This window comes from Streptomyces longispororuber (genome assembly GCF_024448165.1).
Classification (GTDB): Bacteria; Actinomycetota; Actinomycetes; order Streptomycetales; family Streptomycetaceae; genus Streptomyces; species Streptomyces longispororuber_A.
In genome coordinates, this window is sequence record NZ_JAMOLN010000003.1 from 1 (window position 1) to 57671 (window position 57671).

Sequence of the window (57671 nt, forward strand, 5' to 3'; positions counted from 1 at the left end):
AGGTGACGCCATGACCGACAGGGTGCCCCCGCGACGCCGTGTGCCCGGCCCCGCGCGCCCCGCCAGAACCGGCAGGCCCGACGCCCAGCGGCGCCCGGCTCCCGGCGCGCGCCCCGCCGCACGGCGCCCGCGCCCCGCGCCGCCGAAGGCCTCCACCCCACTGCGCCTGGGCAGCCCGCGGCCCCGGCTGCGAATGGTGAGCCTGGGCCTCACGCTCGTCCTCATGGTCTTCGTCGTGCGGCTCTTCCAGGTGCAGGGTGTCGACGCGAGCGCGTACGCCGCGAAAGCCGAGCTGAATCGGTACGTCAGCCACACCATCGCCGCCGAGCGCGGCGGCATCACCGACCGCAGCGGCGTCGCCCTGGCGACCAGCGTGGACGCGTACGACATCACCGCCGACCCGACGATGTTCACCGAGAAGATCACCGAGGTGAAGGACGCGCCCGAGCAGGCCGCGGCGCTCCTCTCGCCGATCATCGGGGTCGACGCGGACACGGTGGCCAAGAAGCTCAGGACCAAGAAGACCCGGTACGTGCGGCTCGCCGCGCGGCAGACGCCGCAGGTCTGGAAGCAGATCAAGGACCTCAGGTCCACCCTGAACGACAAGGCCAACGCCGAGGGCCGCGAGGCCAGCGTGCTCTCCGGCGTCCTCGCCGACCCGAGCAGCAAGCGCGTGTACCCGAACGGCGACCTGGCCGCCGGGATACTGGGCTGGGTCAACGCCGACGGCAAGGGCGGCGGCGGGGTCGAGCAGCAGCTGAACAAGGACCTCGCCGGCAAGTCCGGAAAGATCCGCTACGCCCAGTCCGGTGGGCAGCAGGTGCCGACGGCGGGCAGCACCGAGCAGCCCGCGGTGGCCGGCTCCGACATCGAGCTGACCATCGACCGCGACATCCAGTGGGCCGCGCAGAACGCGATCAGCGAGCAGGTCAGGAAGTCCGGCGCCGACCGCGGCTACGTGATGGTGCAGGACACGCAGACCGGCGAGGTCCTGGCCATGGCGAACGCGCCCGGCTTCGACCCGAACGACCTGTCGCAGGCCAATGCCGCGGCCCTGGGCAACGCCGCGCTCCAGGACGCCTACGAGCCCGGCTCCACCGCCAAGGTCATGTCGATGGCGGCGGTCCTGGAGGAGAACGCGGCCACGCCGATGACCCATGTCACCGTGCCCAACCGGCTGCACCGCGGCGACCGGCTCTTCCAGGACGACATCGACCACAAGACCTGGCACCTCACGCTCAACGGCGTGCTCGCCAAGTCCAGCAACATCGGCACCATCCTGGCGACGGGACAGCTCGGGAAGACGCAGCCGGAGGCCAACCGGACCCTGGCCTCCTACCTGCGCAAGTTCGGCATCGGCAAGCAGAGCGGCCTCGGCTTCCCCGGGGAGACCGCGGGCATCCTCGCGGCCCCCGACACCTGGTCGACGTCGCAGCAGTACACGATCCCGTTCGGGCAGGGCTTCTCCATCAACGCCATGCAGGCGGCCTCCGTGTACTCGACCATCGCCAACGGGGGCGTCCGGATCGAGCCGACGCTGGTGCGCGGCACCACGGGCCCCGACGGCAAGTTCACGCCCGCGCCCAAGCCCAAGCAGACCCGGGTCGTCAGCGAGAAGACGGCGAAGACCGTCGCGCAGATGCTGGAGTCCGTGGTCGACGACGAGGAGGGCACCGGCACGAAGGCCCGGATCCCGGGCTACCGCGTCGCCGGCAAGACGGGCACGGCCAACCGCGTGGATCCGGCCACCGGCCGCTACAAGGGGTACACGTCGTCCTTCGCCGGGTTCGCGCCCGCCGACAAGCCGCGCATCACCGTCTACTGCGCCATCCAGAACGCCACGAAGGGGAGCTATTTCGGCGGCCAGATCTGCGGCCCCATCTACAAGCAGGTCATGGAGTTCGCCCTGAAGACCCTTCAAGTGCCGCCCACCGGCGCCGAGCCCGCGCGGCTGCCCGTCTATTTCCAGCCGTGACGGTCGTGACGCACGTGATCATGATCATCCGCACACAGTGACGACACCTTTGAAGAGCTCGTGACAACCATCACCCCCGATCCAGGGAACCAGCCCGCGCCACGCCCCTCGCTTCGCCCAGGGCGGGGTGCGCCCGGTACGCTCACCGCCGTGCCACACGCTGATCAGTCCCAAACCACCCAGAAGGGCGCACCCGTGACATATCCCGGGCCGCCGCGGCCGGTCGAGGTCTCCGCCACACCCCTCGCGGAGCTGGCCGATCAGCTGGGTGTCCCGACACCCGCGACGGCCACGGACGTCACCGGCATCACCCATGACTCCCGTGCCGTGCGCCCCGGTGACCTGTACGCCGCGCTGCCCGGCGCCCGCGCGCACGGCGCCGACTTCGCGGCGCAGGCCGCGACGCTCGGCGCGGTCGCCGCGCTGACCGACCCGGCAGGCGCCGAACGCGTCGCGGCCGCCGGACTCGTACCGCTGGTCGTGGAGAACCCGCGCGGCCGCATGGGCGAGTTGGCCGCCACCATCTACGGCCGGCCCGGCAAGGACCTGCTGCAGCTCGGCATCACCGGCACGTCCGGCAAGACCACCACCGCGTACCTCGTCGAGGGCGGTCTGAAGTCGGTCCGCAGCACCGGCCTGATCGGCACGGTCGAGATGCGCATCGGCGACGAGCGCATCAAGTCCGAGCGGACCACCCCCGAAGCCACCGACCTCCAGGCGCTGTTCGCGGTCATGCGCGAGCGCGGCGTGGAGGCCGTCGCCATGGAGGTCTCCAGCCACGCCCTCGTGCTCGGCCGGGTCGACGGCTGCGTCTTCGACGTCGCCGTCTTCAACAACCTCAGCCCGGAGCACATGGAGTTCCACTCCGACATGGAGGACTACTTCCGGGCGAAGGCGCAGCTGTTCACCAAGGCGCGCAGCAAACAGGGCGTGGTGAACTTCGACGACGAGTACGGCCGTCGGCTCGTCGACGAGAGCGAGGTCCCGGTCGTCACCTTCTCGGCCGAGGGCCACCCGGACGCCGACTGGCGCGCCGAGGGCGTCGAAGTCGGGCCGCTGGGCTCGACGTTGACCGTCGTCGGCCCCGAGGGCGAGCGGATCAGCGCCCGCGCGCCGCTGCCGGGCCCCTTCAACGTCGCGAACACCCTCGCCGCGATCGTCACCCTCGCCGTCGCCGGGATCGACCCGCAGACCGCGGCGGACGGCGTCGCCGCCGTGCCCGGTGTGCCGGGCCGCCTGGAGCGCGTCGACGTCGGCCAGAAGTACCTCGCCGTCGTCGACTACGCGCACAAGACCGACGCCGTCGAGTCCGTGCTCAAGGCGCTGCGCAAGGTCACCGAGAACAAGCTGCACATCGTGCTCGGCTGCGGCGGGGACCGGGACAGGACCAAGCGGATGCCGATGGGCGCCGCGGCCGCGCGGTTCGCCGACACGGCCATCCTCACCTCCGACAACCCCCGCTCCGAGGATCCCCTCGCGATCCTCGCCACCATGCTGGCGGGCGCCGCCGACGTCCCGGCGCACGAGCGGGGCGACGTCGCCGTCTTCGAGGACCGGGCCGCGGCCATCGCCGCCGCCGTCGCGCGCGCCGAGCCCGGCGACACGGTGCTCGTCGCGGGCAAGGGCCATGAGCAGGGCCAGGACATCGCCGGGGTGGTGCGTCCCTTCGACGACCGCCTGGTGCTTCGCGAAGCCATCGAGCAAACCCAGGGATGAAGTTGTGATCGCCCTCTCCCTCGCCGAGATCGCCTCAGTCGTCGGCGGGCAGACGTACGACATACCGGATGAACAGGCCCGGGTCACCGGGCCGGTCGTCATCGACTCGCGCAAGGTCGAGGCGGGAAGCCTGTTCGCCGCGTTCGCGGGCGAGCGCGTGGACGGCCACGACTACGCCGCCGACGTGATCGCCGCGGGCGCCGTCGCCGTGCTGGCCGCCCGCCCGGTCGGGGTGCCCGCCATCGTCGTCGAGGACGTGCAGGCCGCGCTCGGTGCGCTGGCCCGGCACGTCGTCGCCCGGCTCGGCGCCACGCTCGTCGCGCTGACCGGCTCGGCGGGCAAGACCAGCACGAAGGACCTGATCGCCCAGGTGCTGCGGCGCAGCGCCCCGACGATCTTCACGCCGGGCTCGTTCAACAACGAGATCGGGCTGCCGCTGACCGCCCTGTCCGCCACCGACGAGACGAAGTTCCTCGTCCTGGAGATGGGCGCGCGCGGCAAGGGCCACATCAGGTACCTGACGGGCCTCACGCCCCCGAAGGTCGGTCTCGTCCTGAACGTCGGCACCGCGCACATCGGCGAGTTCGGCGGCCGCGAGCAGATCGCCGAGGCGAAGGGCGAGCTCGTCGAGGCCCTGCCCGCCGACGGCACCGCGATCCTCAATGCGGACGATCCGCTCGTACGGGCCATGTCCTCCCGCACGAAGGCGAAGGTGCTGCTCTTCGGAGAGGCCGCCGAAGCCGACGTACGTGCCGAGAATGTCCGGCTCACGGAGAACGGACAGCCCGCCTTCAGCCTTCACACACCCACCGGGTGCAGCGAAGTGACCTTGCGCCTGTACGGTGAGCACCACGTGTCGAACGCGCTCGCCGCGGCCGCCGTCGCCCATGACCTTGGCATGTCCGTGGAGGAGATCGCCCTCGCGCTCTCCGAGGCGGGCACCCTGTCCCGCTGGCGCATGGAGGTCACCGAGCGCTCGGACGGCGTCACGATCGTCAACGACGCCTACAACGCGAACCCCGAGTCCATGCGAGCCGCCCTGCGCGCGCTCGTGGCCATGGGCAGGGGGCGCCGTACGTGGGCGGTGCTCGGGCACATGGCCGAGCTCGGTGACGAATCGCTGGCCGAGCACGACGCGGTCGGACGGCTCGCCGTCCGGCTCAACGTCAGCAAGCTCGTGGCAGTCGGGGGCAGGGAAGCGTCCTGGTTGCAACTGGGCGCCTATAACGAGGGTTCGTGGGGTGAGGAGTCGGTGCACGTGTCCGACGCACAGGCGGCGGTCGACCTGTTGCGCAGTGAGCTGCGCCCGGGTGACGTCGTGCTCGTGAAGGCCTCCAGGTCGGTGGGCCTGGAGAGCGTGGCACAGGCGCTGCTCGAGGGCTTCGAGAGCGGGGTCGATGCCCGATGATGAAGCAGATCCTCTTCGCGGGCGTCATCGGGCTGTTCCTGACCCTGGTCGGAACGCCCCTGCTCATCAAGCTGCTGGCCCGCAAGGGCTACGGCCAGTACATCCGTGACGACGGCCCGCGCGAGCACCACGCCAAGCGCGGTACGCCGACGATGGGTGGCATCGCCTTCATCCTGGCGACCCTCATCGCGTACTTCCTCAGCAAGCTGATCACCGGCGCGGCGCCGACCCTGTCGGGTCTGCTCGTGCTCGGCCTGATGGCGGGCATGGGTCTGGTCGGCTTCCTCGACGACTACATCAAGATCGTCAAGCGCCGTTCGCTCGGTCTGCGGGCCAAGGCGAAGATGGCCGGCCAGCTCACCGTCGGCATCGCCTTCGCGGTGCTCTCGCTGCAGTTCGCGGACGCCCGCGGCCAGACCCCGGCCTCCACCCGGCTCTCCTTCGTGGAGGACTTCGGCTGGACGATCGGCCCGGTGCTGTTCTGCGTCTGGGCGCTGTTCATGATCCTCGCGATGTCGAACGGCGTGAACCTGACCGACGGCCTCGACGGCCTCGCCACCGGCGCCTCCGTGATGGTCTTCGGCGCGTACACCTTCATCGGTGTCTGGCAGTTCCAGGAGTCCTGCGCCAACGCGCAGACCCTGACCAACCCGGGCGCGTGTTTCGAGGTCAGAGACCCGCTCGACCTGGCCGTCGTCGCATCGGCGCTGATGGGTGCCTGCTTCGGCTTCCTGTGGTGGAACACCTCGCCCGCCAAGATCTTCATGGGTGACACGGGCTCGCTCGCCCTCGGCGGCGCCCTCGCCGGCCTCGCGATCTGCTCCCGCACGGAGCTGCTCCTCGCGCTCCTCGGCGGCCTGTTCGTGCTCATCACGATGTCCGTCGTCATCCAGGTCGGCTCCTTCCGGATGACCGGGAAGCGCGTCTTCCGGATGGCGCCGTTGCAGCACCACTTCGAACTCAAGGGGTGGTCCGAAGTCCTTGTCGTGGTCCGGTTCTGGATCATCCAGGGCATGTGCGTGATCGTCGGACTCGGCCTCTTCTACGCAGGATGGGCAGCCAAGAAGTGACCTCCACCTGGCAGGGGTTGAACATCACCGTCGCCGGTCTCGGCGTGAGCGGCCTCAGCGCCGCCCGCGCCCTGGCCGGCCTCGGCGCGTCCGTCACCGTCGTGGACGGCGGCGACAGCGCGGCGCACCGCGAAAAGGCGGCCCTTCTTAAAGAAGAGGGGATCGCCGTCCGTCTCGCGGACGCGGCCACCCTGCCGGAGGGCACGGACCTGGTCGTCACGTCGCCGGGCTGGAAGCCCTCGTCCCCGCTCTTCGAGGCGGCCCGCGAGGCCGGCGTCGACGTCGTCGGCGACGTCGAGATCGCCTGGCGGCTGCGCGGCCCGGACGCCGCGCCCTGGCTCGCCATCACCGGCACCAACGGCAAGACCACGACGACGCAGATGCTCGCGTCGATCCTGAAGGCAGCGGGCCTGCGCACGGCCGCCGTCGGCAACATCGGCACGCCGATCGTCGACGTCGTCCTCGAAGGCGACGACGCCTACGACGTGTTCGCCGTCGAGCTCTCCTCGTACCAGCTGCACTGGGCGCCCTCGCTGCGCGCCCACTCCGGCGCCGTCCTGAACCTCGCGCCCGACCACCTCGACTGGCACGGCTCCATGGAGGCGTACGCCGCCGACAAGGGCCGCATCTACGAGGGCAACCAGGTCGCCTGCGTCTACAACGTCGCGGACAAGGCCACCGAGGACCTGGTCGTCGAGGCCGACGTCGAGGAGGGCTGCCGCGCCATCGGCTTCACCCTCGGCACGCCCGGCCCCTCCGAACTCGGCGTCGTCGACGGCATCCTGGTCGACCGCGCCTTCGTCGAGAACCGGCAGAAGAACGCGCAGGAGCTCGCCGAGGTCTCCGACGTCGACCCGCCGGCCCCGCACAACATCGCCAACGCCCTCGCCGCCGCCGCCCTCGCCCGCGCCTTCGGCGTCGAGCCCCAGGCCGTACGCGACGGACTGCGCAACTTCCGGCCCGACGCGCACCGCATCGCGCACGTCGCCGACGTGGCCGGGGTCGCGTACATCGACGACTCCAAGGCCACCAACACCCATGCCGCACAAGCCTCGTTGGCGGCTTATGAGTCGATCGTGTGGATCGCGGGCGGTCTGGCCAAGGGCGCGACCTTCGACGAGCTGGTCACGGGTGCCGCGAAGCGGCTGCGGGGCGTCGTCCTCATCGGCGCGGACCGTGGCCTGATCCGTGAGGCCCTGGAACGACACGCGCCGGAAGTCCCCGTCGTCGACCTCGACCGGACCGACACTGGGTCGATGTCCGCGGCGGTCCAGGAGGCGGCGCGGCTCGCCCGCCCGGGGGACACCGTGCTGATGGCCCCGGCCTGCGCGTCGATGGACATGTTCACCAACTACAACGAGCGTGGCGAGGCGTTCGCGGCAGCGGTCCGCGAACTCGGCGCCACCAGCGTCTGAGGGGACCCGTGCGGGTGCCCGGTGACGCCGGGCACCCTGGGAGGGGACGTGGCAGCGCAACAGGTACAGACGTACGGCTCACCGTCGGGGAGCGGCAATGGCCGGTAGCAGTGCCCGCACCACCAAGCGCCCCACCGCACCGCCCCGGAAGACCAGCAGGGTCTACCGGGCGCGCGCCAACCCCGTACGCCGCCTGTACGCGCAGGCCCGGCGCGCCTGGGACCGGCCGCTCACCGCGTACTACCTGATCCTCGGCGCCGCACTGCTGCTCACGGTGCTGGGCCTGGTGATGGTCTACTCCGCGTCGATGATCACGGCCCTGCAGATGGGCCTGTCCAGCTCGTACTTCTTCCGCAAGCAGTTCGTCGCCGCCGTCATCGGCACGATCCTGCTGCTGCTCGCGATGCGCATGCCGGTCAAGCTGCACCGCGCCCTCGCCTACCCGATCCTCGCCGTCAGCGTCTTCCTCATGGTCCTCGTGCAGGTGCCGGGGATAGGAGTGTCGATCAACGGCAACCAGAACTGGATCTCGCTCGGCGGCCCCTTCATGCTGCAGCCCAGCGAGTTCGGGAAGCTGGCGCTGATCCTGTGGGGCGCCGACCTGCTGGCGCGCAAGCACGACAAGCGGCTGCTGACCCAGTGGAAGCACATGCTGGTACCGCTCGTCCCGGTCGCCTTCCTGCTGCTCGGCCTGATCATGCTCGGCGGCGACATGGGCACCGCGATCCTGCTGACGGCCATCCTTTTCGGCCTTCTGTGGCTGGCCGGAGCGCCCACCCGGCTCTTCGTCGGGGTGCTCTCCGTCGCGACCGCGATCGGCATCATGCTGATCAAGACCAGCCCGAACCGGATGGCACGCCTGGCCTGCCTGGGCCGTGCCGACGCCGGGCCCGACGACATGTGCTGGCAGGGACTGCACGGGATCTACGCCCTGGCCTCCGGCGGACTCTTCGGTTCCGGCCTGGGGGCGAGTGTGGAAAAATGGGGTCAACTTCCCGAAGCGCACACCGACTTCATCTTCGCCATCACCGGTGAGGAACTGGGCCTGGCGGGGACGCTGTCGGTGCTCGCCCTGTTCGCGGCTCTAGGCTATGCGGGTATCCGCGTGGCCGGACGCACGGAGGACCCCTTCGTTCGATACGCCGCGGGTGGCGTGACGACCTGGATCACGGCGCAGGCCGTGGTCAACATCGGTGCGGTGCTCGGCCTGCTGCCGATCGCCGGCGTCCCGCTCCCGCTGTTCTCGTACGGAGGCTCCGCGCTGCTGCCGACCATGTTCGCCGTGGGGCTCCTGATCGCGTTCGCGCGGGACGAACCGGCGGCGCGGGCGGCCCTCGCCATGCGGCGAACCACGGGGGAGCGCGGGATGAGATGGAACACGATGCGACGGCGCGCCTCGGCGCGTACGTCCGGAGAGCGGTGAATTTCGGTGCATGTCGTACTCGCCGGTGGGGGGACCGCCGGCCACATCGAGCCGGCGCTCGCCCTCGCGGACGCCCTGCGCAGGCAGGACCCGACCGTGGGGATCACGGCGCTCGGCACGGAGCGCGGCCTGGAGACCCGTCTGGTCCCGGAGCGCGGCTACGACCTGGCGCTGATCCCCGCCGTACCGCTGCCGCGCAAGCCCACCCCTGAGCTGATCACCGTCCCCGGGCGGCTGCGCGGCACCATCAAGGCCGCCGAGCAGATCCTGGAGCGCACCAAGGCGGACTGCGTCGTCGGTTTCGGCGGGTACGTGGCCCTGCCCGGCTATCTCGCCGCCAAGCGCGCGGGCGTCCCGATCGTGGTGCACGAGGCCAACGCCCGTCCGGGCCTGGCCAACAAGATCGGTTCGCGGTACGCCGCCGGCGTCGCCGTCTCCACCCCGGACAGCAAGCTGCGCGGGGCCCGCTACATCGGCATCCCGCTGCGCCGCACCATCGCCATGCTGGACCGGGCCGCGGTGCGCCCCGAGGCCCGCGCCGCGTTCGGCCTCGACCCGAACCTGCCGACGCTGCTGGTCTCCGGCGGCTCGCAGGGCGCCCGGCACCTGAACGAGGTCGTGCAGCGCGTCGCACCGCTCCTCCAGCAGTCCGGCATCCAGATCCTGCACGTGGTCGGCCCGAAGAACGAACTGCCGCAGGTTCAGCAGATGCCGGGGATGCCCCCGTACATCCCGGTACCGTACGTGGACCGGATGGACCTCGCGTACGCCGCGGCCGACATGATGCTCTGCCGCGCGGGCGCGATGACCGTCGCCGAACTCTCCGCCGTCGGGCTCCCGGCCGCCTACGTCCCGCTGCCCATCGGCAACGGCGAACAGCGGCTCAACGCCCAGCCGGTGGTCAAGGCCGGCGGCGGCCTGCTGGTCGACGACGCGGAGCTGAGCCCCGAGTGGGTCCAGGGCAATGTCCTGCCCGTGCTCGCCGACCCGCACCGGCTGTACGAGATGTCCCGCGCCGCCTCGGAGTTCGGCCGCAGGGACGCCGACGACCTGCTCGTCGGAATGGTGTACGAGGCGATCAACTCACGCCACTAGGCGCGTACGACACGGAGGCAGGGGAGCGTGGCCGGAGCGACCACCGCGGACCGCGGCGAACGAGACGAGGCCGAGGCGTCCGCATCCGGCCCGCCCCCTGCACCCCGCCGGCCGCGCCTGCCGGGCGTACGGACCCTGGTCGTGACCGGGGTGCTGCTCGTCCTGATCGGCGCGGGCGGCACCTGGCTCCTGTACGGATCGCAGTGGCTGCGCGTCGAGCGCGTCACGATCTCCGGGACGGACGTCCTGACGCCCGCACAGGTGCGTGACGCGGCCGCCGTCCCGGTCGGCTCCCCGTTGATTTCCGTCGACACGGGTGCCATTGAGGACCGCTTGCGGCGGAAATTGCCCCGAATCGACTCGATTGACGTCGTGCGCTCCTGGCCGCACGGAATCGGGTTGAAAGTGACGGAGCGCAAGCCGGTCCTGATTGTCGAAGACGACCGAAATTCGGGCAAGTTCGTCGAAGTCGACCATGGCGGCGTTCGTTTTGCGACGGTCGACAGGGCACCGAAGGGCGTTCCCCGGCTGGAATTGACACCGGACGAGTCGGGCGCGGGCGCGAGTCTGCGACGCTTCGGACCCGACCGGCTCGTGCGGGAGGCGGTGCGCGTCGCCGGGCAGCTCCCGGCTGCGGTCGCCCGCGACACCCGTACCGTCAAGGTCCGTTCGTACGACGACATCGCACTGGGGCTCACGGGAGGACGCACCGTCGCATGGGGAAGTGCCGAGAAGGGGGCCGCGAAGGCGCACTCTCTCGCGGTACTCATGAAAGCCGCCCCGAAGGCCCGGCACTTCGACGTGAGTGTTCCCACCGCCCCTGCGTCAGCGGGGAGTTGACGCACATCAGCGCAGGCCAGCACCCTGGTTGGGCAGCGCTACGGCTGATCACATAGGGTGAAAAGAAAAACGGGAGGTTCGGCGTGTTCGTTGAACGGGCGCCACTTGTCGACTTAGTGTCAGGTTCGGAAGAGTCCAGGGAACAGACACACTGGTAACCCTAAACTTCAGCGTTAGGGTTCGGGTCGGCAGTCGACTAGTAGTCAACTAGTAGTCCGGACCGCCCCAATTCGGCATCAGTCGTCGCACCGTAGAACGCGAGGCGGCGACACGTAACTCGAGGCGAGAGGCCTTCGACGTGGCAGCACCGCAGAACTACCTCGCAGTCATCAAAGTCATCGGTGTCGGCGGCGGTGGTGTCAATGCCATCAACCGGATGATCGAGGTCGGTCTCAAGGGCGTCGAGTTCATCGCCATCAACACCGACGCGCAAGCCCTGTTGATGAGCGACGCGGACGTCAAGCTCGACGTCGGCCGTGAACTCACCCGCGGACTCGGCGCCGGAGCCAATCCGGCCGTCGGACGCAAGGCGGCCGAGGACCACCGCGAGGAGATCGAGGAGGTCCTCAAGGGGGCCGACATGGTCTTCGTCACCGCCGGTGAAGGTGGCGGCACGGGCACCGGCGGCGCACCCGTCGTGGCCAACATCGCGCGCTCGCTCGGCGCCCTGACGATCGGCGTGGTCACCCGCCCGTTCACCTTCGAGGGACGGCGCCGGGCCAACCAGGCGGAGGACGGCATCGCCGAGCTCCGCGAAGAGGTCGACACCCTCATCGTCATCCCGAACGACCGGCTCCTGTCCATCTCGGACCGGCAGGTCTCCGTCCTCGACGCCTTCAAGTCGGCGGACCAGGTCCTGCTCTCCGGTGTCCAGGGCATCACCGACCTCATCACCACCCCCGGCCTCATCAACCTCGACTTCGCGGACGTCAAGTCCGTGATGTCCGAGGCGGGTTCGGCCCTCATGGGCATCGGCTCCGCCCGCGGCGACGACCGCGCGGTGGCCGCCGCGGAGATGGCGATCTCCTCGCCGCTCCTGGAGGCGTCCATCGACGGCGCCCGCGGCGTGCTGCTCTCCATCTCCGGCGGCTCGGACCTCGGTCTCTTCGAGATCAACGAGGCGGCGCAGCTGGTCAGCGAGGCGGCGCACCCCGAGGCGAACATCATCTTCGGCGCCGTCATCGACGACGCCCTGGGCGACGAGGTGCGGGTCACCGTGATCGCCGCCGGGTTCGACGGCGGACAGCCGCCGGCCAAGCGGGAGAACGTGATCGGCTCGTCCGCGCCGGCCAAACGCGAGGACCCGGCGGCAGCCGCTCGCGCGGCGTCGGCCCCCGAGCCCTCGCGCCCGACCTTCGGCAGCCTCGGCAGCGTCACGCCGCGCGAGGAGCCCAAGCCGGAGCCGGTCGAGGCGCCCGCGCCGGTGAACGAGGCCCCCGTCGCCCCGGTCAGCCCGCCCCACGTCCCGCGGCCGTCCTACCCGGACAGCCAGGCCGAGGAGCTGGACGTTCCGGACTTCCTGAAGTGACGTTCCTGGGCCTGATGGGAACGTCACCGAAGTGATAGGACAGCGCGACAGCGCGAGCGGCGCCCACTTCGCCTTCACCGACCGGTGGGGCGGGGTGAGCGCCGCTCCGTACGAGGAGCTCAATCTCGGCGGCGCGGTCGGCGACGACCCCGAGGCCGTGCTCCGCAACCGGGAGCTGGCCGCCGGGGCGCTCGGCCTCGAACCGTCCCGGGTCGTCTGGATGAACCAGGTGCACGGCCCGGACGTCGAGGTGGTGGACGGGCCCTGGGCCACGGACGCCGACGTTCCGTGCGTCGACGCGATCGTCACGACGCGGCGCGGGCTCGCCCTCGCCGTGCTCACCGCGGACTGCACCCCCGTCCTGCTGGCCGACCCGGTCGCCGGAGTCGTTGCCGCCGCACACGCGGGGCGCCCCGGCATGGTCGCCGGTGTCGTCCCCGCCGCGGTCGCGGCGATGGTGAAGCTCGGTGCGGACCCGGCCCGGATCGTGGCCCGCACCGGACCCGCGGTCTGCGGACGGTGCTACGAAGTCCCGGCGCAGATGCGAGCGGAGGTCGCCGCGGCCGAGCCGGCGGCGTACGCCGAGACCAGTTGGGGCACTCCGGCCGTCGACGTGACCGCCGGTGTGCACGCGCAACTCCAGCGTCTCGGGGTGCGCGACCGGCAGCAGTCGCCGGTGTGCACCCTGGAGTCGCACGACCACTTCTCGTACCGCCGCGACAAGGCCACGGGCCGGCTCGCGGGCTATGTCTGGCTGGACTGATACGACATGACGGACACTCGGCACCTTTCGGGGCGCAAGGAAGAACTCGCCGCGAACCTGGCGGCGTTGGAGGAACGTATCTCCGCCGCCTGTGCGGCAGCCGGACGCAAGCGCGACGACGTGACCCTGATCGTGGTCACCAAGACGTACCCCGCGAGCGATGTGCGGATCCTGTCCGGACTCGGTGTGCGGCACGTGGCGGAGAACCGCGACCAGGACGCCGCACCCAAGGCCGCCGCCTGTGCGGATCTGCCGCTCACCTGGCACTTCGTCGGCCAGTTGCAGACCAACAAGGTCCGTTCCGTGGTGAGTTATGCCGATGTCGTGCAGTCCGTGGACCGGGCGAAGCTCGTCACGGCGCTCTCCAGGGACGCGGTGCGGGCCGAGCGCGAGCTGGGGTGTCTGATCCAGGTCGCGCTCGACGCGGACGAAGGCGAGGGTGCCGGCCGGGGCGAGCGCGGTGGCGTGGGCGTGGGCGGCGTCGAGGAGTTGGCGGCGCGCGTGGCTGAGGCGCCGGGACTGCGGCTCGACGGACTGATGACCGTCGCGCCGCTCACCGGGGCCTTCGCGGGGCGGCAACAGGCGGCGTTCGAGCGGCTCATGGATTTGTCGACTGTCCTGCGCGCGGCCCATCCGGCTGCGAACATGGTCTCGGCAGGGATGAGTTCGGACCTCGAACAGGCCGTGGCGGCCGGAGCGACACATGTGCGCGTCGGTACGGCGGTACTCGGAGTCCGACCCAGGCTCGGGTAACGTCGCCAAGAAGTCGGACCACAGCAGAAAATATGGTCATTCTCGCTGATGGGCGGGGAGATCACGTGGATCGCGGGCACTTTGGTTGACGTCAGCCGATCCACCACAGAGCGGAGGACTCAGAGCATGGCCGGCGCGATGCGCAAGATGGCGGTCTACCTCGGCCTCGTGGAGGACGATGGGTACGACGGCCGGGGGTTCGACCCCGACGACGACTTCGAACCCGAGCTGGATCCGGAGCCCGAGCGTGACCGTCGACGGCACGAACCGTCGCATCAGTCACACAATTCCCGCGCGGTGGAAGCGGACGAATCGGTACGAGTGGTACAGCCTCCCGCGCCCCGCGAGCCGGTGCGGCAGGCAGCTTCGCTCGCCGCTGAATCCGGACGTCCGGCGCGAATCGCCCCCGTGGCATCCATCACACCTGAACGTCAGAGCCTGGAGAAGAACGCACCGGTGATCATGCCCAAGGTTGTGTCCGAGCGGGAGCCGTACCGCATCACCACGTTGCACCCCCGGACCTACAACGAGGCCCGTACCATCGGGGAACACTTCCGTGAGGGCACTCCGGTGATCATGAATCTGACGGAGATGGACGACACCGACGCGAAGCGACTTGTCGACTTTGCCGCCGGTCTCGTCTTCGGTCTGCACGGGAGCATCGAGCGGGTGACTCAGAAGGTGTTCCTGTTGTCGCCTGCTAACGTCGATGTCACGGCGGAGGACAAGGCCCGCATCGCAGAGGGCGGGTTCTTCAACCAGAGCTGAGACGCAGCACTAGTTCGACGACTAGCTAACTAGTCACGAGGCACGAGACACAGGGGAGAGGGAACCACCGATCATGAGCGTGGTTTTGGATGTGGTCTACATCGCGCTGATGTGTTTCCTCATCGTGCTGATCTTCCGGCTGGTCATGGACTATGTCTTCCAGTTCGCCCGCTCGTGGCAACCCGGCAAGGCGATGGTGGTCGTTCTGGAGGCCACCTACACTGTCACTGATCCACCGCTCAAGCTTCTGCGGCGGTTCATCCCGCCGCTGCGTCTCGGGGGCGTGGCGCTCGACCTGTCCTTCTTCGTACTGATGATCATCGTCTACATCCTGATCTCCGTCGTGAGCCGGCTGTGAACGATACGGTCTTGCCGAATGCCGACGACAACGTTGAGGTGAAGAGATGCCGTTGACCCCCGAGGACGTGCGGAACAAGCAGTTCACGACCGTCCGCCTCCGAGAAGGCTATGACGAGGACGAGGTCGATGCCTTCCTCGATGAGGTCGAAGCCGAACTGACCCGCCTGCTCCGCGAGAACGAGGACCTGCGCGCCAAGCTGGCCGCGGCCACCCGTGCCGCCGCTCAGAACCAGCAGCAGGGCGGCATGCGCAAGGGCCCCGGCCCCGGTGGCCCCGAGGGCCCGGGCGGTCCGCAGGACCAGCAGGGACCCCCGCAGGGCATGCGCGGTCCCGGCGCCCCGGTGCCCGCCGGCATATCGGGCCCGCCGCAGCAGCAGATGGGCGGCCCCATGGGCGGTCCGCCGCAGCTGCCGAGCGGTGCTCCGCAGCTTCCGGCCGGTCCCAGCGGCCACGGCCCGCAGGGTCCGGGTCCGCAGGGTCCCGGTCCGATGGGCCCCGGTCCGATGGGCCAGGGTCCGGGTCCGATGCAGGGCCAGCTCGGCGGTCCCATGGGTGGCCCCATGGGCGGCCACGGTGGTCCTCCGCAGATGCAGCAGCCCGGTCAGGGCCCCGGTGGCGACAGCGCCGCCCGTGTCCTCTCGCTGGCCCAGCAGACCGCCGACCAGGCGATCGCCGAGGCCCGCTCCGAGGCGAACAAGATCGTCGGCGAGGCCCGCAGCCGCGCCGAGGGTCTCGAGCGCGACGCCCGTGCCAAGGCCGACGCCCTGGAGCGGGACGCGCAGGAGAAGCACCGCGTCGCGATGGGCTCCCTGGAGTCCGCCCGCGCCACGCTGGAGCGCAAGGTCGAGGACCTGCGCGGCTTCGAGCGCGAGTACCGCACGCGTCTGAAGTCGTACCTGGAGTCGCAGCTGCGCCAGCTGGAGACCCAGGCCGACGACTCGCTGGCTCCGCCGCGTACCCCGGCCGCCGCGTCGCTGCCGCCGTCCCCGGCGCCTTCGATGGCTCCGGCCGGTGCGGGTGCCCCGTCCTACGGTGGCAACCAGACCATGGGTGGCAACCCGCAGCAGGGCGGTCCGTCCTACGGCGCCCAGCAGCAGATGTCGCCCGCGATGACGCAGCCGATGGCTCCGGTGCGGCCGCAGGGCCCGCAGCCGATGGGGCAGGCTCCGTCGCCGATGCGCGGTTTCCTCATCGACGAGGACGACAACTAAGCGGCGCCCCGCGCGCCTGAGAAAGGCGTCGGCGTTCATTCAGGCCTTGGCCCGGATCGTTTCTGCGATCCGGGCCAAGGCCTTTTGCGTGCCGGTATTCGGTGGAGGCGGGAGGCGGCCGGCCGATAGCGTGCGGGCAGCGCCGGGGTGCGTAGCGCAGTCGGTCGTCGCGCCTTCACCGCATGTGGGAGGACGCCGGTTCGAATCCGGCCCGCCCCGGTGCGTCTGCTGTACGAGCGGATGAAACGCCGAAGGGCCGGTGCCGCCAGGAATTCCTGGCGGCACCGGCCCTTCGGGCGTGCGCTACGCCTTGCGGAGGCGGAACGTCAGGCTCAGGCCCTCGTCCGTGAACGCGGTGCCGTACGTGTCGTCCGCCTCGCCCTGGGCGAAGTCCGTCGCGAGGACCTCGTCCGCGATCAGGCCGGAGTGCTCGGACAGGGCCGAGATCACCGCCGGGTCCGTGGACGTCCAGCGCAGGGCGATCCGGTCCGCGACGTCCAGGCCGCTGTTCTTGCGGGCCTCCTGGATCAGGCGGATCGCGTCACGGGCCAGGCCCGCCTGCCGCAGCTCCTCCGTGAGCTCCAGGTCGAGGGCGACCGTCGCACCGGAGTCGGACGCCACGGACCAGCCCTCGCGCGGCGTCTCCGTGATGATGACCTCGTCCGGGGCCAGCGTCACCGTCTCGCCGTCGACCTCGACCGACGCCGTGCCCTCGCGCAGGGCCAGGGACAGCGCGGCCGCGTCGGCGTTCGCCACGGCCTTCGCGACGTCCTGGACGCGCTTGCCGAACCGCTTGCCGAGCGCCCGGAAGTTCGCCTTCGCCGTCGTGTCGACCAGGCTGCCGCCCACCTCGGAGAGCGAGGCCAGCGACGTGACGTTCAGCTCCTCCGTGATCTGCGAGTGCAGCTCGGGGGAGAGCGTGTCGAAGCCCGACACCGCGACCAGCGCGCGGGACAGCGGCTGGCGGGTCTTGACGCCCGACTCCGCGCGCGTGGCACGGCCCAGCTCCACCAGGCGGCGGACCAGGTCCATCTGCGTCGACAGGCTCGGGTCGATCGCCGAGTGGTCGGGCTCGGGCCACGACGACAGGTGCACCGACTCCGGGGCGCCCGGGGTGACCGGGACGACCAGGTCCTGCCAGACCCGCTCCGCGATGAACGGCGTGAGCGGTGCCATCAGCTGAGTGACCGTCACCACCACGTCGTGCAGGGTGCGCAGCGCGGCCTTGTCGCCCTGCCAGAAGCGGCGGCGCGAGCGGCGCACGTACCAGTTCGACAGGTCGTCGACGAACGCCGAGAGCAGCTTGCCGGCGCGCTGGGTGTCGTACGCCTCAAGGGACTTGGTGACCCCGTCCGTGAGCTGGTGCAGCTCGGACAGCAGCCAGCGGTCCAGGACGGTGCGGTCGGCCGGGGCCGGATCCGCCTCGCTGGGCGACCAGTTCGACGTGCGGGCGTACAGGGCCTGGAAGGCGACCGTGTTCCAGTACGTGAGGAGCGTCTTGCGGACGACCTCCTGGATGGTGCCGTGGCCGACGCGGCGGGCCGCCCACGGGGAGCCGCCGGCCGCCATGAACCAGCGCACCGCGTCCGCGCCGTGCCGGTCCATCAGCGGGATCGGGTCCAGCGTGTTGCCCAGGTGCTTGGACATCTTGCGGCCGTCCTCGGCGAGGATGTGGCCGAGGCAGACCACGTTCTCGTACGAGGACTTGTCGAAGACCAGCGTGCCGATCGCCATCAGCGTGTAGAACCAGCCACGGGTCTGGTCGATGGCCTCGCTGATGAACTGCGCGGGGTAGCGGGACTCGAAGAGTTCCTTGTTCTTGTACGGGTAGCCCCACTGCGCGAACGGCATCGAGCCCGAGTCGTACCAGGCGTCGATGACCTCCGGCACGCGCGTCGCCGTCTCCGCGCAGCCCTCGTGGGTGCAGGTGAAGGTGACGGCGTCGATGTACGGGCGGTGCGGGTCGAGGGACGACTGGTCCGTGCCCGTCAGCTGCGACAGCTCCTCCAGGGAGCCGACGCACGTGAGGTGGCCCTCCTCGCAGCGCCAGATCGGCAGCGGGGTGCCCCAGTAGCGGTTGCGGGACAGTGCCCAGTCGATGTTGTTCTGCAGCCAGTCGCCGAAGCGGCCGTTCTTGACCGTCTCCGGGAACCAGTTGGTCTTCTCGTTCTCCTGGAGGAGACGGTCCTTGACCGCGGTGGTGCGGATGTACCAGGACGGCTGCGCGTAGTAGAGCAGCGCCGTGTGGCAGCGCCAGCAGTGCGGGTAGCTGTGCTCGTACGGGAGGTGCTTGAAGAGCAGACCGCGCTCCTTCAGGTCCTCCGTGAGCTTCTCGTCCGCCTTCTTGAAGAAGACGCCGCCCACCATCGGGACCTCGGGGGCGAACGTGCCGTCGGGCAGCACCGGGTTCACCACCGGCAGGCCGTACGCGCGGCAGACCTTGAGGTCGTCCTCACCGAACGCGGGGGACTGGTGGACCAGACCCGTGCCGTCCTCGGTCGTCACGTACTCGGCGTTGACCACGTAGTGGGCCTCGGCCGGGAACTCCACGAGCTCGAACGGGCGTTGGTACTTCCAGCGCTCCATCTCGGCGCCGGTGAAGGACTCGCCGGTCGTCTCCCAGCCCTCGCCGAGCGACTTCTCGACGAGCGGCTCGGCGACCACGATCTTCTCCGCGCCGTCGGTCGCGACGACGTACCGGACGTCGGGGTGCGCGGCGACCGCCGTGTTGGAGACCAGCGTCCAGGGGGTCGTCGTCCAGACCAGGAGCGAGGCCTGGCCGGCCAGCGGACCGGAGGTGAGCGGGAAACGGACATAGACCGAGGGGTCGACGACCGTCTCGTAGCCCTGCGCCAGCTCGTGGTCCGAGAGGCCGGTGCCGCAGCGGGGGCACCAGGGGGCGACGCGGTGGTCCTGGGTGAGCAGGCCCTTGTTGAAGATCTCCTTCAGCGACCACCAGACGGACTCGACATACTCCGGGTCCATCGTCCGGTACGCGTCGTCGAGGTCGACCCAGTAGCCCATGCGGGTCGTCAGGTCGGAGAAGGCGTCGGTGTGCCGGGTCACGGACTCGCGGCACTTGGCGTTGAACTCGGCGATGCCGTACGCCTCGATGTCCTTCTTGCCGTTGAACCCGAGCTCCTTCTCGACCGCGAGCTCCACCGGCAGGCCGTGGCAGTCCCAGCCCGCCTTGCGGGCCACGTGGTAGCCGCGCATGGTGCGGAAGCGGGGGAAGACGTCCTTGAAGACGCGGGCCTCGATGTGGTGGGCGCCCGGCATGCCGTTGGCCGTGGGCGGGCCCTCGTAGAACACCCACTCGGGGCGCCCTTCGGACTGCTCCAGGCTCTTGGCGAAGATCTTCTGCTCGCGCCAGAAGTCGAGCACGGCGTGCTCGAGGGCGGGCAGGTCGACCTGGGCGGGCACCTGGCGGTACTGCGTCATCAGTCTTCCTCCGGCGGACGTGCTTCTCTCCGTCGGAGGGACGAGAGCTCCTGTGCTGTACGCCGTGTGCGGCGCGCTCCCGCGGTACCACCCTCCTTGGCTCCCCTGGGCGCCGGTGAGCGCTTCGGTGAGCCCCCTCATTGGGGTCGCGATGCCGGGTCTACTGGCCGCTGCGGCTGCGCTGCGACGTTCTTCCGGCGGCTCCGGGGTGATCTTCGCGGCGCGCTCGCCCCCGGGCTTCCACCGTCCCCGGATCGCTCTTGGCTGCGTACGTCGCTACTCGGCCCCATCCACGCTTTTCGCTCCGCCCAGTGTACGGCGCCCGGGAGGGGACGGCCGACCGGTTTTCGCGGGGCCGGGGCGCGGGGGCGGCCGCTGCGCAGGGTGACCCGAATGGCGATACGCACGGTGTCCGATCCGGGCTGGTCCCGGGGCGCCCGGTGGGCGGGCGGATTACCCGGCCGGGAGCTGGGCACAACGCTTGCAGGTCTGTCGCGAGGCGGCCGCGGGGGCGTGTCGAGGGGGTGGATCGGGCCCGGCGCCCCGTTGCCGCGGGCCCCGAGTCGATTTATCGTCCCAGCACGATTCGCGAGCAAGATCACAATTTGTGAAGGGGCCGCGGCCATGGTGGCGAAGAAGACCGCCGTTCAGCAGTCGGCGTCCGGCAGATCCACGGGCGCGGGTGCCTCCGGCGGGGCGGCCCGTGCCACTGCCTCCGGCGGGACCGGGAAGGACGTGGGGGGCAAGAAGACCACGCAGTCCTCGGCCTCCGCCGGGAGTGCCGCGGCGAAGAAGACGTCCGCGGCGAAACGCACGGCCAAGAAGGCGGTGGGCAAGGACGGGCTCGCCTCCGAAGGCGCCGGGCACGCGGCCGGAGGCGGCGGGAAGGCCGCGGCGGGGAAGCGTACGACGACGAAGAAGGCGCAGGGCGGGGCGGCCGGGCGGGCCGTTGCCGAGGAGGCGGCCGGTGCCGGGAGCGGCTCCCCGGGCGGCGCGGCCAAGAAGGCCGCGGCGAAGACGGCAGCGGCGAAGACGGTGGCCAAGAAGACGGTGGCGAAGAAGACCGAGGCCAAGAGGGCCGAGGCCAAGAAGGCGGACGCCAAGAAGACCGCCGGGCGCAAGGGCGCGGCGAAGAAGGCGGTCGCCTCCGCGGCCGAGGGCGCGGCCGACGAGGCCGCGAAGACGACGGGAGCCACGACAGTGGTTGCGAAGAAGACTCAGGGCACGGCCACGGCGGCGAAGAAGCCCGGGGAGGTTCCCAAGGCGCGGGCCGCGGGCGCGCCCGGGGAGCTGGCGGTCCGGCCCGGCGAGGACCCGTGGACCCCCGCGGAGGTCGCCGAGGCGCGCGCCGAGCTGCAGAGCGAGGTGCTGCGGCTCGGGAGCGAGATCGCGACGGCCGAGGAGGGGCTCGCGGGCCTGATGCGGGACTCCGGGGACGGGGCGGGCGACGACGACGCCGACACCGGCACCAAGAACATCACCCGCGAGCACGAGATGGCGCTGGCCGCCAACGCCCGGGAGATGCTGCTGCAGACCGAGCGGGCCCTGGAGCGGCTGGACGCCGGCACGTACGGGCTCTGCGAGAACTGCGGGAACCCCATCGGGAAGGCCCGGATGCAGGCCTTCCCGCGGGCCACGCTGTGCGTGGAGTGCAAGCAGAAGCAGGAGCGCCGTTACTGACCACCGACCACGTCGGGGCCCGCGGCCGTGCCGTACTCTCGTCCTCAGTCAGGTACTAGGTTGAGGGACTCACGTGGCAGAAGCGGAGCGCGTCATCGGTACGCCGGATTCCCCTGAGGCGGGAGCAGCCGAGCCGGAGAAGGCCGAGGAGGCCGCGGCTCCGGCCGAGGAGAGCGCCGAGCGGCCCAAGGGCAGGCGGCGGATCGCCGTGCTGTTCGCCGTGGCCGCGCTGGCGTACGCCCTGGACCTGGTCAGCAAGCTGATCGTGGTCGCCAAGCTGGAGCACCGCGAATCCATCGAGATCCTCGGTGACTGGCTGAAGCTCGAAGTGATCCGGAACCCCGGCGCGGCCTGGGGCATCGGCGAGGCGTTCACGATCATCTTCACCGTGATCGCCGCCGCGGTGATCGTCGTGATCGCGCGCCTGGCCCGGAAGCTCTACAGCCTGCCCTGGGCGATCGCGCTGGGGCTGCTGCTCGGCGGGGCGCTCGGCAACCTCACGGACCGGATCTTCCGCGCGCCCGGCGTCTTCGAGGGCGCCGTGGTCGACTTCATCGCGCCGAAGAACTACCCGGTGTTCAACCTCGCCGACTCCGCGATCGTGTGCGGCGGCATCCTGATCGTGCTGCTGTCCTTCCGCGGCATCGACCCGGACGGGACGGTTCACAAGGACTGAGCCCCAGGTCACGGGGTTGGCGGTCGGGAGTGTCGGTGCGCTCCGGCATACTCGATGCGTGAGTACAAGTCCCGAGATCCGTACCCTGCCCGTGCCCGACGGTCTGGAGGGCGAGCGCGTCGACGCCGCCATCTCCCGCATGTTCGGCTTCTCCCGCACCAAGGCCGCCGAGCTCGCCGCCGCCGGGAAGGTCGCGGTCGACGGTTCGGTGGTGGGCAAGTCCGAGCGGGTGCACGGGGGCGCCTGGCTGGAAGTGGAGATGCCGCAGGCACCCGCTCCGGTGCAGATCGTCGCCGAGCCCGTCGAGGGCATGGAGATCGTGCACGACGACGACGACATCGTCGTGATCGTGAAGCCGGTCGGGGTCGCCGCCCACCCCAGCCCCGGCTGGACCGGGACGACGGTGATCGGCGGGCTCGCCGCCGCCGGGTACCGGATCTCCACGTCCGGCGCCGCCGAGCGCCAGGGCATCGTGCACCGCCTCGACGTCGGCACCTCGGGCCTGATGGTCGTCGCCAAGTCGGAGCGGGCGTACACGTCGCTGAAGCGCCAGTTCAAGGAGCGTGTGCCGGACAAGCGCTACCACGCGCTGGTGCAGGGCCACCCGGACCCGATGAGCGGGACGATCGACGCCCCCATCGGCCGGCACCCGAACCACGACTACAAGTGGGCGGTCACGGCGGACGGCAAGCCCTCCGTGACGCACTACGACCTCATCGAGGCCTTCCGGGCCGCCTCCCTGCTGGACATCAAGCTGGAGACGGGCCGCACGCACCAGATCCGCGTGCACATGTCCGCGCACCGGCACCCCTGCGTCGGCGACCTGACGTACGGCGCGGACCCGACGCTCGCCAAGCGGCTCGGCATCACCCGGCAGTGGCTGCACGCGGTGCGCCTCGGGTTCGAGCACCCGGGCGACGGGCAGTGGGTCGAGTTCGCGAGCGAGTACCCCGAGGACCTGCAGACGGCGCTCGACCGGGTGCGGGCGGAGAGCTCGTGACCGCCGGGTTCGCGATCCGGGTGGCCGAGGAGGAGGCCGACCGCGCGGCGTGCTTCGCGGTGCGCCGGGACGTCTTCGTCGGCGAGCAGGGCGTGCCCGAGGACATCGAGTACGACGCGTACGACGCCGGGGCCGTGCACGTGCTGGCCGTCCGGGACGACGGGCTGCCGCTCGGCACCGGCCGGCTGCTGACCGGCGACGCCGCCGCCGTGAAGAACGGCGGCGCCGCGGACGTGGGCGCCCTCGGGCGCCTCGCCGTGGCCAAGGCCGCGCGCGGCCTCGGCGTCGGCGCGGCCCTCGTGGCGGCGATCGAGCTGGCCGCCCGGGAGCGGGGGCTCGTCGCGGTGGACCTGCACGCGCAGACCCATGCGCTGGGGTTCTACGAGCGGCTGGGTTACGTCGCGTACGGGCCGGAGTTTCCCGATGCGGGGATCCCGCACCGGGCGATGCGGAAGGCCATCGGCTGAGCGTCGCGCTCGGCGGGTGATCGGTGGCTGCTCGCGGGGTTCCCCGGCTCCCGGGCTCCGGGGCCCCTTTTAGGGCAGCCCCCACCCGGCCCGGTCGCCGAGTGACGGGACGTCGCGGGGAGCGGCCACCGGCGAGTTCTTCGGTGTGATCGACGCCGTCGCGCCGCGCGGCAGCTGGACGGTGATGCGGCCGGGGGCCGTTTCCCGCCAGTGCAGTTGCCTGCCCCTGTCGTCGCGTACGGAGATGTCCCCCCGGATCCCGTGCTCCAGCGTCAGCGGTGCGCCCGCCTCGCTGTGGACCCGGACGGAGCGCGTCCGGCCCGCCTCCCGGTCCGCGTCCACCAGGAACGCGCCCTGGGTGCGCAGCGCCGCGAACGACGCGTCCGGCCAGCGGTCCGAGACCGACGGGAAGACCTTGAGCACGCCCTCGTGGCTCTGCACCGCCATGTCCAGCATCGACTGGGCCGCCGACAGCGGGCTCTCCAGGGCGAAGTTCCTGCCCTCGCGGTACATGGTGTTCGGGGTCATCGCGCAGTCCGCGACGACGCCGAGGTCCGTGAAGAAGGTCAGGAAGTCGAGGGCCTTCTCCGGCTCGTCCATGACCGAGTACATCGAGGACGCCGTCGCGTAGCTGTAGCCGTGCCAGAGCTGCTGCATCGAGACCCAGTGGGCCATGCTGCGGGCCATCACGTCCCGGTCGGCCGGGCGGTCCCAGCTGCGCTCGCGGAGCGGGTAGAGCCACAGCAGGTGCGAGTGGTGGCGGTGGGAGTCGGCCAGCGGGACGTCCTTGCCGATCATGACGCCGGCCGCCGGGTCCTCGGCGTACGGGGTCAGGCGGGTGGCGATGTCCCGCCAGAGCGGCGCCTTGGGGTGGTCCGTGCGCAGGATGCGCGCCGTCTGGAGGAGTGTGCGGGCGCCCCACCGGATCAGGGACAGGTCGTACGTGCAGTCCTCGGCGTTGGCGTACTCGGGGGAGCGGGTCTGCAGGAGGTGCAGCTTTCCGTCCGGCCCCTCGTGGAGGAAGTGGGCGTAGAAGTTGATCGCGTTCGTCAGGATCGGGAAGAGCGTGTCCCGCAGGACCGCCGTGTCCTGCGTGTGGGCGTAGGTCTGCCAGACGTTGTGCATCGCCCAGGTGAGGTTGCCGAAGTTGTCGGAGACGTGGTCGCTGCCCGGGGCCCCGACGTCGTAGGTGTCGCCCGCCCGCAGCTGCCAGTCCGAGGGGTGGCCGAGCGCGTAGCTCTCGCCGTCCCGGTACGCGGCCGGGACCGACGTGGGCAGGTTCTTCTCGTACCGGGCGAAGGTGCTGGTGACCGAGTCGAGTTCGAGGTGGTTGGAGCCGTGGATCGGCGCCATGCCGATCTGGACGTTCAGGTTCCACCACACGGCCGTCCAGTTGTTGCCGATCTCCGGGAACCACGGGCCCCACTCGGAGATCGTCGGGCCGCCCGCGCGTGTGGCGGCGGCGAGTTTGTAGAGCTGGAGGACGTAGAAGGCCTGGAGGCGCTTGTCGGGGACCGACAGGAGGCTGCGGTGGTAGAAGCGGTGCCACCAGCGGCGGTGGTGCTCGACCTGCTCGTCCGGGTCGGTGGTCAGGGCGCGGTCGACCCGGTCGTGCGCCGCCCGGGTCGTGTCCGCCACGTCGCCCGAGGCGCGGTACGCCACGTGGGCGGCGAGCAGTCGGCCCGTCCCGGCGCGGCGTTCGCGCCAGGCCGTGGTCCAGCCGCCGCCCGCGATCAGCGGCTGCTGGACGTGCGAGTCGGTGACCGTGGGGTCCGGGTTCGGCGTGTAGTCCTCGGGCTTGCCGGACGTGCGGGTGGTCGCCGCCGGGAGCCACTGGAACGTCCAGGCAGCGGCCTCCTCGCCCGGGCTGGGGCGGGTGGAGACGAGCAGCGTCGACGTGTCGTTGTGCACCAGGGCCGTGAAGGCGAGGCTGCCGCTCGTGGTGGTGACGGTGCCGCGCAGTTCGGCGTCGTACGGGTCGAGGGTCCAGTCGACGGCCGTGACGTCGCCGGCGAGGGTGAGCGTGAAGTGGCCGATGGGGAGGCGGGAGAAGCCGATGCCGCCGCGCCACTGGCCGCGCTGGTCCTGGACCTCGGTGTGGCTGAGCATCAGCTTGAGGGTGTTCGCCGTCCTGCCCTGGTAGAGCTGGGCGCCGAGCCGGCCGTCGGCGAGGAAGGGGGCGTCCTGCCAACCGGTGGGAAGGCGGCGCCAGTTCATGGCCGCGGCGCGGGCGATCCGCTCGTAGGGATCGGGACCCGGCCGGTCCGGGGCGGCCGCCCACGCCGTGGGCGAGGCCGCGGTCCAGGCCGCGGCCGATGCCGTGGCCGTGGTGGCGGCGATGAAGTGTCTGCGGGTGAGTCGGGGCATACGAACTCCGGTCAGGTACGTGGCAGTTGTTCCGGTCCATGAATTCGTGCACCCCGCATAGTGCCCGCGCCCCGTCCGCACCGGAAGACCTCTCGCGTGACTTCCGGTGTCACAAATGCCGCAGACATCGGAGGGGATGCAAAGCCCAGGGGGTGGTTTGCCCGGATGTGCGTGGCACTCTTGGGGCTGGAACGTCCCTGATCGTCGAACCTGGTCGGAGCACCCGTGGATCAATTGGCCCTGCTGTTCGTGCTGTTGCTGGGGGCCGTGCTGAGCGTTCCGCTCGGCGACCGGCTCGGGCTGCCCGCGCCGGTCCTGATGACGCTCCTCGGCATCGTCCTCGCCCTGATCCGCGCCGTACCGAACGTCGACATCCAGCCCGACCTGATCCTGCCGCTCGTGCTGCCGCCGCTCCTCTACGCGGCCGTGCACCGCACGTCATGGCGTCAGTTCGCGGCCAACAAACGGCCGATCTTCCTGCTCGCCGTCGCCCTCGTCTTCGTCACCACGGCCGCCGTCGCCGTCGTGGCGAACGCGGTCGTGCCCGGTCTGTCGATCGCCGCCGCCGTCGCGCTGGGCGCGCTCGTGGCGCCGCCCGACCCGGTCGCGGCGACCGCCGTCGCCGGACAACTCGGGCTGCCCCGGCGCATGGTGTCCATCCTGGAGGGCGAGGGCCTGTTCAACGACGTGACCGCGATCGTGCTGTACCACGTGGCCATCGCCGCCGCCGTCAGCGGCAGTTTCTCCGCGCCGCGGGCCGCGCTCGAACTCGTGCTGTCCGCGGTCGTCGCCGTCGCCGTCGGCTTCGCCCTCGGCTGGGGCGCCAACAAGCTCATGGGCTACCTCGGCGACGCCACCCTGCAGATCGGCCTCACCCTGCTCATCCCGTACGCCTCCTACGTCCTCGCCGAGGAGCTGCACGGCTCGGGCGTGCTCGCCGTCCTGACCACGGCCCTGTTCCTGGCCGAGCACGCCTTCGACGCGGACGACGTCCTCACCCGGCTCACCGGCCGCGCCTTCTGGGACGTCGTCGACACCCTCGTCACCGGTGTCGCCTTCGGCCTCATCGGCCTCGAGGTGCACAACGTGATCAGGACCGCGTCCGGCCGCTGGGGCGAGATGCTGGGCTGGGCGGCGGCGGTGGTCGGGGTCGTCATCGTCGTCCGGCTGCTGTGGCTGCTGCCGATGACCTGGGTGACGCAGCGGCTGCACGCGCGGCGCGACGTCGACGAGGAGATCCCGGTGAGCTGGCGGGAGACCGTCGTCATGTGGTGGTCGGGGATGCGCGGCGTGGCCTCCGTGGCACTGGCCCTCGCCATCCCGCTCACCATGGACGACGGCTCGCCCTTCCCGGACCGCGACGAGATCGTCTTCATCGCCTTCGGCGTCATCATGGCGACCCTCGTGCTCCAGGGGCTGAGCCTGCCCTGGCTGGTCAGGAAGCTGCGCGTGCGGGCCGACACCGAGGCCGAGCAGGAGTACGAGAAGGTCCTCGCGCTGCGCGCCGCGAAGGCGGCGAAGCGGCGGCTCAAGGAGATCGAGGAGGTCGAGGAGCTGCCCGAGGAGGTGCAGGAGCAGATGCTGCGCAGGGCCTATGACATCGGGCTCCGCATCAACCCCGAGATGGGGGCGGAGGAACGGCGGGAGTCGCAGGCGAAGCGGTACGCCCGGATCAAGCGGATCCGCCGCATCCAGGCGGAGATGATGTCCGCGGCGCGGCACGAGGTGCTGGCCGCCCGCAGCGAGCCCGGGGCCGACCCCGAGGTGGTCGACCGGGTGCTGCGGCAGCTGGACGTGCGGAGCCTTCGGTAGCGCCCGCCGGGTGGCGTCACTCTCCTAGGATCTTGTGCATGACACGCAACGTAGTGATCACCGGTGGCGGTACGGGAATCGGACGTGCCGCGGCTCGCGCCTTCGCGGCCGACGGGGACCGGGTGCTGATTCTCGGGCGGCGGCGGGAGGTGCTGGAGAAGGCCGACGTACCGGGCGTTCTGACGTACGCCGCCGATCTCGCCACGGTCCAAGGGGCGCGCGGCGCCGCCGAGTTCGCGGTGGAGCGGTTCGGCGGGACGGTGGACGTGCTCGTGCACAGCGCCGGCGGGCACGGCGGGTTCGAGCCGAAGGACGAGGTCGGGGACGACCCGCTGAACGCCGTCGCGCACAACTGGACCACCAACTTCCGTATCAACACACTCACTTCGGTCCTGCTCACCGAGGCGCTGCGCGAGCACCTCGCCTCGCCGGGCGGCCGGGTCCTCTTCCTGTCCTCCATCGCCGCCCTGCGCGGCTCGGGAACAGGCGCCTACGGCGGTGCGAAGGCGGCCCTGCACCCGTACACGTACGACCTGGCCAAGGCGCTCGCGCCGCGCGGCATCACGGTCAACGCCGTCGCGCCCGGCTACATCGAGGACACCGAGTTCTTCGGTGCGATGTCCGACGAGGAGTACCGGCGCCGGGTCGGCGCCATTCCGACCGGGCGGGCCGGTACCCCGGACGACATCGCGTCGACCCTGCGCTGGCTCGCGTCACCGGGCGCCGGGCACGTCACCGGCCAGATCGTGCAGGTCAACGGCGGGGAGATGGCCGGCCGCTAACCGCGGCCGGTGCGTGGCGCGCGGCCGTCCCGGGCGAGCACGTGGTCCGGCAGGGCCGCGGCCATCTCGTCGGGGGCGATCAGGGCCGTCGCCGTGTTGATCCGCGGCAGCGCGTACGGGTGCTGCTCGGCCAGCCAGCGGACCAGCTGCTCGCGGACCGTGACCCGCACCGTCCAGATGTCGTCCGCGTCCTTGGCCGTGACCAGGGCGCGGACCTGGAGGGTGCTGGGCGTGGTGTCGGTGACCGCCAGGCCCCAGTCCCGGCCGTCCCAGGCCGCGCACTCGCGCAGGACGTCGTGCAGTTTCTCGCGCATCAGGGGCACGGGCGCGCTGTGGTCGAGGTGGAAGAAGACGGTGCCGGTCATCTGGGCGCCGCCGCGCGACCAGTTCTCGAACGGCTTCGACGTGAAGTACGACACGGGCATCGTGATCCGGCGCTCGTCCCAGGTGCGCACGGCGAGGAAGGTGAGCGTGATCTCCTCGACCGTGCCCCACTCGCCGTCCACGACGACGGTGTCACCGATCCGGACCATGTCGCCGAAGGCGATCTGCAGGCCCGCGAAGAGGTTGCCGAGCGTGGACTGGGCGGCGACGCCGGCGACGATGCCGAGGATGCCGGCCGAGGCGAGCAGCGAGGCGCCGGCCGCCCGGAACGCGGGGAAGGTCAGCAGCATCGCGGCCAGCGCCACGACGATGACGATCGCCGAGACGATCCGCTGGATCAGGGTGACCTGGGTGCGCACCCGGCGGACCCGGGCCGGATCGCGGTGCGCGGTGGCGTACCGGGCGTAGGACGACTCGACGACCGCGGCGGCGATCCGGATCACCAGCCAGGCGGTGGCGCCGATCAGGACCAGGCTCAGCGCCCGGCCGATCGCGGGGGAGTGCTCGGGGGCGATCTCCGCCTGGTCGTACGACCCTCTCAACAGGGCCGTGCAGAGCACGACTTGAAGGGGCAGACGGCAGCGGCGCAGCAGACCCCACAGCGGGGTGTCGTGGTGACGTCGGTCGGCGCGCTGCAGCAGACGGTCGACGGCCCAGCCCACCAGCAGGGTGATGACGACCGAACCACCGACGACGATCAGTGGGCGCAGTACGTTCTCCATGCAACGACGGTAACCGGGATCGGCCACGTCTAACCTGTGGCGTTCCTGGCACCATGGGCCTCATGAACATCATGCTTTTCCACTCGACGTACGGTCTGCGGCCCGCCGTGGAGGCCGCGGCCGACCGGCTGCGCGCCGCCGGGCACGAGGTGTGGACCCCGGACCTCTTCGAGGGCCGCACCTTCGACACCGTCGAGGAGGGCATGGCGCACCAGGACGAGATCGGCAAGGACGAGCTGCTCAAACGGGCCGTCCTGGCCGCCGCCCCCTACTCCGAGCGCGGCCTGGTCTACGCGGGCTTCTCGCTGGGCGCCGCGACCGCGCAGACCCTCGCCCTCGGCGACGAGAAGGCCAGGGGGCTGCTGCTCCTGCACGGCACGTCCGACATCGCCGAGAACGCGTCCGTGGACGAGCTCCCGGTGCAGCTGCACGTCGCCTCGCCCGACGCCTTCGAGACCGACGACTGGCTGAACACCTGGTACCTCCAGATGGGGCGCGCGGGTGCCGACGTGGAGGTCTACCGCTACGCCGGGGCCGGCCACCTGTTCACCGACCCCGACCTGCCGGACTACGACGAGGAGGCCGCCGAGGCCACCTGGCGGGTGGCGCTCGGCTTCCTGGAGACCCTCTAGCGGATACCGGGCCTAGCCCGCCCGGTACGCCGTCCAGCTGTCCTTCATGCGCTGCACCTGACCCGCGGTGAACTGGTACATGCAGGAGTCGTACGTGTAGTCCATGAAGTTGTGGATCGGGTCGACACCCGTCTTGTTCGTGCAGGTGTCGCGCCCGGTCGGGCACTCGAACGCGGCGCTCTTCTCGGCCGGGGTGTCGGAGACGTAGTCGCCGTTGCCGTTACAGCCGCCCTGGAAGGTGTGGTACAGCCCCATCCAGTGGCCGATCTCGTGGGTGCCGGTGTCGCCCTCGTTGTAGTTCGTGGCCGAGCCGCCGGGCAGCGAGGTGTCGAGGACGACCACGCCGTCGTCGGACGGGTTCGACTTGTACGAGGACGGGAAGGTCGCCCAGCCGAGCAGGTCCTGGCCGAGGTTCGCGGTGTAGAAGTTCAGCGCGTTCGCGCCGCCCTTGCGCAGCGTGGTCTTCATCGACTTCTCGGCGGCCGAGCCCGGGGTGATGCCGTTGTACCAGGAGGCGTTGTCCGTGTAGTCGGTCGCGACGAGCTGGAACTGGTAGCCGGAGTCGGTGTTGCCGGTGCCCTGCCCGCTGTAGGCGGCGTTCAGGACGCTGATCTGGTTGGCGATCGACGTGGCCGACAGCTTGCCGGTCGTGCCGTCGTGGATCACGTGGACGTACACCGGGATCGTGGTCGACGCCGCGGCGCTCAGGCCCCGCTCCAGGGTGCCCTCGGCACGCAGCTTGTCGAGTCTCTTCTGCAGGGCCGCGTCCATGGCCTTGGCCTGCGTCGCGGTGAGCTCGTTGGGCTCCTGGGCGTGGCCGGCGCCGGTCGGCTTCTTCTCGCGGGCGAGGGCGTTCGTGTCGGTCGCGCACTTCTCGGCGGCGGTGGTCTTCGTGGCGGCGGCGCTGCCGGTGGGGGCGGAGAGCGGGACCAGGGCCAGGGTTCCGGCCAGCACCGCGGTGCCGAGCAGCCGGCGGCGCAGGCGCTGGGATATCGGGGTGTTCCGGGTGAGGGTGGTCATTCTGGGCTCCTCGCGGACGCGAGCGGGGAGGGACTTCCTCGCCGCCGCCGGGAGATTACGTGGTCATGTCACGTCAGGAAGAGCAGGGAACTGGTCGCGTCGATCACGGAGTTGTGCCCGGCAAACCGGGGCAAGCGGGAGAAGAAATTCGCCCGGCGTCCGGAGTTTGAGACGCGGACGTAACGGCAGGGGTTACCGGGGTGGGTGGTGTGTCCGCATTCGGCCCCGCGCGAGGCCGCGTCCGCACCACCCACCGTGAGCGGCGTCATCCGCTCGTAACGCCCTTACCGGTGGCCGGAATGCAGTGCACAGCCATCACCGTACGGGCGCGTCGACGCGCTCGACCTTCTGCGTGCCGCTGAGCGTGCGGTACGAGCGCTTCCAGGAGGTCGTGGCGTTCTTGTCGGTGCGGTCGGAGATCACGTAGTAGTCCATCTGCGCCCGCTCCGCCGTGACGTCCAGGACGCCGTAGCCGTGGGAGTCCATGTCCAGCCACTTCACGTGCCGGTTGGCCGCCTTGACGGCGCCCTCGGCGACCGTGGAGAGCGTGTCGGGGGCGACGTGCAGGATGTCGTCGAGGTTGTCGGACGTCACCGACGTGACGACGAACTCCGTGGCCGCGGACGGCGAGAGCGGATAGGTGCCGGCCGTCACCGGTACGTCGTTCGCCCATGCCATGTGGATGTCGCCGGTCAGGAAGACGGTGTCGCGGATACCCTTCTCGCGCAGGTGCGAGATGAGCTCCTTGCGGTCGTGCGTGTAGCCGTCCCACTGGTCGACGTTGATGGCCAGGCCCTCCTTCGGCAGGCCCAGCAACTCCGCGAGCGGGCCCAGGAGGTGGGCGGGCAGCGCGCCGAAGGCGACCGGCGAGATCATCACCGAGGTGCCGACCAGCTTCCAGCGGGCGTCGGACGCGGCGAGCCCCGACTTCAGCCAGTCGAGCTGGGCGCGGCCGGTGATCGTGCGGTCCGCGTCGTCCACGTCGCCGTTGCCGACGCTCGACTGCTGCGAGCGGAACGAGCGCAGGTCCAGCAGGTGCAGATCGGCCAGCTTGCCGAAGCGCAGCCGGCGGTAGACGGTGCCCGCGGTCGACGCGCGGACCGGCATCCACTCGAAGTACGCCTGCTTGGCCGCCTGCTGACGGGCCGCCCAGTCGCCCTCGGTGCCCGGCGTGTGGTTCTCGGCGCCGCCCGACCAGGCGTCGTTGGCGAACTCGTGGTCGTCCCAGATCGCGATCAGCGGGTGCGCGGCGTGCATCGCCCGCACGTCGTCGTCCGTCTTGTGCAGGCCGTGCCGGATCCGGTAGTCGGCGAGCGAGACGATCTCGTGGGCGGGCTGGTGCGGGCGGACGGTGTACTTCGCCTCGGGGTACTCGCCCGTCTTGTACTCGTAGAGGTAGTCGCCGAGGTGGAAGACCGCGTCCAGGTCGGTGCGGGCGGCCAGGTGCCGGTACGCGGAGAACCAGCCCGCCTCCCAGTTGGCGCAGGACACCACGCCGAAGCGCAGGCCCGCGGCGGAGGCGTCGGCCGCGGGCGCGGTGCGCGTGCGTCCCACCGGCGAGTACGCGTCACCCACGGAGAAGCGGAAGTAGTAGACGCTCGCCGGGCGAAGGCCCCGCACGTCGGCCTTCACGGTGTGGTCCGACGCGGCGCTCGCGGTCGCCGTGCCGCGGCCCACGACCGTGCCGAACGTCTTGTCCTCGGCGATCTCCCAGCTCACCCGGGTGTCCGGGCCCTGGCCCGAACCGGGCACCGCCGCCGCGGTGGGCGTCACGCGGGTCCACAGCAGGACGCCGTCGGGCAGCGGGTCGCCGGACGCGACGCCGTGCAGGAAGGCGGGCGCCTCGGCGGCCCGGGCGGAGGCCGCCGAGGCGAGCGGGGCGGCGAGCACGGCACCGGCGGCCGCGGCCTTCACGACCGTACGGCGGCGCGGGGTGAGGGAGTTGGCGGAGTTGTGCGGAACTTCAGGGAATCGACTGGTCACGGCCGACCACCTTACTGACCAGTACATGCCGAGGGCGGGCGAACCGGAAGAGTTCGCCCGCCCTTCAGCCACGCGTCACGCCTTGAGCGCCTTGTCCACCGCCGCGTTCCACTCCTCGACCGTCATCGGCGCGTTCTCACCGTCAGAACCGGTGATCTTCTTGCCGTCCACGACGAAGGACGGAGTGCCCTGCACGCCGAACTTGTTGTCGTCGAAGTTCTTCGACATCTCCAGCGCCCACTTGTCGAAGGTGCCGTCCTTGACGTCCTTCTGGAAGGCCTTGTCGTTCTTCAGCTCGGGGACGGTGTTCGCGATCTTGATGAGGTACGCGTCGTCCTTGAACTTGTCGTCGGTCTCCTCCGGGTGCCACTTCTTGGAGTACAGCGCCTCCTTGTAGTCCCAGAAGGCGTCCTTGGAGACGTTCAGAGCGGCGCCCAGCGCGCTCAGCGCGTTCTTGGAGCCCTCGCCCTGGAGGTTGGTGTCGAGGAAGGTGGCGCCGACGTACTGCAGCTTGTACTTGCCGTCGTCGATGTCCTTCTTCACGGTCGTGCCGACCGTCTGCTCGAAGGAGGCGCAGACCGGGCAGCGCGAGTCCTCGAAGGCCACGACGGTCTTCTTGGCGGAGTCCTTGCCCAGCGTCACCGTGGTGTTGTTCTTGCCCGTGGTGTTCTTCGGGGCGACCAGGGCCTGGTCCTTGGCGGCGTCCCAGTAGGACGGCTCGTTGCCCTGCACCACCAGGTAGCTGACGACACCGGCTATCGCGAGGACACCCACGATGGAACCGGCGACGATCGACTGGCGCTTCGCCTTGTCCTTCTTCGCCTGGCGCTCGCGCTCGACGCGCAGCCGCTCACGGGCCGCCGTCTTCGCCTGCTGACTGTTGCGCTTGCTCATGATCCGTACTCCGTAGATTCGTGAAAGAGGGGGGACTGTCGTGCGCTGGGCCCGGCCCGGGAGGGCTCAGGCGGCCAGGCACGGCGGTCCGCGCCGTCCCACGGAGTGCACCCAGATCCTGGTGTGCGCGGCCGCCACGCGGGTGGCGGGGCGCGTGCCGGGGGCCGCGGGCTCCCGGTGCGCGGTGACCGCGGCGCAGGCGAGCAGCAGCGGCCGGAAGGTGAACGCGGCCACCGCCCGCAGCAGTTGGGCCAGCGCCTGCTCGCCGCGGCGCAGCCACGCGGCCGCGAGCAGGCCGACCGTGACGTGCGCGCCGAGCAGCAGCCAGGACGCGGCAGGGTCGGAGTGGGCGAGCAGGGCCGCGGCCCGGTCGGTCCCGCCGGTCATCCGCGCCAGCGGCGTCCCGACGTTCCCCGCGCACAGCACGTCGAAGCCGAACGAGCGCAGGGTGCCCGCGACCGGGCCGCCCGCCTCGCCGTAACAGATGTGCTGGCCCGTGGTGAAGACCGTGTCGGCCGCCAGCTCCAGCGGCACGAGCAGCGCCGCGATCCGGCCGAAGCGGCGCTCGCGCCCGGCGAGCGCGTACGCGATCACGAAGACCGCGCCGGCGATCGCGGCGACCGTCGGCAGCGGCAGGGGGACCCGGGACAGCAGGACGTGCGACGCGGCGGAGAGCGTCACGACGAGTGCCGTGAAGAGGGCCGCGCGCACGGCTCTGAGCTGGGTCCCGGATATGTCGTCCATCGCCGAGGAGTGTGCCATGGCTTCCTGTAGGCGATGCCTAAAGGGTGCCTGTGCGTTACAGACCGGGAATCCGGCCGTTGCGGAACAGGTCCACGAAGATCTGGTGGTCCGCACGCGCGCGTGCCCCGTAGGAGTGCGCGAAGTCGACCAGGATGCCCGCGAACCCGTCCTCGTCGGCGGCGATCGCCGCGTCGATGGCGCGCTCCGTGGAGAACGGCACCAGCGACTGGCCCGACAGGTCGTCCGCCGCCGCGTGCATCGTCGCCGTGGCCCGGCCGAGGTCCGCGATGACCGCCGCGATCTCCTCCGGGTCGTCGATGTCGCCCCAGTCCAGGTCCACCGCGTACGGCGACACCTCGGCGACCAGCTGACCGGAGCCATCCAGCTCGGTCCAGCCCAGCCACGGGTCCGCGTGCGCCTGCAGCGCGCGCTGCGAGATGACCGTGCGGTGGCCCTCGTGCTGGAAGTACTCCCGGATCGCCGGGTCGGTGATGTGCCGCGACACGGCCGGGGTCTGGGCCTGCTTCATGTAGATGACCACGTCGTTCTCAAGGGCGTCGCTGTTGCCCTCCAGCAGGATGTTGTACGAGGGGAGGCCGGCCGACCCGATGCCGATGCCGCGCCGCCCCACGACGTCCTTCACCCGGTACGAGTCCGGGCGGGCGAGGGACGACTCCGGCAGCGTCTCCAGATAGCCGTCGAACGCGGCCAGCACCTTGTAGCGCGTCGCCGCGTCCAGCTCGATGGAGCCGCCGCCCGGCGCGAAGCGGCGCTCGAAGTCGCGGATCTCCGTCATCGAGTCGAGCAGTCCGAAACGGGTCAGTGAGCGGGCGTCGCGCAGCGCGTCCAGGAGCGGGCCCTCGGCCGTGTCCAGCGTGAAGGGCGGCACCTCGTCGTTCTTCGCGCCCGTCGCCAGCGCGTGGATGCGCTCGCGGTAGGCCGCCGCGTACGTGCGCACCAGGTCGGTGATCTGGTCGTCGCTGAGCGCCTTGGAGTAGCCGATCAGCGCCACGGAGGCGGCGAACCGCTTGAGGTCCCAGGTGAACGGTCCGACGTAGGCCTCGTCGAAGTCGTTCACGTTGAAGATCAGGCGGCCCGTGGAGTCCATGTACGTGCCGAAGTTCTCCGCGTGCAGGTCGCCGTGGATCCACACCCGGCTGGTGCGGTCGTCCAGGTACGGGCCACCGTGCTGCTCGCGCTCGACGTCGTGGTAGAAGAGGCACGCCGTGCCGCGGTAGAAGGCGAAGGCCGACGACGCCATCTTGCGGAACTTCACCCGGAACGCGGCGGGGTCGGCGGCGAGCAGCTCGCCGAACGCGGTGCCGAAGACGGCGAGGATCTGCTCGCCGCGCTGCTCAGCGGTGGGCTGCTGGTCCGACATCGCTCGGTGCCTCCTGGTGCAAATGGTGCGTGAGATGTGCGACACGCAAGACAGGTGTTCTGCCCTGTCCAACGCCCGACCGTACTCCGGAGTGCCCGCGGGTTGTCAGTCACCGGTCGTAGACTTCCAAGCTGTCCCCGACCTGTCGCCGCGCGTTTGCCAATGGAGGCCCTCACCGTGTCAAAGCCGCCCTTCACGCACCTGCACGTCCACACCCAGTACTCGCTGCTGGACGGTGCCGCGCGGCTGAAGGACATGTTCAACGCGTGCAACGAGATGGGCATGTCGCACATCGCGATGTCCGACCACGGCAACCTCCACGGGGCGTACGACTTCTTCCACTCCGCGCAGAAGGCGGGCGTCACGCCGATCATCGGCATCGAGGCGTACGTCGCCCCGGAGTCCCGGCGCAACAAGCGGAAGATCCAGTGGGGCCAGCCGCACCAGAAGCGCGACGACGTCTCCGGTTCCGGTGGTTACACCCACAAGACGATCTGGGCGGCGAACAAGACGGGACTGCACAACCTCTTCAAGCTGTCCTCGGACGCGTACGCCGAGGGCTGGCTGCAGAAGTGGCCGCGCATGGACAAGGAGACGATCTCCCAGTGGAGCGAGGGCCTGATCGCCTCCACCGGCTGCCCCTCCGGTGAGCTGCAGACGCGACTGCGCCTCGGCCAGTTCGACGAGGCCCTCCAGGCCGCCTCCGACTACCAGGACATCTTCGGCAAGGACCGGTACTTCCTGGAGCTGATGGACCACGGCATCGAGATCGAGCGCCGGGTGCGCGACGGTCTCCTGGAGGTCGGCAAGAAGCTCGGCATCCCGCCGCTGGTGACGAACGACTCGCACTACACGTACGCGCACGAGTCGGTCGCGCACGACGCCCTGCTGTGCATCCAGACCGGCAAGAACCTCTCCGACCCGGACCGCTTCCGGTTCGACGGGACGGGCTACTACCTGAAGTCGACCGACGAGATGTACGCCGTCGATTCCTCGGACGCCTGGCAGGAGGGCTGCCGCAACACGCTCCTGGTGGCCGAGCAGATCGACACGACCGGCATGTTCGAGAAGCGCGACCTCATGCCGAAGTTCGAGATCCCGGACGGCTTCACCGAGGTCACCTGGTTCCAGGAGGAGGTCCGGGTCGGCATGGACCGCCGCTACCCGGGCGGCGTCCCCGAGGACCGCCAGAAGCAGGCCGAGTACGAGATGGACATCATCATCCAGATGGGGTTCCCGGGGTACTTCCTGGTCGTCGCCGACTTCATCATGTGGGCGAAGAACAACGGCATCGCGGTGGGCCCCGGCCGTGGCTCCGCGGCCGGCTCGATCGTCGCGTACGCCATGGGCATCACCGACCTCGACCCGATCACGCACGGCCTGATCTTCGAGCGGTTCCTCAACCCCGAGCGCGTCTCCATGCCCGACGTCGACATCGACTTCGACGAGCGCAGGCGCGTCGAGGTGATCAGGTACGTGACCGAGAAGTACGGCGCCGACAAGGTCGCCATGATCGGCACGTACGGCAAGATCAAGGCGAAGAACGCGATCAAGGACTCCGCGCGCGTGCTCGGCTACCCGTACGCGATGGGCGACCGCCTCACCAAGGCGATGCCCGCCGACGTCCTCGGCAAGGGCATCGACCTCTCCGGCATCACCGACCCCAAGCACCCGCGCTACAGCGAGGCGGGCGAGATCCGGGGGATGTACGAGAACGAGCCGGACGTCAAGAAGGTCATCGACACCGCCAAGGGCGTCGAGGGCCTGGTCCGGCAGATGGGCGTGCACGCCGCCGGCGTCATCATGTCCAGCGAGCCGATCGTCGACCACGCCCCGATCTGGGTGCGCCACACGGACGGCGTGACCATCACGCAGTGGGACTACCCGCAGTGCGAGTCGCTCGGCCTGCTGAAGATGGACTTCCTCGGCCTGCGCAACCTGACGATCATGGACGACGCCGTCAAGATGGTGAAGTCCAACAAGGGCGTCGAGCTGGAGATGCTCTCGCTCCCGCTGGACGACCCGAAGACCTTCGAACTGCTCTGCCGCGGTGACACGCTCGGCGTGTTCCAGTTCGACGGCGGCCCGATGCGTTCGCTGCTGCGCCAGATGCAGCCCGACAACTTCGAGGACATTTCCGCCGTCTCGGCCCTGTACCGGCCGGGCCCGATGGGCATGAACTCGCACACGAACTACGCGGAGCGCAAGAACGGCCGCCAGGAGATCACGCCGATCCACCCGGAGCTCGAAGAGCCCCTGAAGGAGACGCTGGGCCTCACCTACGGCCTCATCGTGTACCAGGAGCAGGTGCAGAAGGCCGCCCAGATCATCGCCGGGTACTCGCTCGGCGAGGCCGACATCCTGCGCCGCGTGATGGGCAAGAAGAAGCCCGAGGAGCTGGCGAAGAACTTCGTCCTGTTCCAGGAGGGCGCCAAGAAGAACGGCTACTCCGACGCGGCGATCCAGGCCCTGTGGGACGTCCTGGTGCCCTTCGCCGGCTACGCGTTCAACAAGGCGCACTCCTCCGCGTACGGCCTGGTCACCTACTGGACCGCGTACCTGAAGGCCAACTACCCGGCCGAGTACATGGCCGCGCTGCTCACGTCCGTGAAGGACGACAAGGACAAGTCCGCCGTCTATCTGAACGAGTGCCGGCGCATGGGCATCAAGGTGCTCCCGCCGAACGTGAACGAGTCGGTGCACAACTTCGCCGCCCAGGGCGACGACGTGATCCTGTTCGGCCTGGAGGCAGTCCGCAACGTCGGCACGAACGTGGTCGACTCGATCATCCGCTCGCGCAAGGCCAAGGGGAAGTACGCCTCGTTCCCCGACTACCTCGACAAGGTCGAGGCGGCCGCGTGCAACAAGAGGACGACCGAGTCCCTCATCAAGGCCGGCGCGTTCGACGAGATGGGGCACACCCGCAAGGGCCTCACCGCGCAGTACGAGCCGATGATCGACAACGTGGTCGCGGTCAAGCGCAAGGAGGCCGAGGGCCAGTTCGACCTCTTCGGCGGGATGGGCGACGAGGGCGCCACCGACGAGCCGGGCTTCGGGCTCGACGTCGAGTTCTCCACCGACGAGTGGGACAAGACGTACCTGCTCGCCCAGGAGCGCGAGATGCTCGGCCTGTACGTCTCCGACCACCCGCTGTTCGGTCTGGAGCACGTGCTGTCCGACAAGGCGGACGCGGGCATCGGCCAGCTGACCGGCGGCGACTTCTCCGACGGCGCCGTCGTCACCGTCGGCGGCATCATCTCGGGCCTGCAGCGCAAGATGACCAAGCAGGGCAATGCCTGGGCGATCGCGACCGTCGAGGACCTCGCCGGCTCCATCGAGTGCATGTTCTTCCCGGCGACGTACCAGCTGGTGTCGACCCAACTCGTCGAGGACGCCGTGGTGTTCGTCAAGGGCCGGCTCGACAAGCGGGAGGACGTGCCGCGCCTGGTCGCCATGGAGATGCAGGTCCCCGATCTGTCGAACGCGGGCACCAACGCACCGGTGATCCTCACCATCCCCGCCCTGAAGGTGACCCCGCCGATGGTCAGCCGCCTCGGCGAGATCCTCAGCCACCACCGGGGCGACAGCGAGGTCCGGATCAAGCTCCAGGGCCCCCGCAAGACCACGGTGCTGCGCCTCGACCGGCACCGGGTGAAGCCCGACCCGGCGCTCTTCGGTGACCTGAAGGTGTTGCTCGGCCCGTCCTGTCTGGCGGGCTGACCGGCACCGACGACGAGCGAGGGGCGCACCCGGATGACCGGGTGCGCCCCTCGCTGTGTGCCGCGTGCCGTGCGGCGTACGTCAGTTGTGGCCGAAGCGACGCTCACGGTGCTTCCGGGCCACGTCCCCCGGGTTCGCTTCGACGGCCGACTTCATCTCGGACTCCATCGCGGACGACCGGGCCTGCTGCTCCTGGGACTGCGCGGCGGTCTTCTGCTGGTTGCGATTCTGCTTGCGGTTCTTGGCCATGGTGATCTGCCTCCTGCGGGGGATCTAGGGGCCAGGGCCGGCTTCAGATTCACATATGACGACAAAGGTCGCATGTCAGAGAATTACCGTGCGTGACAAGGGGTCCCGGGGCGCAGGGGCCCGGCCTTCACCGCATCCGCCACGCCGAAGATCGAGTTCGGGCCGTTAACCCCCGCGCGGTCGGGCAGACTCGAAGGAAACCCGAAGCGAACGCACGGGCGTGTCGGCGAAAGAGGGTGGATCGCGTGGACCGTTGCATCGTCCTGGTGGATGCCGGGTATCTGCTGGGGGCCGCCGCGAGCCTCCTCGCGGGCGAGCCCTCCCGCTCCCGCATCCATGTCGACCACACCGCCCTCATCCAGGGACTGCGCGAGCGCGCCGAGTCCGAGACCGAGCGGCAGCTCCTGCGGATCTACTGGTTCGACGGCGCGCCCGACCGGGTCCCGCAGCCCGAGCACCGCAGGCTGCGCGTCATGCCCCGGGTCACCGTCCGGCTGGGCGCCCTGACCCGCAGCGACGGACGCTGGGCCCAGAAGGGCGTCGACGCGGCCATGCACGCCGAGCTGACGGAGCTGGCCCGCAACCGGGCCTGCTCGGACGTGGTCCTGGTGACCGGGGACGGCGACCTCCTCCCCGGCATGATGGCCGCCAAGGAGCACGGCGTCGCCGTCCACCTCTGGGCCGTGCAGGCCGCCGACGGCGACTACAACCAGTCCGAGGACCTCGTCGCCGAGGCCGACGAGCGGCGGGTGCTCGACCGGACCTGGATCACCAAGGCCGTCCGCGCCAAGGAGCTCGGCGGGATCTGCGCGCCGCCGCCCGCCCCGCGCCCCGAGATCGCCGCGATCCTCTCCGCGCCGCTGCCCGAGTCGGCGCTCGCCGCGGCGGGCCGGCCCCCCGCGGAGGACACCGACGACACGCCCGCCGTGCAGCACGCGCCCGCCGCCCGCACCGGCAGCGACGGGGAGGACCGGTCAGGACCGGGCAAGGGCGTGCCCACGCCCAAGGACCTCGCCGCCCTGCGTGCCCCCGGCGCACAGGCCGCCCAGCACCCCACGAACGCGACGCTGCGCTGGTCGTCCGACAAGGGCTGGGTCGAGCGGCCGGGAGGCGGTGCGGAGCCCGCGGAGGCGGCGTCCCTGCCGACGCTCGCGCAGCTCACCACGGCCGAGCAGCGGTGGGCCGACCGCGAGGAGGACATCACCACGGTCGGCGGCGACCCCTACGAGGTGGGGCAGGTGTTCGCCCGGCGGTGGATGGAGCGGCTCGCCGATCAGGCACTGCTGCCGAAACTGGCCACGATGTATCCGCGGGTGCCGCACCGGATCGACGGGGAGTTGCTCCGCTACGCCGCGCGGTTCGGACTGCTCGCCCACAAGGACGACCAGATCGACGAGCACGACCGCTATGCGATCCGGGCCGGGTTCTGGCGGGAGATCGACGTGCGGACCTCCGCGGAGCACGCTGCCGCGGGGGACGGGTGACCGGTTGTGGGTGAGCGTCTGCCAGGTGGTGCGTCGTGGCTGGTCGCGCCCCGCGGCGGAACCGCCGGGGACCCGGCCCCGCGCTCCTTCGGGCGCCTTTTGCCCTACCCGGGCGCGATGTGCGGGCCTTGACCCCGTACCCTCGTTCCTCGTGAGTACGCGCACCGGTGAAGTCGCCCCGCAGCATAAAGGGGACGCTGTCGTGTGCGCCGTACGGGGTCTGAGCAAGACGTATCCCGCCGCGCGCGGGCGGCGTGGGGCACCCGGGACGCCCGCGGTGCGGGCCACCGACGACGTGCGGCTCGACATCCGGCGCGGAGAGATCTTCGGGCTGCTCGGGCCGAACGGGGCGGGCAAGTCCACCCTCGTGCGCCAGCTCACCGGGCTGATGCGGCCGGACAGCGGCAGCGTGGAGATCCTCGGGCACGACATCGTGCGGTACCCGGAGCGGGCCGCGCGGATCCTCGCCTACCTCGGCCAGGAGTCGACCGCCCTCGACGAGCTCACCGTGTCCCTCGCCGCCGAGACGACCGGACGGCTGCGCGGGCTCAGCCTCAAGGACGCCAGGGCCGAGCGCGACGACGTGCTGGAGGAGCTCGGGCTCACCGCGCTCGCCGCCCGGCCCCTGAAGAAGCTCTCCGGCGGACAACGGCGGCTCGCCTGCTTCGCCGCCGCCCTGGTCGGCCGGCGGCCCCTGCTCGTGCTCGACGAGCCGACCACCGGGATGGACCCCGTCGCACGGCGGGCCGTGTGGGCGGCCGTGGACCGGCGCCGGGCCGAGCGCGGCGCGACCGTGCTGCTCGTCACCCACAACGTCATCGAGGCCGAGACCGTGCTCGACCGGGTCGCCGTCCTCGACCAGGGCCGGGTCATCGCCTGCGACTCCCCGGCCGGGCTCAAGGAACGGGTCGCCGGTGAGGTGCGGGTCGAGCTGGTGTGGCGGGAGAAGGCGCCGATGGAGCTGAGCGAGGTCGCGCGGCTGCGGGAGCGCGCCGTCGAGTCCGGCCGGCGCTGGTCGCTGCGGCTCGCCCCGGACGAGGCCCGCAGCGCCGTCGCCGCCGTCACCGGCGGCCCGGCCTTCGACTTCCTGGACGACTTCACGCTCGCGACGCCGAGCCTGGAAGACGTGTACCTGGCGCTCGGCGGCAGCCGCAGCGGCGTGAAGGGCCTGGTGAAGGCATGAGTGTCGTATCGGCTGAGGCGCTCCGTGAGCGTCCCGTGGAGGCCGTGCCGGAGGACGCCCACGACGACGGGCTCGCGCCCCGCGCGAAGTTCCTGCCGTCGCTCGGTGCCGTCTACCGCGCCCAGCTCTCCCGGGCCCGGGTCGCCCGCATCCCGCTGCTCTTCGTCGCCACCTTCCAGTCCATCGGGATCATGATCCTGATGCGCGGCGTCGTCGACCAGGGCGGCCGCGAGGCGCAGGCCGTCGTCGCCGGGTCCGCGGTCCTCGTCGTCGCGTTCGTCGCGCTCAACCTGCTCGCCCAGTACTTCGGCCAGCTGCGGGCCGCCGGCGGACTCGACCACTACGCGACGCTGCCGGTGCCACCCGCGTCCGTGGTGCTCGGCGCCGCGGGCGCCTACGCCTCCTTCACCGTGCCGGGGACCGTGGTCACCGCGGTCGTCGGCTGCGCCATGTTCGACCTGCCGCTCACCCACCTGTGGGTGCTCGCCGCCGTGATCCCGCTCGCCGGGGCCGCGCTCTCCGGGCTGGGGGCGGCGCTCGGCCTGCTCGCGCCACGGCCCGAACTGGCCACGCTGCTGGGCCAGTTGGGCATGTCGGCGGCGCTGCTCCTCGGGGTGCTGCCGGCCGACCGGATGCCGGAGTTCGTGCAGTACGCGCGTGATCTGCTGCCCTCCACGTACGGCGTCGAGGCGTTCGCGCGGACCTTCGGCGACCATCCCGACTGGGCCACCGTCCTGCTCGACCTGGGCGTCTGCGCCGGGGTCGGGGTCGCCTCCCTGGCCGTCGCGACCTGGGCGTACCGCCGGGCAGCCGTCCGGTGACGCGCCCGACTCGGACGCCTGGCACGATGTCAGGGTGACCGCACCGTTGACGCCGCCGCCTCATCAGCCCCCGAACGACAACGGGCACAGTGACCCGTGGCAGGCCCCCGACCCGATGACCGGGCATCTGCCGCCCGCTCCGGCCGCCGCGCAGGAGGACGAGGGGCCCGGACTGCGGACCGAGCTGCGCGAAGCGGCCGTCGTCACCGTCGGGGTCGCGCTCGTCGGCCTCGTGCTCGGCGCGCTGTGGCTGTGGCTGGCACCCCGGGTGCCGCTCGTCTCGGACAGCACCGCGGTCTACCTCAAGGACACCGAGGGCGAACAGGCCATCGGCATCGACGGCACGTTCACGCTGCTGGGACTCGCGTTCGGCGCCGTGACCGGGGCCGCCGTCTTCCTGTGGCGCAAGCGCGGCGGGATCCCGCTCGTCGTGGCCCTCGCCCTGGGCGGACTGCTCGGCGGGGTCCTCGCCTGGCGGTTCGGGATCTGGCTCGGGCCCACCCAGGACGTCGCCGCCCATGCCAAGTCGCTCGGCAAGGGCGTGGTGTTCGACGCCCCCCTGGAGCTGAAGGCCAAGGGGGCGCTGCTCGCGTGGCCGCTCGCCGCGATGGTGGTGCACCTGGGGCTCACCGGGCTGTTCGGCCCGCGCGACCCCGACCCGTACGCCGGGTACTACGCCCCGCGGCACCCGGAGGCGGCGCCGCCCGCCGGATGAGCCCGGGGCGCGGCCGCCGTCACAGCAGGCCGGCCTCGGTCAGGTGGCGGCGTACGTGCGCGAACTCGGTCTCGCCCAGCGGGACCTGGGGCGCGGCGGTCGCCGGGCAGTCGATGACGCCTTGGAGGTGGACCGCCGCCTTGAACGCGCCGAGCGCCGACGAGGAGCCGCCCATCCGGGCCGGGTCGCCCGCGTCCACGAGCCCGAACAGCGCGGCCAGGCGGTCCTGCTCGGCGCGGGCCGTGTCCCAGTCGCCCGCGCGCGCGGCCTCGTAGAGACGTACGTAGCCGTGGGCGTCGACGTTGCCGAGCCCCGGCACGACGCCGTCGACGCCCGCCAGCAGCGCGCCGTCCACCGTGAGCTCGGAGCCGGTGAGGACCGAGAAGGCCGGGGCCGCCGCGCGCAGCGGGGCGAGCAGCCGGCGCAGGGAGCCCTCGTCGCCGCTGGAGTCCTTGAGGCCGGCGAGCGTGCCGTCGGCGGCCAGCGCGAGGACCGTGTCACGGCTGAGCTTGCTGTGCACCGAGACCGGGATGTCGTACGCGAACAGGGGCAGGTCGGCGCCCGCGCGCAGCCGCCTGAAGTGGTCGGCGATCTCGACGGGGTGCGTGCGCGTGTAGAACGGCGCGGTCGCCACCAGTGCGTCCGCGCCCGCCTTCAGCGCGTCCTTCGCCCGGTCCAGGACGCGGGCCGTGGTCGTCTCGATGACGCCCGCGAGCACCGGGACCCGGCCGGCCGCCGCGTCCACCGCCGCTTCCAGCGCGGTCCGGCGCTGCGCGTCCGTGAGGTACGCGGCCTCCCCGCTGGAGCCCAGCACGAACAGGCCGTGCACCCCGGCCCCGACCAGGTGCTCGGCCAGCCGCCGCACCGACGCGACATCCACCTCGCCCTCCGGCGTGAGCGGCGTGACCAGCGGCGGGACGACGCCGCGGAACGGGGCGGGGAGCGGGGCGCGGAGAGGCATGGCGGTGGTCTCCTGGTCGCAGTAGGTAGGACGTGGGATGTCCGATGTTCGTGGGTGACACTGCGCCAACGCCGAAGTGATGTCAAGGGCGTTCAGGGGCAGGGGTCATGGGCACGGCGGCCGTGGAGGCCGCCGTGCGCGAGCATGCCGGCGCTGTTCGTCAGGCGGGCCTGCGGCCGTGGTTGGCCTTGCCCTTCTTGATCCGCCACTTGCGCTTGCGCGTCTTCTTCGACATGTCCTTGGTGCTTAGCCGAAGGGCGGGGGTTCGTCGAGAGGTCAGGCGCGTCCGACGGGAGCGAGCACGGCCTCGGTGAGCGCCGCCAGATCGCCCGGTGCCAGCTCGACCTCCAGGCCGCGGCGTCCGGCGGAGACACAGATCGTGTCGTGGCGCCGCGCCGTGTCGTCGATGACGGTACGGAGCTTCTTGCGCTGTCCGAGCGGGGAGATGCCGCCCCGCACGTACCCGGTCGTGCGCTCGGCCAGGGCCGGGTCCGCCATCGCGGCCCGCTTGCCGCCGACCGCCGCGGCGAGCGCCTTGAGGTCGAGCTGGCCGGCCACCGGGACGACGGCGACCGTCAGTTGCCCGTCGACGTCCGCGACGAGCGTCTTGAAGACCCGGTCGGGGGAGACGCCCATGGCCTCCGCGGCCTCGTCGCCGTACGAGGGGTGTGCGGGGTCGTGCTCGTAGGAGTGGACCGTGAAGGTCGTCCCCGCGGTGGTCAGGGCCACCGTCGCGGGAGTGCCGCCGGACTGCTGCTGCTTCTTGGCCTTCTTCGCCAACGTGCCTGGTCCTTAAGTCAGTTGAGGCTGGTCGCCTGTCTGGTCAGGTCCGTCGCGGGCAGCGACGGGAGGTGCCGGATGATCGCCGTCTCGGCGCGCAGCAGCGTCAGCTCGTCCCGCAGCCGCGACGCCACGTCCGGGGCCTGGAGCAGCCGCTGCTTCGTCGGTACGTCGAGGACCGCGGCGGCCGCCACCAGGTACGACACCACGGACGGCTCGTCCGGCAGCTCCGCGCCGGTCGTCAGCGAGCGCTCACGGGCTCCCGCCAGCCGCTTCTGGTACGAGCGGAACGCGCGCAGCACGCCCTCCGCCAGGGCGCCGGCCTCGTCGCCGTCGTCCTCCGGCAGCTCCTCGACCTCGGCCGTCAGGTACGCGCCCGACGCGTCGACCGAGTGCAGCTTCACCCGCTGGGTGCCGGTGGCGAGGACCTCGAAGCTGCCGTCGGCGCGCTCCCGGATCGTCGCCGCGTCCGCGATGCAGCCGACCGCGTGGAACGACGCGATGGGGTCGTCCCCGAAACCGGCGGCCGGGCCGCTGCCGGCCTCCCGGGTCGTGACGTCGTCGGGCAGCCCGGCGGCGCTCGGCGCGACCTCGTGGCCGTCGCGGATGGCGACGACGACGAACTGGCGGGGCTCGTCGGAGACGGCCGGGTCGGCGTCGGGGTTCTCGGGGCCGGAAGGACCGGAAGGCGGGGTCTTCAGCAGATCGCGCATCATGGCGCGATAACGCTCCTCGAAGACGTTCAGCGGAAGCACGAGTCCCGGGAACAGCACCGAGTTGAGCGGGAAGAGCGGAAGTCGGACGGTGGTCACGACGGTCAAGCGTAATGGGCGCCGGAGCCGCCTGGTCCGCCGAGCAGCGGCAGGGTGGCCGCGACTTCCAGCCGCACCTGGCCGCGCAGCTCCAGGAACCGGGCCAGCGGGTCGTCCACGAGGCGGTCCCAGGGGAACGACGTCGCGTACGGGCCGACCAGGCGCAGCTGGGCCAGGGCGTCCGGCCAGCGCTCCAGCTCGACGAGGACGCAGATCAGCAGGTTGCGCACCTCGGCGGGCCAGGGGTCGCTGCCGGCGTACGTCGCGGAGAGCTCGGCGGCGAGGTCGGCGGCGGCGTCCAGGCGGGCGCGGGGGACGCCCCGGGGGGCGCCGCCGGTCAGGTACGCGAAGGCCGCGCGGACCGGGAGGGCCTGGAGGAGGGAGCCGGGCAGGGCGTCCTGGGCGGCGCGCTCGGCGAAGTCGAAGCACTCCGCGTGCGAGCCGTACCAGGCCGCCGACAGGTACTGGAGGGCCGAGACGTGGCAGCCGTAGTGGTGCGGGGAGCGGCGCACCGCCTGCGCCCAGACGTCCTCGAAGACGGTGTGCGGGGCGTTCGTGCCGCGGGCGTGGTCGAGGGCGACGCGCCACGGGACCGGGTCGCCGGGGTCGGCGTCGGCGGCGGCCAGGACCAGCGGGGTGACGTCGCGCAGGAGTTCGGCGCGGGCCGGGGAGGCGAAGGCGCGGGTGACGGCGAGCTCCGCCTTGACCAGGAGCAGGTCGGGGTCGTGCGGGGTCGTGTGCTGCCAGGCCGTGAACCACTCGGGGCGGGCGGCGGCGAACGCGGCGAGGCGCTGCACGTAGCGGTCCCGGTTCTCCCACTCCGCGGCCTCCCGGGTGTGGGCGAGGACCTTGGCGGCGGGGCCGGGGTCGCCGGCGCCCGCGGCGACCAGGGCCGGGGCGAGGCGGTCGTCCGGGGCGTCGAGCAGGATCTCGTCGTCCGGGGTGAGGCCGTCGGCCAGGGGCCCGGTGTGCCGGATCATCCGCGCGGTACGGACGAGGGCGCGCAGCAGCGGCATGACCGCGCCCTCCTCGTGCCGTTCCGATGGTTGCGCTGGGGGGGACGGTCGGAACGGGCCGATGGTTGCTTACGGGGTGGTAACGGTTTGGGCGACCGAACCGGTCCGCTACCCCCTGCGGAGCAAGCGTGTCGCGCCCGCCGCCACCGTGGTCGCGAGGATCCAGCCCAGGAGGACCAGGACCGCCGCCAGCCACTGCCAGCCGCCCCGGAGCTGCCAGCTGCCCGACTGGCCGAGGTCGATCACGGGGAGGAGGAGGTCGAGGGCGAAGAGGGCCGAGTCCCAGTGCGGGCCCTCGCCGGGCTTGAGCGGCGGATGGTCGGCGTGGCCGAAAGCGACCGTGCTGATCCCCCAGAGCACGGCCATCCAGACCGCGGCCCGGCCCGGCCGGTACCCGTACGCGACCGTCCAGTCCTGGATGTAGCCCCACACCTTCGCCGCCAGCGGCAGCGTCTCGCGGCGGCGCCGCTGCTTGGCGAGGAGCACCTCGCGGGCGTCGGCGTCCTCCCCGCTGTTGCGCAGGATCGTGGCGAGCTGCTCGTACGGCTCGGGCCGGTACTCCGGGGTCGCGTCGGCCAGCCAGTTCAGCCGCCGGGTGAGGGGGAAGGAGCCGACCGGGATCAGGTTCTCGTACTGGAAGCCGCTGACCCGGAACTGGCCGGCCACCGGCCAGCTCGTCGACCGGTCGACGAGGTTGACGACCTTCGCGCCGGACAGCACCATCAGCCCGCGCTGCGGCCGCTCCCCGAGGAAGCGCAGCTCCGGGGTCTGCACCCGGCGCAGCGACACCTCCTGGTCGTTCTCCAGCGTGAAGCGCGCCGAGTCCAGGTCGATCGCGTCGCCGAACCGCCCGTCGTCGAGCCGCACCCCGCCCACGCACTCGAAACGCTGCACGCGGGTGCCGCGCGCGGGCGTGGAGCCGCTGGTCTGGCGGGGGTCGCCGAGCCCGGCCGGGGTCAGGTAGAGCGTGCGCTCGACCGTCATCTGCGGGGCGTTCAGGGCGCGGCGCCCGTGCGTGTTGCTCAGCCGGCTGCCGCGCAGCGACAGGGAGACGCCCACCGTGGCGCCGCGCAGGCTCAGCTCGCCGTGCGTCTCCAGCATCTCGGCCTGGAGGTCCTGCCCGACCGACATCCCGTCCGCCATGATCGACTTGCCGCGCCGGTCCCGGAACACCACCGCCTGGTTGAGCAGCAGGTCCGTGCCGATGTGGGCGTCGGTGAGCCGGACGCCGTTGTGGAAGCGGCAGCGGGGGAGGTGCAGATCGCCCTCGGTGTGGACCCGGGCGGCCTCCAGGCGTGGCACCGAACAGTCCACGAGCCGCACCGTCGTGAAGTGCGCCTCCGGGAGCAGCACCTCCTTCTCGAAGCGGCAGCCCTTCAACTCCACGTACGGGACGATCGTGCCGCCCGCGAGGTCGAGCACGTCGGTGATCTGCACGCCCTGGAGCTTGAGCGACGACACCCGGCCGCTCAGGGCCGGCGGGCCGTCCAGCAGCAGCCACGCCACGACTCTCGCCCGGACGCTGCGCTCGGGGCCCCAGGGATGCCCGCCGTGCGGGTCGTCCACCGCGGTGTCCCCGGCCCGCAGGTTGTAGACGCTCCCGTTCCGGAACGCCTGCCACATTCCGGCTTCCGCTGCGGTCAGTCCGTCCGGCACGTCCCCGTTCGCGCTGCCGGTCGTCGTCCCGTCGACCACGACTGCCCTGCCTCCCCGTAACCCGTACGACCCACCGGTCCCGCCGTCACCTGCTACTCGTGGGTTTCGTACAACCGTTCATGCCCGCTCGGTGACCGTCTGAACGCTAGTGGTGAAGGTCATCTTCCGGGGCCGGAACAACGGCCGAATCAGGGTGTGTATCAGCCATTGATACGGGCGCCCGGCGGCAAACCGGCGTCTGAGAGAATTGGTGCGTGATCTCTCGAATCGATCTGCGCGGCGCCGCCCTCCCCGAGGGCCAGGCCCTGCGCTCGCTGCTGCCCCGAGCCGACTTCGACGTCTCGGCCGCCCTGGAGAAGGTGCGTCCGATCTGCGAGGACGTGCATCATCGTGGCGACGCGGCGCTGATCGAGTACGGGGAGAAGTTCGACGGCGTACGCCTGGAGCACGTCCGGGTGCCCGCCGAGGAGCTGGACAAGGCCCTCGCCGGTCTCGACCCCGCCGTGCGCGCGGCCCTGGAGGAGTCCATCCGCCGGGCCAGGATCGTCCACCGCGAGCAGCGCCGTACCGGCCACACCACGCAGGTCGTGCCCGGTGGCACGGTCACCGAGAAGTGGGTGCCGGTCGAGCGCGTCGGTCTGTACGCGCCCGGCGGCCGGTCCGTCTACCCGTCGTCCGTGATCATGAACGCCGTGCCGGCCCAGGAGGCGGGCGTCGGCTCCGTCGCGCTCGCGTCGCCGCCGCAGAAGGAGTTCGGCGGCCTGCCGCACCCGACGATCCTCGCCGCCTGCGCCCTGCTCGGCGTCGACGAGGTGTACGCGGTGGGCGGCGCCCAGGCCGTCGCGATGTACGCGTACGGCACCGAGTCCTGCCCCGCGGCGAACATGGTGACCGGCCCCGGCAACATCTGGGTGGCCGCCGCCAAGCGCTACTTCACGGGCCTCATCGGCATCGACGCCGAGGCGGGCCCCACCGAGATCGCGGTCCTCGCGGACGACACCGCGGACCCGGTGCACGTCGCGTCGGACCTGATCAGCCAGGCCGAGCACGACCCGATGGCCGCCGCCGTCCTCGTCACCGACTCGGCCGAGCTGGCCGCGGCGGTCGAGAAGGAGCTGGCGCCGCAGGTCGCCGCCACCAAGCACGTCGAGGACCGGATCGTGCCCGCGCTCACGGGCAAGCAGTCCGCGATCGTCCTCGTCGACTCGATCGACGACGGCCTCAAGGTCGTCGACGCGTACGGCGCCGAGCACCTGGAGATCCAGACCGCCGACGCCGCGGCCCTGGCCCAGCGCGTCCGGAACGCCGGCGCGATCTTCGTCGGCCCCTGGGCGCCGGTCTCCCTCGGCGACTACGCGGCCGGGTCCAACCACGTGCTGCCGACCGGCGGCTGCGCCTGCCACTCGTCCGGCCTGTCCGTCCAGTCCTTCCTGCGCGGCATCCACATCGTCGACTACACGAAGGACGCCCTCGCCGACGTCGCCGCCACCGTGGTGACGCTCGCCGACGCCGAGGACCTGCCCGCGCACGGGGCCGCCGTCAAGGCCCGCTTCGACTGGAAGGTACCGAACACCAAGTGACCGGCATCGACGACCTTCCCGTACGGGACGAGCTGCGCGGCAAGTCCCCGTACGGCGCACCGCAGTTGGACGTGGCCGTCCGGCTGAACACGAACGAGAACCCGTACCCGCTGCCCGAGCCCCTCGTCGCGCGGATCGCCGAGCGGGTCGCCGCCGCGGCCCGCGACCTCAACCGCTACCCGGACCGGGACGCGGTGGAGCTGCGCACCGAACTCGCCAGGTACCTCACCCGGACGACCGGCCACAAGGTCACCCGCGACCAGGTCTGGGCGGCGAACGGGTCGAACGAGGTGCTCCAGCAGCTCCTCCAGGCGTTCGGCGGACCGGGCCGCACGGCCCTCGGCTTCGAGCCCTCGTACTCGATGCACCCGCTGCTCGCCCGCGGCACCAACACCGGCTGGATCAGCGCCCCCCGGCGCGCCGACTTCTCCCTCGACGTGCCCGCGGCCGTCGAGGCGATCCGCACCCACAGGCCGCACGTCGTCTTCATCACGAGCCCGAACAACCCCACGGGCAACGCGGTGGCGGCCGAGGACGTCCTCGCGCTGTACGAGGCGGCGGGCCGCGACGCGGTCGTGATCGTCGACGAGGCGTACACCGAGTTCAGCCACGGCGCGTCGCTGCTGCCGCTGATCGAGGGCCGGCCGAACCTCATCGTCTCCCGGACGATGTCCAAGGCGTTCGGCGCGGCCGGACTGCGGCTCGGCTACCTCGCCGCCGACCCGGCCGTGGTCGACGCGGTCCAGCTGGTGCGGCTGCCCTACCACCTGTCGGCCGTGAACCAGGCGACGGCGCTCGCCGCCCTGGAGTACACCGACACGCTGCTCCAGTACGTCGAGCAGCTGAAGGCCGAACGCGACCGGGTGGTCGCGGAGCTGGCGGCGCTCGGCTTCGACGTGACCGTCGCCGACGCCAACTTCATCCAGTTCGGTGTTTTCCAAGATCCCCATGCTGTCTGGCAGTTCATCCTCGATCGCGGAGTCCTCATCCGCGACAACGGAGTGCCCGGACGCCTGCGGGTGTCCGTCGGCACCCCCGAAGAGAACGACGCGTTCCTGGACGCGGCCCGCGAAGTGAAAAAGGAGTACGGCGCATGAGCCGCGTAGGACGTATCGAGCGCGTGACGAAGGAGACCTCCGTCCTCGTCGAGATCGATCTCGACGGACGGGGCAAGGTCGACGTGTCGACCGGGGTCGGCTTCTACGACCACATGCTCGACCAGCTCGGCCGCCACGGCCTCTTCGACCTGACGGTCAAGACCGAGGGCGACCTGCACATCGACTCGCACCACACCATCGAGGACACCGCCCTCGCCCTCGGCGCCGCCTTCAAGCAGGCGCTCGGCGACAAGGTCGGCATCTACCGCTTCGGCAACTGCACCGTCCCGCTGGACGAATCGCTCGCCCAGGTGACCGTCGACCTCTCCGGCCGCCCGTACCTCGTGCACACCGAGCCCGAGAACATGGCGCCGATGATCGGCGAGTACGACACGACGATGACCCGGCACATCCTGGAGTCGTTCGTCGCGCAGGCCCAGATCGCCCTGCACGTCCACGTCCCGTACGGGCGCAACGCCCACCACATCGTGGAGTGCCAGTTCAAGGCCCTCGCCCGCGCCCTGCGCTACGCCTCCGAGCGCGACCCGCGCGCCGCCGGCATCCTCCCCTCCACGAAGGGTGCCCTCTAGCCATGAACGGCCTCGCGACCGTCCTCATCGTCCTCGGCCTGTTCCTGCTCGGCGGCGTCTACTCGTTCGTCAAGCAGGGCATGGGCAAGAGCCTCATCACGCTGCTGTCGATCGCCGCGGGCATGTGCCTGATCGCGGGCGTGCTGCGGCTCGACTACTGGAGCTGACCATGAGTTCCGCTGTCAGCAAGAAGGTCGTCGTCTTCGACTACGGCTTCGGGAACGTGCGCTCCGCCGAGCGCGCCCTGGCCCGGGCCGGCGCAGACGTCGAGATCACCCGGGACTACGACAAGGCGATGAACGCCGAAGGGCTGCTCGTCCCCGGTGTCGGCGCCTTCGCCGCCTGCATGAAGGGCCTCACCGAGGCCCGCGGCGACTGGATCGTCGGCCGCCGGCTCGCCGGCGGCCGTCCGGTGATGGGCATCTGCGTCGGCATGCAGATCCTGTTCGCACGCGGCATCGAGCACGGCGTCGAGGCGGAAGGCCTCGACGAGTGGCCGGGCACCGTCGAGCCGCTGGAGGCCGACGTCGTCCCGCACATGGGCTGGAACACGGTGCGCGCACCGCAGGACAGCCGGCTGTTCGCCGGCCTCGACGCCGACGAGCGCTACTACTTCGTGCACTCGTACGCCGTCCGGCGCTGGGAACTGGAAGTGCACAACCCGCACATCCGCGCCCCGAAGGTCACCTGGGCCACGCACGGCGAGCCGTTCGTCGCCGCCGTCGAGAACGGCGCACTCTGGGCGACGCAGTTCCACCCCGAGAAGTCCGGCGACGCCGGAGCACAGCTGCTGAAGAATTGGATCGGAACCCTCTGATGACCGCCGAGAGCACCGTGAACAAGCTTGAACTGCTGCCCGCCGTCGACGTCCGCGACGGCCAGGCGGTCCGCCTCGTCCATGGCGAGTCCGGCTCCGAGACCTCCTACGGCTCCCCGCTGGAGGCCGCCCTCGCCTGGCAGAACTCCGGCGCCGAGTGGCTGCACCTGGTCGACCTGGACGCCGCGTTCGGCACCGGTGACAACCGCGCGCTGATCCGCGAGGTCAGCCAGGCCATGGACATCAAGGTCGAGCTGTCCGGCGGCATCCGCGACGACGACACGCTGGCCGCCGCCCTCGCCACCGGCTGCACCCGCGTCAACCTCGGCACCGCCGCCCTGGAGACCCCCGAGTGGGTCGCCAAGGTCATCGCCGAGCACGGCGACAAGATCGCGGTCGGCCTGGACGTCCGCGGGACCACGCTGCGCGGTCGCGGCTGGACCCGCGACGGCGGCGACCTCTACGAGACCCTGGAGCGCCTCAACGCCGAGGGCTGCGCCCGCTACGTCGTCACCGACATCGCCAAGGACGGCACGCTGCAGGGCCCGAACCTGGAGCTCCTGAAGAACGTCTGCGCGGCCACCGACCGCCCGGTCGTCGCGTCCGGCGGCGTCTCCTCCCTGGACGACCTGCGCGCCATCGCCGAGCTCGTGCCGCTGGGCGTCGAGGGCTCCATCGTCGGCAAGGCGCTGTACGCCAAGGCGTTCACGCTGGAAGAGGCGCTTGCGGCGGTCTCGTCATGAGTGACGCCGTACGCCGTGTGCAGTCCGGTGCGCCGTGGGAGGACGCCTTCGGCTACGCGCGCGCCGTCGAGCTGCCGAACGGGCTGGTCCTGGTCTCCGGCTGCACCTCCGTCGTCAACGGCGTCATCGCCGAGGGCGGCCCGTACGAGCAGGCGGTGAACGCGTTCGGGGTCGCCCTGGACGCGCTCGCCGGTCTGGAGCTCGGGCGCGAGGACGTCGTCCGTACCCGGATGTACCTCACGCACGCGCGGGACGTGGACGAGGTCGGACGTGCTCACAAGGAGCTGTTCGACGCCGTCCGCCCCGCCGCGTCCATGCTCATCGTCTCCGGCTTCGTCGACCCGTCGCTGGTCGTCGAGGTCGAGGTCGAGGCGTACCGCCGAGGAGAGGGTGGGAGCGCGTCATGAGCCTCGCCGTACGAGTCATCCCCTGCCTCGACGTCGACAACGGCCGCGTCGTCAAGGGCGTCAACTTCCAGAACCTGCGCGACGCGGGCGACCCCGTCGAGATGGCGAAGGTGTACGACGCCGAGGGCGCGGACGAGCTGACGTTCCTCGACATCACCGCGTCGTCCGGCAACCGCGAGACCACGTACGACGTGGTGCGCAGGACCGCCGAGCAGGTCTTCATCCCGCTCACCGTGGGCGGCGGTGTGCGCACCGCCGAGGACGTGGACAGGCTGCTGCGCGCCGGGGCGGACAAGGTGGGCGTGAACACGGCCGCCATCGCCCGGCCCGACCTCATCCGGGAGATCGCCGAGCGGTTCGGCCGCCAGGTGCTCGTCCTGTCGGTGGACGCGCGGCGCACCGAGTCCGGGTCGTTCGAGGTGACGACGCACGGCGGGCGCCGGTCCGCCGGGATCGACGCCGTCGAATGGGCGCACCGGGCCGCCGAGTTGGGGGCCGGGGAGATCCTGCTCAACTCGATGGACGCGGACGGGACGAAGGACGGCTACGACATCGAGATGATCGAGGCCGTCCGCAAGCACGTGTCCGTCCCGGTGATCGCGTCGGGTGGCGCGGGGCGCCTCGAGCACTTCGCTCCGGCCGTCGGGGCGGGGGCGGACGCGGTGCTCGCGGCTTCCGTCTTCCACTTCGGTGACCTGCGGATCGGCGAGGTCAAGGGTGCGCTGCGGGAGGCCGGGCACCCGGTCAGGTAGGCGCGTCGCCGCCGTTGCGGGCCGGTGCCCGGTCGTCGCACGTGACCGGTGATTTCGCCGATGCGGGTGGGGCGTGCCCCACGGGAGTGTGGCCGCTGTCCACGACAGCGGCGGCGCTCCCGGGACGGGCGCCCGCCCCGTCCGAGAGGAACCCGCATCGTGCAGAAGATGCGCACCCGAACCCGCCTGATCCGCACGGGACTTGCCGCCCTCCTCGCCGTCGGCGGTATCGTCGCCTCGCAGACCCTCACCGCCCAGGCCGCCGACAACCCCTACGAACGGGGCCCGGCCCCGACGGTGTCGAGCATCGAGGCGGCGCGCGGCTCCTACGCGGTCTCGCAGACCACCGTGTCCTCCCTGAGCGTCTCCGGCTTCGGCGGCGGCACGATCTACTACCCGACGTCGACCGCCGACGGCACGTTCGGCGCCGTCGCGATCTCGCCCGGCTACACGGCGTACCAGTCGTCCATCGCCTGGCTCGGCCCGCGCCTGGCCTCGCAGGGCTTCGTCGTCTTCACCATCGACACCAACACCACGCTCGACCAGCCCGACAGCCGCGGCCGTCAACTCCTCGCCGCACTGGACTACTTGACGCAGCAGAGCTCGGTGCGCGGCCGTATCGACACCGGACGGCTCGGTGTCATGGGGCACTCCATGGGCGGCGGCGGCACCCTCGAAGCCGCCAAGAGCCGGCCGTCGCTCCAGGCCGCGATCCCGCTCACCGGCTGGAACCTGGACAAGAGCTGGCCCGAGATCCAGACGCCGACGCTCGTGGTGGGCGCCGACGGCGACACCGTCGCGCCGGTGGCCACGCACTCCGAACCGTTCTACGGGAGCCTGCCGAGCTCGCTCGACAAGGCGTACCTGGAGCTGCGCGGGGCCACGCACTTCACCCCGAACTCCTCCGACACCACGATCGCGAAGTACAGCATTTCGTGGCTGAAGCGCTTCATCGACGACGACACCCGGTACGAGCAGTTCCTCTGCCCGCTGCCGAGCGCGAGCCCGACCATCGCCGAGTACCGGGGCAACTGCCCGCACACGTCCTGACGTCCTGTGCGCCGGCACAACGTGTCGTGGCGCCTGTTGGGCGACTCGCCCAACAGGCGCTGTGCACCGGGCGGTTCGGGCCTAGCGTGACGTGAGTGACCGGGAGATTCGTCCTGTTGCTGGCCGCCGCCGCGTACGAGACCGACCCCGAGGGGCCGGGCGTCGACGCGGGGCTCGTGCTGCGGGCCGCGACGGCGGCGGGGCTCGGCGCGGACGCCCTGGACGCGGCCGAGCGGGCGGGGCTGCGGCGTGGTCCTGACGGGCGCCTGCGGCTGCCGGACCGCCGTGACCTGTACGAGGCGGTGCCGCCCGCCCGCCGCAGGGCCGCGCACCGGCTGCTGGCCGCGGCCGCCGCGGGGGAGCGGCCGCGGCCGGCGACGCTGCTGCACCGGGCGCTCGCCCTGCCCTGTCCCGACGCGGCCGCCGGGGACGAACTGGCCGCCTGCGCACGGGAGCCGGGGTGTGCCTCGCACGGCGAGCGGGCCGCGGTACTGGCCCATGCGGCGGCACTCGCCGTGGACCCGGGCGTCCGCGCCGACCGGCTCGTCGCCGCCGCGGACCAGGCCCGGCGCGCGGGCCGGCCGCGCCGGGCGCGGGAACTCCTCGACCGGGCCGCCGAGTCGGCGGCGCCCGGCCCGGTGCGGGGCCGGGCCGCACTGGTGCACGGCCTGCTCGCCCTGCGCGACGGCCCGGTCGCCGACGCCCGCGAGTCCCTCCTCCTGGCGGCCCGGCTGTGCGCGCAGGACCCCCGCGGACCCGGCCCGGCCCTCGACGCCCGCCTCGCGGCGGCGGAGGCGTCCTGGGCGCTGGGCGACGCGCCGGCGTACCTGGAGGCGGTGGGCGTACCCGGCACACCCGGCGGGCCGCACCGGGTCCCGGCCGCGTCCGACGATCCAGGCCGCGAAGTCCATGACGTCCATGACGTCCG

Annotated in this window: 50 protein-coding genes and 1 tRNA gene (1 of these 51 running past the window's edge); 37 read left to right on the plus strand and 14 right to left on the minus strand. The window is 71.3% G+C overall.

What is annotated here, in order from left to right:
- Nucleotides 1-10 precede the first annotated feature (10 nt).
- The 15 genes from M4J07_RS01460 (at nucleotide 11) to M4J07_RS01530 (ending at nucleotide 16544) form a co-directional block, all read left to right on the plus strand.
- The gene (locus M4J07_RS01460) at nucleotides 11-1975 is read left to right on the plus strand and encodes a peptidoglycan D,D-transpeptidase FtsI family protein (protein WP_255966398.1); all 1965 of its coding nucleotides are present in this window, start codon (nucleotides 11-13) and stop codon (nucleotides 1973-1975) included.
- 60 nt (nucleotides 1976-2035) lie between these two features.
- Nucleotides 2036-3691 (plus strand): UDP-N-acetylmuramoyl-L-alanyl-D-glutamate--2,6-diaminopimelate ligase, encoded by a 1656-nt coding sequence (locus tag M4J07_RS01465; RefSeq protein WP_255966138.1) that lies wholly within the window; start codon nucleotides 2036-2038, stop codon nucleotides 3689-3691.
- A gap of 4 nt (nucleotides 3692-3695) precedes the next feature.
- Nucleotides 3696-5099: a UDP-N-acetylmuramoyl-tripeptide--D-alanyl-D-alanine ligase gene (locus tag M4J07_RS01470; protein ID WP_255966140.1), complete on the plus strand. Its 1404-nt coding sequence runs from the start codon at nucleotides 3696-3698 to the stop codon at nucleotides 5097-5099.
- On the plus strand, nucleotides 5096-6169 hold the full coding sequence (gene mraY, locus M4J07_RS01475; RefSeq protein ID WP_255966142.1) for a phospho-N-acetylmuramoyl-pentapeptide-transferase: 1074 nt from the start codon (nucleotides 5096-5098) through the stop codon (nucleotides 6167-6169). Before M4J07_RS01470 ends, mraY begins: the two co-directional genes overlap by 4 nt.
- Complete coding sequence (gene murD, locus M4J07_RS01480; RefSeq protein WP_255966144.1) at nucleotides 6151-7584, plus strand: UDP-N-acetylmuramoyl-L-alanine--D-glutamate ligase; 1434 nt, start codon at nucleotides 6151-6153, stop codon at nucleotides 7582-7584. Before mraY ends, murD begins: the two co-directional genes overlap by 19 nt.
- A gap of 97 nt (nucleotides 7585-7681) precedes the next feature.
- Entirely contained in the window at nucleotides 7682-9007 is a 1326-nt protein-coding gene (gene ftsW / locus M4J07_RS01485; RefSeq protein WP_255966146.1) for a putative lipid II flippase FtsW, read from the plus strand.
- A gap of 6 nt (nucleotides 9008-9013) precedes the next feature.
- Nucleotides 9014-10102 carry an undecaprenyldiphospho-muramoylpentapeptide beta-N-acetylglucosaminyltransferase gene (gene murG, locus M4J07_RS01490; RefSeq protein ID WP_255966148.1) on the plus strand — a complete coding sequence of 363 codons (1089 nt, stop codon included), beginning with the start codon at nucleotides 9014-9016 and terminating at the stop codon, nucleotides 10100-10102.
- A 27-nt stretch (nucleotides 10103-10129) separates the two neighbouring features.
- Nucleotides 10130-10942, plus strand: coding sequence for a cell division protein FtsQ/DivIB (locus tag M4J07_RS01495; RefSeq protein ID WP_255966150.1), 813 nt, complete (start codon nucleotides 10130-10132; stop codon nucleotides 10940-10942).
- 298 nt (nucleotides 10943-11240) lie between these two features.
- Entirely contained in the window at nucleotides 11241-12470 is a 1230-nt protein-coding gene (gene ftsZ, locus M4J07_RS01500) for a cell division protein FtsZ (RefSeq protein WP_255966153.1), read from the plus strand.
- 31 nt (nucleotides 12471-12501) lie between these two features.
- Nucleotides 12502-13233 carry a peptidoglycan editing factor PgeF gene (gene pgeF / locus M4J07_RS01505; protein ID WP_255966155.1) on the plus strand — a complete coding sequence of 244 codons (732 nt, stop codon included), beginning with the start codon at nucleotides 12502-12504 and terminating at the stop codon, nucleotides 13231-13233.
- Nucleotides 13234-13239: 6 nt separating this feature from the next.
- Complete coding sequence (locus M4J07_RS01510; RefSeq protein ID WP_255966158.1) at nucleotides 13240-13986, plus strand: YggS family pyridoxal phosphate-dependent enzyme; 747 nt, start codon at nucleotides 13240-13242, stop codon at nucleotides 13984-13986.
- A gap of 126 nt (nucleotides 13987-14112) precedes the next feature.
- The gene (locus M4J07_RS01515; RefSeq protein ID WP_255966160.1) at nucleotides 14113-14754 is read left to right on the plus strand and encodes a cell division protein SepF; all 642 of its coding nucleotides are present in this window, start codon (nucleotides 14113-14115) and stop codon (nucleotides 14752-14754) included.
- A 73-nt stretch (nucleotides 14755-14827) separates the two neighbouring features.
- Entirely contained in the window at nucleotides 14828-15112 is a 285-nt protein-coding gene (locus M4J07_RS01520) for a YggT family protein (RefSeq protein WP_033318070.1), read from the plus strand.
- A 46-nt stretch (nucleotides 15113-15158) separates the two neighbouring features.
- Nucleotides 15159-16325: a DivIVA domain-containing protein gene (locus M4J07_RS01525; RefSeq protein WP_255966168.1), complete on the plus strand. Its 1167-nt coding sequence runs from the start codon at nucleotides 15159-15161 to the stop codon at nucleotides 16323-16325.
- 144 nt (nucleotides 16326-16469) lie between these two features.
- A tRNA-Ala gene (locus M4J07_RS01530) sits at nucleotides 16470-16544 on the plus strand.
- An 84-nt stretch (nucleotides 16545-16628) separates the two neighbouring features.
- On the opposite strand, the gene ileS is transcribed toward M4J07_RS01530, so the two are convergent.
- Nucleotides 16629-19766: an isoleucine--tRNA ligase gene (gene ileS / locus M4J07_RS01535; RefSeq protein ID WP_255966170.1), complete on the minus strand. Its 3138-nt coding sequence runs from the start codon at nucleotides 19764-19766 to the stop codon at nucleotides 16629-16631.
- Between the two features lie 624 nt (nucleotides 19767-20390).
- On the opposite strand from ileS, the gene M4J07_RS01540 reads away from it, so the two are divergent.
- The 4 genes from M4J07_RS01540 to M4J07_RS01555 all read left to right on the plus strand — a co-directional run bounded on the left by M4J07_RS01540 (nucleotide 20391) and on the right by M4J07_RS01555 (nucleotide 23589).
- Nucleotides 20391-21446: a TraR/DksA family transcriptional regulator gene (locus M4J07_RS01540; protein WP_255966172.1), complete on the plus strand. Its 1056-nt coding sequence runs from the start codon at nucleotides 20391-20393 to the stop codon at nucleotides 21444-21446.
- A 73-nt stretch (nucleotides 21447-21519) separates the two neighbouring features.
- Nucleotides 21520-22122 (plus strand): signal peptidase II, encoded by a 603-nt coding sequence (gene lspA, locus M4J07_RS01545; protein WP_255966175.1) that lies wholly within the window; start codon nucleotides 21520-21522, stop codon nucleotides 22120-22122.
- A gap of 58 nt (nucleotides 22123-22180) precedes the next feature.
- Nucleotides 22181-23122, plus strand: a complete 942-nt coding sequence (locus M4J07_RS01550; RefSeq protein WP_255966177.1) for an RluA family pseudouridine synthase — start codon at nucleotides 22181-22183, stop codon at nucleotides 23120-23122.
- The gene (locus M4J07_RS01555; protein ID WP_255966179.1) at nucleotides 23119-23589 is read left to right on the plus strand and encodes a GNAT family N-acetyltransferase; all 471 of its coding nucleotides are present in this window, start codon (nucleotides 23119-23121) and stop codon (nucleotides 23587-23589) included. The genes M4J07_RS01550 and M4J07_RS01555 overlap by 4 nt, the downstream gene beginning before the upstream one ends.
- Before the next feature lie 69 nt (nucleotides 23590-23658).
- Here the strand turns inward: M4J07_RS01555 and M4J07_RS01560 are convergent, their stop codons facing one another.
- A complete protein-coding gene (locus M4J07_RS01560) occupies nucleotides 23659-25956 on the minus strand; it encodes a glycosyl hydrolase family 95 catalytic domain-containing protein (protein ID WP_255966182.1) in 2298 nt (765 codons plus the stop codon).
- A 225-nt stretch (nucleotides 25957-26181) separates the two neighbouring features.
- On the opposite strand from M4J07_RS01560, the gene M4J07_RS01565 reads away from it, so the two are divergent.
- Both M4J07_RS01565 and M4J07_RS01570 read left to right on the plus strand, forming a co-directional pair.
- Nucleotides 26182-27768, plus strand: coding sequence for a Na+/H+ antiporter (locus tag M4J07_RS01565; protein ID WP_255966185.1), 1587 nt, complete (start codon nucleotides 26182-26184; stop codon nucleotides 27766-27768).
- A 38-nt stretch (nucleotides 27769-27806) separates the two neighbouring features.
- The gene (locus tag M4J07_RS01570; RefSeq protein WP_255966187.1) at nucleotides 27807-28550 is read left to right on the plus strand and encodes an SDR family NAD(P)-dependent oxidoreductase; all 744 of its coding nucleotides are present in this window, start codon (nucleotides 27807-27809) and stop codon (nucleotides 28548-28550) included.
- Here M4J07_RS01570 and M4J07_RS01575 read toward each other — a convergent pair.
- On the minus strand, nucleotides 28547-29656 hold the full coding sequence (locus tag M4J07_RS01575) for a mechanosensitive ion channel family protein (RefSeq protein ID WP_255966189.1): 1110 nt from the start codon (nucleotides 29654-29656) through the stop codon (nucleotides 28547-28549). The two genes, M4J07_RS01570 and M4J07_RS01575, sit on opposite strands and share 4 nt — an antisense overlap.
- A gap of 62 nt (nucleotides 29657-29718) precedes the next feature.
- Here M4J07_RS01575 and M4J07_RS01580 point away from each other — a divergent pair, with 62 nt between their 5' ends.
- A complete protein-coding gene (locus M4J07_RS01580) occupies nucleotides 29719-30288 on the plus strand; it encodes a dienelactone hydrolase family protein (protein ID WP_255966192.1) in 570 nt (189 codons plus the stop codon).
- A 12-nt stretch (nucleotides 30289-30300) separates the two neighbouring features.
- On the opposite strand, the gene M4J07_RS01585 is transcribed toward M4J07_RS01580, so the two are convergent.
- The 5 genes from M4J07_RS01585 to M4J07_RS01605 all read right to left on the minus strand — a co-directional run bounded on the left by M4J07_RS01585 (nucleotide 30301) and on the right by M4J07_RS01605 (nucleotide 36310).
- Complete coding sequence (locus M4J07_RS01585) at nucleotides 30301-31308, minus strand: zinc metalloprotease (protein WP_255966194.1); 1008 nt, start codon at nucleotides 31306-31308, stop codon at nucleotides 30301-30303.
- A 315-nt stretch (nucleotides 31309-31623) separates the two neighbouring features.
- Nucleotides 31624-33291 carry an alkaline phosphatase D family protein gene (locus tag M4J07_RS01590; protein WP_255966196.1) on the minus strand — a complete coding sequence of 556 codons (1668 nt, stop codon included), beginning with the start codon at nucleotides 33289-33291 and terminating at the stop codon, nucleotides 31624-31626.
- A 75-nt stretch (nucleotides 33292-33366) separates the two neighbouring features.
- Complete coding sequence (locus M4J07_RS01595; RefSeq protein WP_255966198.1) at nucleotides 33367-34185, minus strand: thioredoxin domain-containing protein; 819 nt, start codon at nucleotides 34183-34185, stop codon at nucleotides 33367-33369.
- Between the two features lie 66 nt (nucleotides 34186-34251).
- Nucleotides 34252-34929, minus strand: coding sequence for a hypothetical protein (locus M4J07_RS01600; RefSeq protein WP_255966200.1), 678 nt, complete (start codon nucleotides 34927-34929; stop codon nucleotides 34252-34254).
- A 55-nt stretch (nucleotides 34930-34984) separates the two neighbouring features.
- Nucleotides 34985-36310, minus strand: coding sequence for a DUF2252 domain-containing protein (locus M4J07_RS01605; RefSeq protein WP_255966202.1), 1326 nt, complete (start codon nucleotides 36308-36310; stop codon nucleotides 34985-34987).
- A 177-nt stretch (nucleotides 36311-36487) separates the two neighbouring features.
- On the opposite strand from M4J07_RS01605, the gene dnaE reads away from it, so the two are divergent.
- Nucleotides 36488-40030, plus strand: coding sequence for a DNA polymerase III subunit alpha (gene dnaE, locus M4J07_RS01610; protein ID WP_255966204.1), 3543 nt, complete (start codon nucleotides 36488-36490; stop codon nucleotides 40028-40030).
- 81 nt (nucleotides 40031-40111) lie between these two features.
- On the opposite strand, the gene M4J07_RS01615 is transcribed toward dnaE, so the two are convergent.
- Complete coding sequence (locus tag M4J07_RS01615; RefSeq protein ID WP_255966207.1) at nucleotides 40112-40279, minus strand: hypothetical protein; 168 nt, start codon at nucleotides 40277-40279, stop codon at nucleotides 40112-40114.
- Between the two features lie 245 nt (nucleotides 40280-40524).
- Here M4J07_RS01615 and M4J07_RS01620 point away from each other — a divergent pair, with 245 nt between their 5' ends.
- From M4J07_RS01620 to M4J07_RS01635, 4 genes are all read left to right on the plus strand, one after another.
- Nucleotides 40525-41763: an NYN domain-containing protein gene (locus M4J07_RS01620; protein WP_255966209.1), complete on the plus strand. Its 1239-nt coding sequence runs from the start codon at nucleotides 40525-40527 to the stop codon at nucleotides 41761-41763.
- Between the two features lie 202 nt (nucleotides 41764-41965).
- On the plus strand, nucleotides 41966-42946 hold the full coding sequence (locus tag M4J07_RS01625; protein ID WP_255966222.1) for an ABC transporter ATP-binding protein: 981 nt from the start codon (nucleotides 41966-41968) through the stop codon (nucleotides 42944-42946).
- Nucleotides 42943-43767, plus strand: a complete 825-nt coding sequence (locus M4J07_RS01630; protein ID WP_255966233.1) for an ABC transporter permease — start codon at nucleotides 42943-42945, stop codon at nucleotides 43765-43767. The genes M4J07_RS01625 and M4J07_RS01630 overlap by 4 nt, the downstream gene beginning before the upstream one ends.
- A gap of 34 nt (nucleotides 43768-43801) precedes the next feature.
- Nucleotides 43802-44482 (plus strand): DUF2567 domain-containing protein, encoded by a 681-nt coding sequence (locus M4J07_RS01635; protein WP_255966235.1) that lies wholly within the window; start codon nucleotides 43802-43804, stop codon nucleotides 44480-44482.
- Between the two features lie 19 nt (nucleotides 44483-44501).
- Here M4J07_RS01635 and M4J07_RS01640 read toward each other — a convergent pair whose 3' ends face one another.
- The 5 genes from M4J07_RS01640 to M4J07_RS01660 all read right to left on the minus strand — a co-directional run bounded on the left by M4J07_RS01640 (nucleotide 44502) and on the right by M4J07_RS01660 (nucleotide 49674).
- Nucleotides 44502-45443, minus strand: coding sequence for a dihydrodipicolinate synthase family protein (locus tag M4J07_RS01640; RefSeq protein ID WP_255966237.1), 942 nt, complete (start codon nucleotides 45441-45443; stop codon nucleotides 44502-44504).
- A 276-nt stretch (nucleotides 45444-45719) separates the two neighbouring features.
- Nucleotides 45720-46223 (minus strand): Cys-tRNA(Pro) deacylase, encoded by a 504-nt coding sequence (gene ybaK, locus M4J07_RS01645; RefSeq protein WP_255966240.1) that lies wholly within the window; start codon nucleotides 46221-46223, stop codon nucleotides 45720-45722.
- Between the two features lie 17 nt (nucleotides 46224-46240).
- Nucleotides 46241-47035 (minus strand): LON peptidase substrate-binding domain-containing protein, encoded by a 795-nt coding sequence (locus tag M4J07_RS01650; protein ID WP_255966242.1) that lies wholly within the window; start codon nucleotides 47033-47035, stop codon nucleotides 46241-46243.
- 5 nt (nucleotides 47036-47040) lie between these two features.
- Complete coding sequence (locus tag M4J07_RS01655; RefSeq protein WP_255966244.1) at nucleotides 47041-48051, minus strand: hypothetical protein; 1011 nt, start codon at nucleotides 48049-48051, stop codon at nucleotides 47041-47043.
- A 108-nt stretch (nucleotides 48052-48159) separates the two neighbouring features.
- A complete protein-coding gene (locus M4J07_RS01660) occupies nucleotides 48160-49674 on the minus strand; it encodes an oxidoreductase (RefSeq protein ID WP_255966400.1) in 1515 nt (504 codons plus the stop codon).
- 287 nt (nucleotides 49675-49961) lie between these two features.
- On the opposite strand from M4J07_RS01660, the gene hisD reads away from it, so the two are divergent.
- From hisD to M4J07_RS47790, 10 genes are all read left to right on the plus strand, one after another.
- Nucleotides 49962-51287 carry a histidinol dehydrogenase gene (gene hisD / locus M4J07_RS01665; protein ID WP_255966246.1) on the plus strand — a complete coding sequence of 442 codons (1326 nt, stop codon included), beginning with the start codon at nucleotides 49962-49964 and terminating at the stop codon, nucleotides 51285-51287.
- Nucleotides 51284-52384, plus strand: coding sequence for a histidinol-phosphate transaminase (locus M4J07_RS01670; RefSeq protein ID WP_255966248.1), 1101 nt, complete (start codon nucleotides 51284-51286; stop codon nucleotides 52382-52384). Before hisD ends, M4J07_RS01670 begins: the two co-directional genes overlap by 4 nt.
- Nucleotides 52381-52974 (plus strand): imidazoleglycerol-phosphate dehydratase HisB, encoded by a 594-nt coding sequence (gene hisB / locus M4J07_RS01675; protein ID WP_255966251.1) that lies wholly within the window; start codon nucleotides 52381-52383, stop codon nucleotides 52972-52974. Before M4J07_RS01670 ends, hisB begins: the two co-directional genes overlap by 4 nt.
- Nucleotides 52975-52976: 2 nt before the next feature.
- On the plus strand, nucleotides 52977-53141 hold the full coding sequence (locus tag M4J07_RS01680; RefSeq protein WP_255966253.1) for a hypothetical protein: 165 nt from the start codon (nucleotides 52977-52979) through the stop codon (nucleotides 53139-53141).
- Nucleotides 53142-53143: 2 nt separating this feature from the next.
- A complete protein-coding gene (gene hisH, locus M4J07_RS01685; protein WP_255966263.1) occupies nucleotides 53144-53791 on the plus strand; it encodes an imidazole glycerol phosphate synthase subunit HisH in 648 nt (215 codons plus the stop codon).
- 17 nt (nucleotides 53792-53808) lie between these two features.
- Nucleotides 53809-54534 (plus strand): bifunctional 1-(5-phosphoribosyl)-5-((5-phosphoribosylamino)methylideneamino)imidazole-4-carboxamide isomerase/phosphoribosylanthranilate isomerase PriA, encoded by a 726-nt coding sequence (gene priA, locus M4J07_RS01690; protein ID WP_255966408.1) that lies wholly within the window; start codon nucleotides 53809-53811, stop codon nucleotides 54532-54534.
- On the plus strand, nucleotides 54531-54941 hold the full coding sequence (locus M4J07_RS01695; protein WP_255966265.1) for a RidA family protein: 411 nt from the start codon (nucleotides 54531-54533) through the stop codon (nucleotides 54939-54941). The genes priA and M4J07_RS01695 overlap by 4 nt, the downstream gene beginning before the upstream one ends.
- A complete protein-coding gene (gene hisF, locus M4J07_RS01700) occupies nucleotides 54938-55693 on the plus strand; it encodes an imidazole glycerol phosphate synthase subunit HisF (RefSeq protein ID WP_255966270.1) in 756 nt (251 codons plus the stop codon). The genes M4J07_RS01695 and hisF overlap by 4 nt, the downstream gene beginning before the upstream one ends.
- Before the next feature lie 168 nt (nucleotides 55694-55861).
- A complete protein-coding gene (gene bdeA, locus M4J07_RS01705) occupies nucleotides 55862-56743 on the plus strand; it encodes a bis(hydroxyethyl) terephthalate hydrolase (RefSeq protein WP_255966272.1) in 882 nt (293 codons plus the stop codon).
- 95 nt (nucleotides 56744-56838) lie between these two features.
- Nucleotides 56839-57671, plus strand: the 5' end (the start) of a protein-coding gene (locus M4J07_RS47790) for a LuxR C-terminal-related transcriptional regulator (protein ID WP_308284722.1). Its footprint extends 1216 nt past the window's final position; 833 of the gene's 2049 nt are visible here — the first part of the coding sequence; the start codon lies at nucleotides 56839-56841; its stop codon lies beyond the right edge, outside the window.

Bases quoted from the DNA above. Each gene is read 5' to 3' on its own strand.
- M4J07_RS01460 (WP_255966398.1), top strand. From the start codon at position 11: ATGACCGACAGGGTGCCCCCGCGACGCCGTGTGCCCGGCCCCGCGCGC.
- mraY (WP_255966142.1), top strand. From the start codon at position 5,096: ATGATGAAGCAGATCCTCTTCGCGGGCGTCATCGGGCTGTTCCTGACC.
- murD (WP_255966144.1), top strand. From the start codon at position 6,151: ATGGGCAGCCAAGAAGTGACCTCCACCTGGCAGGGGTTGAACATCACC.
- ftsW (WP_255966146.1), top strand. From the start codon at position 7,682: ATGGCCGGTAGCAGTGCCCGCACCACCAAGCGCCCCACCGCACCGCCC.
- M4J07_RS01510 (WP_255966158.1), top strand. From the start codon at position 13,240: ATGACGGACACTCGGCACCTTTCGGGGCGCAAGGAAGAACTCGCCGCG.
- M4J07_RS01515 (WP_255966160.1), top strand. From the start codon at position 14,113: ATGGCCGGCGCGATGCGCAAGATGGCGGTCTACCTCGGCCTCGTGGAG.
- M4J07_RS01520 (WP_033318070.1), top strand. From the start codon at position 14,828: ATGAGCGTGGTTTTGGATGTGGTCTACATCGCGCTGATGTGTTTCCTC.
- M4J07_RS01525 (WP_255966168.1), top strand. From the start codon at position 15,159: ATGCCGTTGACCCCCGAGGACGTGCGGAACAAGCAGTTCACGACCGTC.
- ileS (WP_255966170.1), bottom strand. From the start codon at position 19,766: ATGACGCAGTACCGCCAGGTGCCCGCCCAGGTCGACCTGCCCGCCCTC.
- M4J07_RS01540 (WP_255966172.1), top strand. From the start codon at position 20,391: ATGGTGGCGAAGAAGACCGCCGTTCAGCAGTCGGCGTCCGGCAGATCC.
- M4J07_RS01560 (WP_255966182.1), bottom strand. From the start codon at position 25,956: ATGCCCCGACTCACCCGCAGACACTTCATCGCCGCCACCACGGCCACG.
- M4J07_RS01570 (WP_255966187.1), top strand. From the start codon at position 27,807: ATGACACGCAACGTAGTGATCACCGGTGGCGGTACGGGAATCGGACGT.
- M4J07_RS01575 (WP_255966189.1), bottom strand. From the start codon at position 29,656: ATGGAGAACGTACTGCGCCCACTGATCGTCGTCGGTGGTTCGGTCGTC.
- M4J07_RS01580 (WP_255966192.1), top strand. From the start codon at position 29,719: ATGAACATCATGCTTTTCCACTCGACGTACGGTCTGCGGCCCGCCGTG.
- M4J07_RS01585 (WP_255966194.1), bottom strand. From the start codon at position 31,308: ATGACCACCCTCACCCGGAACACCCCGATATCCCAGCGCCTGCGCCGC.
- M4J07_RS01595 (WP_255966198.1), bottom strand. From the start codon at position 34,185: ATGAGCAAGCGCAACAGTCAGCAGGCGAAGACGGCGGCCCGTGAGCGG.
- M4J07_RS01600 (WP_255966200.1), bottom strand. From the start codon at position 34,929: ATGGACGACATATCCGGGACCCAGCTCAGAGCCGTGCGCGCGGCCCTC.
- M4J07_RS01605 (WP_255966202.1), bottom strand. From the start codon at position 36,310: ATGTCGGACCAGCAGCCCACCGCTGAGCAGCGCGGCGAGCAGATCCTC.
- M4J07_RS01615 (WP_255966207.1), bottom strand. From the start codon at position 40,279: ATGGCCAAGAACCGCAAGCAGAATCGCAACCAGCAGAAGACCGCCGCG.
- M4J07_RS01630 (WP_255966233.1), top strand. From the start codon at position 42,943: ATGAGTGTCGTATCGGCTGAGGCGCTCCGTGAGCGTCCCGTGGAGGCC.
- M4J07_RS01640 (WP_255966237.1), bottom strand. From the start codon at position 45,443: ATGCCTCTCCGCGCCCCGCTCCCCGCCCCGTTCCGCGGCGTCGTCCCG.
- M4J07_RS01655 (WP_255966244.1), bottom strand. From the start codon at position 48,051: ATGCCGCTGCTGCGCGCCCTCGTCCGTACCGCGCGGATGATCCGGCAC.
- M4J07_RS01660 (WP_255966400.1), bottom strand. From the start codon at position 49,674: ATGTGGCAGGCGTTCCGGAACGGGAGCGTCTACAACCTGCGGGCCGGG.
- hisB (WP_255966251.1), top strand. From the start codon at position 52,381: ATGAGCCGCGTAGGACGTATCGAGCGCGTGACGAAGGAGACCTCCGTC.
- M4J07_RS01680 (WP_255966253.1), top strand. From the start codon at position 52,977: ATGAACGGCCTCGCGACCGTCCTCATCGTCCTCGGCCTGTTCCTGCTC.
- hisH (WP_255966263.1), top strand. From the start codon at position 53,144: ATGAGTTCCGCTGTCAGCAAGAAGGTCGTCGTCTTCGACTACGGCTTC.
- M4J07_RS01695 (WP_255966265.1), top strand. From the start codon at position 54,531: ATGAGTGACGCCGTACGCCGTGTGCAGTCCGGTGCGCCGTGGGAGGAC.
- hisF (WP_255966270.1), top strand. From the start codon at position 54,938: ATGAGCCTCGCCGTACGAGTCATCCCCTGCCTCGACGTCGACAACGGC.
- bdeA (WP_255966272.1), top strand. From the start codon at position 55,862: ATGCGCACCCGAACCCGCCTGATCCGCACGGGACTTGCCGCCCTCCTC.